General features: G+C 41.1%; 49 protein-coding genes and 1 tRNA gene (1 of these 50 only partly in view). 19 read left to right on the top strand and 31 right to left on the bottom strand.

Annotated features, from left to right (window positions below; all coding sequences use genetic code 11):
- The first annotated feature begins 438 nt into the window (after positions 1 to 438).
- Complete coding sequence (argS, locus tag QZT69_RS14840; protein ID WP_294676480.1) at positions 439 to 2,334, top strand: arginine--tRNA ligase; 1,896 nt, start codon at positions 439 to 441, stop codon at positions 2,332 to 2,334.
- Positions 2,335 to 2,506: 172 nt separating this feature from the next.
- Here argS and QZT69_RS14835 read toward each other — a convergent pair whose 3' ends face one another.
- The 4 genes from QZT69_RS14835 to holA all read right to left on the bottom strand — a co-directional run bounded on the left by QZT69_RS14835 (position 2,507) and on the right by holA (position 5,249).
- Complete coding sequence (locus QZT69_RS14835; RefSeq protein ID WP_294676474.1) at positions 2,507 to 2,758, bottom strand: GlsB/YeaQ/YmgE family stress response membrane protein; 252 nt, start codon at positions 2,756 to 2,758, stop codon at positions 2,507 to 2,509.
- 151 nt (positions 2,759 to 2,909) lie between these two features.
- On the bottom strand, positions 2,910 to 3,566 hold the full coding sequence (locus QZT69_RS14830) for a DUF4159 domain-containing protein (protein ID WP_294676467.1): 657 nt from the start codon (positions 3,564 to 3,566) through the stop codon (positions 2,910 to 2,912).
- A gap of 4 nt (positions 3,567 to 3,570) precedes the next feature.
- Positions 3,571 to 4,251, bottom strand: coding sequence for a 16S rRNA (uracil(1498)-N(3))-methyltransferase (locus tag QZT69_RS14825; RefSeq protein ID WP_294676464.1), 681 nt, complete (start codon positions 4,249 to 4,251; stop codon positions 3,571 to 3,573).
- On the bottom strand, positions 4,251 to 5,249 hold the full coding sequence (gene holA / locus QZT69_RS14820) for a DNA polymerase III subunit delta (RefSeq protein WP_294676457.1): 999 nt from the start codon (positions 5,247 to 5,249) through the stop codon (positions 4,251 to 4,253). The genes QZT69_RS14825 and holA overlap by 1 nt, the downstream gene beginning before the upstream one ends.
- Positions 5,250 to 5,388: 139 nt before the next feature.
- Between holA and QZT69_RS14815 the strand changes: the two genes are divergently transcribed.
- The gene (locus QZT69_RS14815; protein WP_294676442.1) at positions 5,389 to 5,826 is read left to right on the top strand and encodes a type I restriction enzyme HsdR N-terminal domain-containing protein; all 438 of its coding nucleotides are present in this window, start codon (positions 5,389 to 5,391) and stop codon (positions 5,824 to 5,826) included.
- A 52-nt stretch (positions 5,827 to 5,878) separates the two neighbouring features.
- On the opposite strand, the gene QZT69_RS14810 is transcribed toward QZT69_RS14815, so the two are convergent.
- The 3 genes from QZT69_RS14810 to QZT69_RS14800 all read right to left on the bottom strand — a co-directional run bounded on the left by QZT69_RS14810 (position 5,879) and on the right by QZT69_RS14800 (position 9,557).
- Positions 5,879 to 7,483 carry a peptide chain release factor 3 gene (locus QZT69_RS14810; protein ID WP_294676438.1) on the bottom strand — a complete coding sequence of 535 codons (1,605 nt, stop codon included), beginning with the start codon at positions 7,481 to 7,483 and terminating at the stop codon, positions 5,879 to 5,881.
- A 216-nt stretch (positions 7,484 to 7,699) separates the two neighbouring features.
- Positions 7,700 to 8,587: a PorP/SprF family type IX secretion system membrane protein gene (locus QZT69_RS14805; protein WP_294676432.1), complete on the bottom strand. Its 888-nt coding sequence runs from the start codon at positions 8,585 to 8,587 to the stop codon at positions 7,700 to 7,702.
- Between the two features lie 91 nt (positions 8,588 to 8,678).
- Positions 8,679 to 9,557 carry a PorP/SprF family type IX secretion system membrane protein gene (locus tag QZT69_RS14800; protein WP_294676431.1) on the bottom strand — a complete coding sequence of 293 codons (879 nt, stop codon included), beginning with the start codon at positions 9,555 to 9,557 and terminating at the stop codon, positions 8,679 to 8,681.
- A 55-nt stretch (positions 9,558 to 9,612) separates the two neighbouring features.
- On the opposite strand from QZT69_RS14800, the gene QZT69_RS14795 reads away from it, so the two are divergent.
- From QZT69_RS14795 to QZT69_RS14780, 4 genes are all read left to right on the top strand, one after another.
- Positions 9,613 to 10,287 (top strand): uracil-DNA glycosylase, encoded by a 675-nt coding sequence (locus QZT69_RS14795; protein ID WP_294676418.1) that lies wholly within the window; start codon positions 9,613 to 9,615, stop codon positions 10,285 to 10,287.
- Positions 10,288 to 10,376: 89 nt separating this feature from the next.
- On the top strand, positions 10,377 to 11,414 hold the full coding sequence (gene hemE, locus QZT69_RS14790) for a uroporphyrinogen decarboxylase (RefSeq protein WP_294676411.1): 1,038 nt from the start codon (positions 10,377 to 10,379) through the stop codon (positions 11,412 to 11,414).
- A gap of 1 nt (position 11,415) precedes the next feature.
- Positions 11,416 to 12,588 carry an OmpA family protein gene (locus QZT69_RS14785; RefSeq protein ID WP_294676406.1) on the top strand — a complete coding sequence of 391 codons (1,173 nt, stop codon included), beginning with the start codon at positions 11,416 to 11,418 and terminating at the stop codon, positions 12,586 to 12,588.
- 75 nt (positions 12,589 to 12,663) lie between these two features.
- Positions 12,664 to 12,891 carry a hypothetical protein gene (locus QZT69_RS14780; RefSeq protein WP_294676400.1) on the top strand — a complete coding sequence of 76 codons (228 nt, stop codon included), beginning with the start codon at positions 12,664 to 12,666 and terminating at the stop codon, positions 12,889 to 12,891.
- 61 nt (positions 12,892 to 12,952) lie between these two features.
- Here the strand turns inward: QZT69_RS14780 and QZT69_RS14775 are convergent, their stop codons facing one another.
- A complete protein-coding gene (locus QZT69_RS14775) occupies positions 12,953 to 14,059 on the bottom strand; it encodes a PHB depolymerase family esterase (RefSeq protein ID WP_294676393.1) in 1,107 nt (368 codons plus the stop codon).
- Positions 14,060 to 14,114: 55 nt separating this feature from the next.
- Here QZT69_RS14775 and QZT69_RS14770 point away from each other — a divergent pair, with 55 nt between their 5' ends.
- From QZT69_RS14770 to QZT69_RS14760, 3 genes are read left to right on the top strand one after another with little or no spacing between them, the layout of a single operon-like run.
- Entirely contained in the window at positions 14,115 to 14,564 is a 450-nt protein-coding gene (locus QZT69_RS14770) for a hypothetical protein (protein WP_294676384.1), read from the top strand.
- Between the two features lie 6 nt (positions 14,565 to 14,570).
- Positions 14,571 to 15,395: a hypothetical protein gene (locus QZT69_RS14765; protein WP_294676377.1), complete on the top strand. Its 825-nt coding sequence runs from the start codon at positions 14,571 to 14,573 to the stop codon at positions 15,393 to 15,395.
- Positions 15,382 to 17,454, top strand: coding sequence for a hypothetical protein (locus tag QZT69_RS14760; RefSeq protein ID WP_294676370.1), 2,073 nt, complete (start codon positions 15,382 to 15,384; stop codon positions 17,452 to 17,454). Before QZT69_RS14765 ends, QZT69_RS14760 begins: the two co-directional genes overlap by 14 nt.
- Before the next feature lie 19 nt (positions 17,455 to 17,473).
- Here the strand turns inward: QZT69_RS14760 and QZT69_RS14755 are convergent, their stop codons facing one another.
- The gene (locus QZT69_RS14755; protein ID WP_294676364.1) at positions 17,474 to 19,183 is read right to left on the bottom strand and encodes a glycosyltransferase family 39 protein; all 1,710 of its coding nucleotides are present in this window, start codon (positions 19,181 to 19,183) and stop codon (positions 17,474 to 17,476) included.
- 169 nt (positions 19,184 to 19,352) lie between these two features.
- Here QZT69_RS14755 and QZT69_RS14750 point away from each other — a divergent pair, with 169 nt between their 5' ends.
- Positions 19,353 to 19,889 (top strand): type 1 glutamine amidotransferase domain-containing protein, encoded by a 537-nt coding sequence (locus tag QZT69_RS14750; protein WP_294676358.1) that lies wholly within the window; start codon positions 19,353 to 19,355, stop codon positions 19,887 to 19,889.
- Between the two features lie 125 nt (positions 19,890 to 20,014).
- Here the strand turns inward: QZT69_RS14750 and QZT69_RS14745 are convergent.
- A tRNA-His gene (locus tag QZT69_RS14745) sits at positions 20,015 to 20,090 on the bottom strand.
- A gap of 187 nt (positions 20,091 to 20,277) precedes the next feature.
- Between QZT69_RS14745 and QZT69_RS14740 the strand changes: the two genes are divergently transcribed.
- From QZT69_RS14740 to QZT69_RS14720, 5 genes are read left to right on the top strand one after another with little or no spacing between them, the layout of a single operon-like run.
- Positions 20,278 to 21,276 carry a Gfo/Idh/MocA family oxidoreductase gene (locus QZT69_RS14740; RefSeq protein ID WP_294676352.1) on the top strand — a complete coding sequence of 333 codons (999 nt, stop codon included), beginning with the start codon at positions 20,278 to 20,280 and terminating at the stop codon, positions 21,274 to 21,276.
- 34 nt (positions 21,277 to 21,310) lie between these two features.
- Entirely contained in the window at positions 21,311 to 22,180 is an 870-nt protein-coding gene (locus QZT69_RS14735; RefSeq protein ID WP_294676347.1) for a hypothetical protein, read from the top strand.
- A gap of 19 nt (positions 22,181 to 22,199) precedes the next feature.
- A complete protein-coding gene (locus QZT69_RS14730; protein ID WP_294676343.1) occupies positions 22,200 to 23,591 on the top strand; it encodes a sugar transferase in 1,392 nt (463 codons plus the stop codon).
- Positions 23,591 to 24,562 (top strand): NAD-dependent epimerase/dehydratase family protein, encoded by a 972-nt coding sequence (locus tag QZT69_RS14725; RefSeq protein ID WP_294676336.1) that lies wholly within the window; start codon positions 23,591 to 23,593, stop codon positions 24,560 to 24,562. The genes QZT69_RS14730 and QZT69_RS14725 overlap by 1 nt, the downstream gene beginning before the upstream one ends.
- Before the next feature lie 2 nt (positions 24,563 to 24,564).
- Positions 24,565 to 25,320, top strand: a complete 756-nt coding sequence (locus QZT69_RS14720) for a DUF1295 domain-containing protein (protein ID WP_294676330.1) — start codon at positions 24,565 to 24,567, stop codon at positions 25,318 to 25,320.
- Between the two features lie 144 nt (positions 25,321 to 25,464).
- Here the strand turns inward: QZT69_RS14720 and rlmD are convergent, their stop codons facing one another.
- The 14 genes from rlmD to QZT69_RS14650 form a co-directional block, all read right to left on the bottom strand.
- Complete coding sequence (gene rlmD / locus QZT69_RS14715) at positions 25,465 to 26,892, bottom strand: 23S rRNA (uracil(1939)-C(5))-methyltransferase RlmD (protein WP_294676325.1); 1,428 nt, start codon at positions 26,890 to 26,892, stop codon at positions 25,465 to 25,467.
- A gap of 40 nt (positions 26,893 to 26,932) precedes the next feature.
- Complete coding sequence (locus QZT69_RS14710; RefSeq protein ID WP_294676318.1) at positions 26,933 to 27,352, bottom strand: Rrf2 family transcriptional regulator; 420 nt, start codon at positions 27,350 to 27,352, stop codon at positions 26,933 to 26,935.
- Between the two features lie 69 nt (positions 27,353 to 27,421).
- Positions 27,422 to 28,198 carry an acyl-ACP--UDP-N-acetylglucosamine O-acyltransferase gene (gene lpxA, locus QZT69_RS14705; RefSeq protein ID WP_294676312.1) on the bottom strand — a complete coding sequence of 259 codons (777 nt, stop codon included), beginning with the start codon at positions 28,196 to 28,198 and terminating at the stop codon, positions 27,422 to 27,424.
- Positions 28,195 to 29,601 (bottom strand): bifunctional UDP-3-O-[3-hydroxymyristoyl] N-acetylglucosamine deacetylase/3-hydroxyacyl-ACP dehydratase, encoded by a 1,407-nt coding sequence (locus QZT69_RS14700; RefSeq protein WP_294676302.1) that lies wholly within the window; start codon positions 29,599 to 29,601, stop codon positions 28,195 to 28,197. Before QZT69_RS14700 ends, lpxA begins: the two co-directional genes overlap by 4 nt.
- 1 nt (position 29,602) lies before the next feature.
- Positions 29,603 to 30,649 carry a UDP-3-O-(3-hydroxymyristoyl)glucosamine N-acyltransferase gene (gene lpxD / locus QZT69_RS14695; protein ID WP_294676294.1) on the bottom strand — a complete coding sequence of 349 codons (1,047 nt, stop codon included), beginning with the start codon at positions 30,647 to 30,649 and terminating at the stop codon, positions 29,603 to 29,605.
- A 90-nt stretch (positions 30,650 to 30,739) separates the two neighbouring features.
- Positions 30,740 to 31,291, bottom strand: coding sequence for a hypothetical protein (locus QZT69_RS14690; protein ID WP_294676290.1), 552 nt, complete (start codon positions 31,289 to 31,291; stop codon positions 30,740 to 30,742).
- A gap of 194 nt (positions 31,292 to 31,485) precedes the next feature.
- Positions 31,486 to 31,803 carry a thioredoxin gene (gene trxA, locus QZT69_RS14685; protein WP_294676283.1) on the bottom strand — a complete coding sequence of 106 codons (318 nt, stop codon included), beginning with the start codon at positions 31,801 to 31,803 and terminating at the stop codon, positions 31,486 to 31,488.
- 83 nt (positions 31,804 to 31,886) lie between these two features.
- Entirely contained in the window at positions 31,887 to 32,372 is a 486-nt protein-coding gene (locus QZT69_RS14680; RefSeq protein WP_294676278.1) for a hypothetical protein, read from the bottom strand.
- A gap of 3 nt (positions 32,373 to 32,375) precedes the next feature.
- Positions 32,376 to 32,645: a DUF493 family protein gene (locus QZT69_RS14675; RefSeq protein ID WP_294676276.1), complete on the bottom strand. Its 270-nt coding sequence runs from the start codon at positions 32,643 to 32,645 to the stop codon at positions 32,376 to 32,378.
- Positions 32,646 to 32,799: 154 nt separating this feature from the next.
- Positions 32,800 to 33,375 carry a hypothetical protein gene (locus QZT69_RS14670; protein WP_294676275.1) on the bottom strand — a complete coding sequence of 192 codons (576 nt, stop codon included), beginning with the start codon at positions 33,373 to 33,375 and terminating at the stop codon, positions 32,800 to 32,802.
- Positions 33,375 to 34,127 (bottom strand): TerC family protein, encoded by a 753-nt coding sequence (locus tag QZT69_RS14665; RefSeq protein WP_294676270.1) that lies wholly within the window; start codon positions 34,125 to 34,127, stop codon positions 33,375 to 33,377. The genes QZT69_RS14670 and QZT69_RS14665 overlap by 1 nt, the downstream gene beginning before the upstream one ends.
- Positions 34,128 to 34,428: 301 nt before the next feature.
- Positions 34,429 to 36,129, bottom strand: a complete 1,701-nt coding sequence (gene menD / locus QZT69_RS14660) for a 2-succinyl-5-enolpyruvyl-6-hydroxy-3-cyclohexene-1-carboxylic-acid synthase (RefSeq protein WP_294676264.1) — start codon at positions 36,127 to 36,129, stop codon at positions 34,429 to 34,431.
- A gap of 127 nt (positions 36,130 to 36,256) precedes the next feature.
- Positions 36,257 to 37,228 (bottom strand): chorismate-binding protein, encoded by a 972-nt coding sequence (locus tag QZT69_RS14655; protein ID WP_294676260.1) that lies wholly within the window; start codon positions 37,226 to 37,228, stop codon positions 36,257 to 36,259.
- Positions 37,225 to 37,650: a hotdog fold thioesterase gene (locus QZT69_RS14650; RefSeq protein WP_294676256.1), complete on the bottom strand. Its 426-nt coding sequence runs from the start codon at positions 37,648 to 37,650 to the stop codon at positions 37,225 to 37,227. The genes QZT69_RS14655 and QZT69_RS14650 overlap by 4 nt, the downstream gene beginning before the upstream one ends.
- 248 nt (positions 37,651 to 37,898) lie before the next feature.
- On the opposite strand from QZT69_RS14650, the gene QZT69_RS14645 reads away from it, so the two are divergent.
- The gene (locus QZT69_RS14645) at positions 37,899 to 38,645 is read left to right on the top strand and encodes a hypothetical protein (protein ID WP_294676250.1); all 747 of its coding nucleotides are present in this window, start codon (positions 37,899 to 37,901) and stop codon (positions 38,643 to 38,645) included.
- 161 nt (positions 38,646 to 38,806) lie between these two features.
- Here QZT69_RS14645 and QZT69_RS14640 read toward each other — a convergent pair whose 3' ends face one another.
- The 3 genes from QZT69_RS14640 to lon all read right to left on the bottom strand — a co-directional run bounded on the left by QZT69_RS14640 (position 38,807) and on the right by lon (position 43,874).
- Positions 38,807 to 39,955 carry a hypothetical protein gene (locus tag QZT69_RS14640; protein ID WP_294676245.1) on the bottom strand — a complete coding sequence of 383 codons (1,149 nt, stop codon included), beginning with the start codon at positions 39,953 to 39,955 and terminating at the stop codon, positions 38,807 to 38,809.
- Between the two features lies 1 nt (position 39,956).
- Positions 39,957 to 41,381, bottom strand: coding sequence for an MBOAT family protein (locus QZT69_RS14635; protein WP_294676239.1), 1,425 nt, complete (start codon positions 41,379 to 41,381; stop codon positions 39,957 to 39,959).
- Between the two features lie 75 nt (positions 41,382 to 41,456).
- The gene (lon, locus tag QZT69_RS14630) at positions 41,457 to 43,874 is read right to left on the bottom strand and encodes an endopeptidase La (protein WP_294676236.1); all 2,418 of its coding nucleotides are present in this window, start codon (positions 43,872 to 43,874) and stop codon (positions 41,457 to 41,459) included.
- Positions 43,875 to 44,206: 332 nt separating this feature from the next.
- On the opposite strand from lon, the gene QZT69_RS14625 reads away from it, so the two are divergent.
- The 3 genes from QZT69_RS14625 (at position 44,207) to QZT69_RS14615 (ending at position 48,020) form a co-directional block, all read left to right on the top strand.
- Positions 44,207 to 45,346: a hypothetical protein gene (locus QZT69_RS14625; protein ID WP_294676232.1), complete on the top strand. Its 1,140-nt coding sequence runs from the start codon at positions 44,207 to 44,209 to the stop codon at positions 45,344 to 45,346.
- Between the two features lie 13 nt (positions 45,347 to 45,359).
- Positions 45,360 to 46,763, top strand: coding sequence for an MBOAT family protein (locus QZT69_RS14620; RefSeq protein ID WP_294676230.1), 1,404 nt, complete (start codon positions 45,360 to 45,362; stop codon positions 46,761 to 46,763).
- Positions 46,764 to 46,910: 147 nt separating this feature from the next.
- Positions 46,911 to 48,020: an acyl-CoA desaturase gene (locus tag QZT69_RS14615; RefSeq protein ID WP_294676224.1), complete on the top strand. Its 1,110-nt coding sequence runs from the start codon at positions 46,911 to 46,913 to the stop codon at positions 48,018 to 48,020.
- A gap of 201 nt (positions 48,021 to 48,221) precedes the next feature.
- Here QZT69_RS14615 and QZT69_RS14610 read toward each other — a convergent pair whose 3' ends face one another.
- From QZT69_RS14610 to QZT69_RS14595, 4 genes are all read right to left on the bottom strand, one after another.
- Positions 48,222 to 51,071, bottom strand: a complete 2,850-nt coding sequence (locus QZT69_RS14610; protein ID WP_294676217.1) for a T9SS type A sorting domain-containing protein — start codon at positions 51,069 to 51,071, stop codon at positions 48,222 to 48,224.
- Between the two features lie 480 nt (positions 51,072 to 51,551).
- Positions 51,552 to 52,004, bottom strand: coding sequence for a hypothetical protein (locus QZT69_RS14605; protein WP_294676210.1), 453 nt, complete (start codon positions 52,002 to 52,004; stop codon positions 51,552 to 51,554).
- Positions 52,001 to 57,451: a hypothetical protein gene (locus QZT69_RS14600; protein WP_294676204.1), complete on the bottom strand. Its 5,451-nt coding sequence runs from the start codon at positions 57,449 to 57,451 to the stop codon at positions 52,001 to 52,003. The genes QZT69_RS14605 and QZT69_RS14600 overlap by 4 nt, the downstream gene beginning before the upstream one ends.
- Positions 57,451 to 57,560, bottom strand: partial view of a hypothetical protein gene (locus tag QZT69_RS14595; protein WP_294676200.1) — the final stretch only. The gene runs 1,624 nt beyond the window's last position; the window shows 110 of its 1,734 coding nt (coding positions 1,625-1,734); the start codon falls outside the window, past its right edge; the stop codon is at positions 57,451 to 57,453. The genes QZT69_RS14600 and QZT69_RS14595 overlap by 1 nt, the downstream gene beginning before the upstream one ends.

Genomic DNA, 57,560 nt, shown 5'->3' with positions numbered 1-57,560 from the left:
TCAAGCAGAAGACGGCATACGAGATAGGAGTCCGTCTCGTGGGCTCGGAGATGTGTATAAGAGACAGATTATATACGTTTCATTTGATGTGGATTCCATGGATCCGGAAATCACTTCTTTCGGAACAGGAACTCCTGTAGGAAACGGTATTTTCCCGGAAGAAGCGGAAGAAATATTAACTTTGCTGGCTCAGGATCCAAAAACGGTTTGCATTGAATTCGTTGAAGTAAACCCGTGCCTGGACAATAAAGAAAATACAATGGCAGAAACGGCTTTCTCCTTATTGGAATCTGTTACAACTGCGTTGAATAGTTAAAAAGTTCAAAGGGGTTCCAAAGGTTTAAACCGTTCAATTTGAACATTTGAACATTTGAACATTTGAATCTGCTGCGGCAGAAACATTTGAATATCTAATAAACAAACAATAAAATAGTCCTAATGGAAGATTTAATCAAGTCGGCAATTATTGAGAAATCCAGTCAGTTATTTGGTTTCGAATGTTCTGACTCGCTGATTCAGTTTCAAAAAACAAAAAAAGAATTCGAGGGCGATACTACTTTGGTATTGTTCCCTTTAATGAAACTTGCTGGCAAAGCCCCGCAGGAAATTGGAAAAGTACTTGGTGATTTTTTAAGGGACGACATTCGCTGTATCAGTGATTATTCCATAATCGGAGGATTCTTAAATTTAAGTTTCCCGAATAACTACTGGACACAGCAACTGAGAGAAATAGATTCAAACGCATCTTTTGGGTTGGCAGAAAAGAACTCCAAACCGGAAATCATGGTGGAGTATTCCTCACCGAACACCAACAAACCGCTGCACTTAGGACATTTGCGAAATAATTTCCTGGGTTATTCTGTTGCACAAATATTAGACGCTTACGGTCACAAAGTCATCAAAACACAGATCATCAACGATCGTGGAATACACATCTGCAAAAGCATGCTTGCCTGGCAGAAATTCTCACCCCCGAATGAAAAGGGGGAACGCGAGAATCCTCAAAACACAGGCATGAAGGGTGATAAACTGGTTGGAAAATACTACGTAGAATTCGACAAGCAATTCAATGCAGAGGCCAAAGAGATTATTGCTCAATGGAATGCCGGGAATTTCGATGGTTATTCTGAAGCTTCCATTGCTAAGTACCACGAATTCACAGAAGCAAAAGCCGGTAAAGACGAAAAAGCAGTTGCAGGTTTGGATGATAAGATCAAAGAACTGGCTAAAAACGAAACTTCCATTTTGCGCGAGGCAAAAGACCTGTTGGTTCGCTGGGAAGGAAGAGATCCGGAAGTATACCTGCTTTGGACAACTATGAATGGCTGGGTGTATGACGGGTTCAACCAGACCTATGAGAAGATGGGAGTTGATTTCGATCGTTTGTACTACGAGTCTGACACCTTTATTCTTGGAAAAGACCTGGTAAATGAGGGCCTAAGCAAAGGCGTTTTCTACCAAAAAGAAGATGGATCCGTTTGGATCGACCTGACAGGTGACGGGCTTGACCACAAATTATTACTGCGTTCAGACGGAACTTCCGTGTATATGACACAGGATTTGGGTACTGCCGTTGACCGATTCAACGACTACCCGGAACTGACCGGAATTATTTATACCGTAGGTAATGAACAAGACTACCATTTCAAGGTGTTGTTCCTGATCCTGGATAAATTGGGTTATTCCTGGGCGAAATCGTGTTTCCATTTATCCTATGGAATGGTAGATCTTCCTTCAGGGAAAATGAAGTCTCGTGAAGGGACTGTTGTCGATGCGGACGATCTGATGGATGAAGTCATAGAAAGTGCTAAAGAAATGACAGCAGAACGTGGACATTTGGACGGAATGAGTGATGAAGACCGTGAAAGTTTGTATAAAACAATCGGGATGGGCGGCTTAAAATATTATTTATTGAAAGTCGATCCGAAAAAACGCATGATGTTCAATCCGGCGGAATCTATTGAATTGAATGGCCACACCGGTCCGTTCATTCAGTATGCACATGCACGTATTCAGTCACTTCTTGGAAAAGCAAACAGTTTCAAACTGGATATCAATACTGAAATTGGTGCTTCCGAAAAGGAAATCATCAAGCAATTGGTTTTGTATCCGGCGATTATCGAAGAAGCTGCAAAAACGTATGCTCCTTCTGTTGTAGCAAATTACACGTATGAATTGGTGAAGTTATTTAACCAGTTCTACCAAAACGTGATGATTCTCAGCGAAACGGATGAAAATCAAAAAGCCCTGCGTTTGACGGTTAGTCAGAACGTTGCAAAGGTCATTAAGAGTTCGATGAATTTACTTGGAATCACAGTTCCAAATAGAATGTAATTCATAAAAATCTCGGTGGGTATGTGATTAATCGCTTGCCCCACCAACAAATAAAACCAGAAACGGGTCTCGGCTAAGCCGAGACCCGTTCTTTTTACACCCAAATCGTACCGCTTTGAGCGGACAATTTGTACTTGGCAGACGCGGAATATCACGCCCCCACAGTTTTTTATTACACTTTACCTCCTGTAATCAGGCGGGCTATTACAATGATGACAACTGCCCCCACCGTTGCAGTCAATAATACTCCCCAAATGTTATCGGGCGCAAAAATGTGCAGCAACCCGAACAGCCAGGTACCAACGATACCTCCGAGAATTCCTAAAATAATATTGAAGAAAATCCCGCCTCTGTCGCTATCCATAATCGCTCCTGCCAACCAACCGGCAACACCCCCTATTATTAATGCCCATAACCAACTCATAACTTCTTATTTTTTAGATGTGAACTGATATCAATGTAGCTAAAAGCGGTGAAAGAAAAAAGGGTTTTAGCATCTGTTAACAAGGACAGAATGAGAAAGAGGGTACAAAACATTATATGTAGTAGGGGCGAAAAATTTTTCGCCCCTACTACTATTTCTTTCCCCCCAGGAACGCGTACATGAGGATGTTTGCGCCCATTTGCAGGGCTTGTTTACGTTTTTCTTCGGAATCATTGTGGACCGCCTGATCTTCCCAGCCGTCGCTTAAATCGGTTTCAAAAGTATACAGACAAACCAATCTTCCTTCAATAATAATTCCGAAAGCCTGCGGTCGTTTACCATCGTGCTCATGAATCTTTGGCAAGCCGTTGAAATCATATTTCTGGTGAAAAACCGGGTGTGAGAAAGGAAGTTCCACCAGGGAATTATTCGGGAATACTTTTTTCAATTCTTCGCGGATAAATTTATCCATTCCGTAGTTATCATCGATATGAAGAAATCCGCCTCCAAGCAGGTAGTTTCGCAGGTTTTCAGCTTCCGTCAGTGAAAAAACAACATTTCCATGACCTGTCATGTGAATGAAAGGGTACAAACTCAATTCCGGGCTTCCGACATCCACATAAGGGGCTTCTTTCGAAATGGTTGTTCCAAGATTTACATTGCAAAACTGGGCCAGATTCGGCAAAGCTGTAGGATTGGCATAATAATCTCCCCCTCCACTATATTTCAGAAATGCAATTTGATAACTTCCCTGCGCGAATCCGATCGCACTCAAACAAAGCGTGGTGATTATTAATCCTATTTTCATTCTCTTAACTATTAACTGCCAATACACAAGCTACCATTCCGGCGGTTTCTGTCCGCAAGCGCGATTCTCCCAAATGTACGGCTTCGTATCCATGTTTCAAAGCCAGTTTTAATTCCGACTCGCTGAAATCTCCTTCCGGGCCGATTAAAATTCGTGACGGATAGTTCAATTCACGAACGGATTTCTTCTCTCCGTCCATGCAATGTGCAATTCCCCCATTCGGGTTGTTTGCAATAAAATCGGAAAAGCTTTGCAATCCTTCGATCTCGAGCAAAAAATCATGTTGTGCCTGTTTCATGGCAGAAATGGCAACGCGCTGCAAACGGTCCAGCTTCAACTGGACGCGTTCAGAACGATCGCAGTTTAAGAAAGTCAGCTTGCTTGCTCCGATCTCCACGATCTTTTCCACCATCCACTCCATGCGATCAAGGTTCTTCGTTGGCGCAATTGCCAAATGAAACCCATTTCCCGCACGGACCTTCGTTTCTTTGGACACCACTTTTACCTGGCATTTTTTGGGATGTGCGTCTGTAATCTCTGCTGTTACAATCAACCCTTTCCCATTCAACAACAGGAACTGGTCCCCCACTTCGGAACGCAAGACCCGGACGATGTGCTTGGATTCTTCTTCCGGAAGGTGAAATGTTTCCGAATCGGGAATTTGTAAAAGGAAAAAACGTCTCATTAATTGAGTATTTGGACCAACATTTCTTTCAGTAACTGACCGTCTGAAGTGGAGCTGTTCCCCACTCCTTTTGCTTTTAAATCGTAATTATGCAAAATCTCCACATTACGCGCTAAAACCTTCGGGGGATAATTCGGACAGTTGCGGATCAGTTCTTTCGCTACAAAGGGATGCAGCCCAACCGAAGAGGCAATTGCTTCCGGGGATTTGTTCGGAGCGAAATGCACACGCATCATGTTGGTGAACAACTTAAAAACGGATGGGATCACCACAATAATGGAGTGATCTTTCGGATTTTTCTCAAAGTAATCAGCTATTTGGAATGCTTTTAAAGTATCCCGGATGGCAATGGCATTTACCAATTCGAATACGTTGTAATCTTTCGAAATACCGATATTCTCCTCGATGTGAATATCTGAGATTTTGGTCCCTTTTTCAAGAACGATAGCCAGTTTATCCAGTTCGTTGACAATGCGCGACAAATCGTTCCCCAGGAATTCTCCAAGCAAAGAAGCTGCTTTCGAAGTAATCTCATATCCTTCGGAGCGGACGTATGAAGCGATCCATTCCGTGAGGTTGTAATCTTTGACTTTCTCTGATTTGAAATTCACTCCAACATTCGCAATTTCTTTGGTGAACTTGCGCTTTCCGTCGAGTGCTTTGTATTTATGGCAAATAACCAGGATGTTGCTTTCCACCAAATTCGGAAGCAGTTTTTCCAGTTCATAAATGTCTTTCATATCCTGTGCTTCGCGGACAACGACTACTTTGCGTGTTCCCATGAACGGAAAGCTGCGGGCTTCGCTCATGAGTGTCAAAGCATCAATATCACGTCCGTAATAAACCGCCAGGTTGAAATCTTTTTCGGATTCGTCTACCGCATTTTCACTGATTGCATCTGAGACCAGGTCGATGAAATACGGCTCTTCGCCATGCAACACGTATAAAGGCTTGAAATCACCGTTTTTGATGTCTTTGAGAAGTGCTTTGTAATCCATACTCAAAATTACGAATTACGAATTACGAATTACGAATTATGGGATTATTTATTGGTCGAAATATCAATTGAGACGGAAAGTTTTCCGTCATTACAAATTTCCGATTGGTAATTAGGAATTCGTAATTTTGTAATTAATTATGTCGTATCCTTCGTTGAATCTGCCTTCTGCACAACTCAAACTTTCGAAAGAGAAGGAAGATTTTTTTGTGTGGTGCATTATCCGCCGGAAGAAGTTACTGCTGACTCCGGAAGAATGGGTTAGACAGCACGTCATACATTACCTCATCGATCATAAAAAAACGCCTGTTGAACGTATTAACAGTGAGCATTTATTAAAGATCAACGGCCAGAACAGGCGCTGTGACATTGTAGTGGTTGATTCTTTCGGCAATCCGAAACTGATCGTGGAATGCAAGGCTTCGGAAATTAATCTGGATGAAAAGGTTTTCCTGCAGACAAGCAATTACATTCAAAAAAGCAAGGCCGCTTATTTCTGGATGACGAACGGATTGAACCACGTGATTGTGGAATGCAAGAATCCGGAGGTTTACCTGAACGAGTTACCGGAATTATAAAAAAACAAAAACTGTAGGGACGCGAGGCCTCGCGTTCCTACAGTGAATATAATCAATTCGCGTGTTTCGCCTCGAGTTTGAATTCGCTGGTTGTGTGGAATGTCAAATCCGGGTAATCTTTTTCTGCCATTTGCAATAAGAAAGATGTTTCTGCCAGGAAAACCAGGTTATCGTCTTTGTCTTTTGCCAGGTATTGCGATTTCGCACGCTTGAAGTCGTTTAACTGCGCTTCGTTATCGGTTGTGATCCAGCAGGCTTTGTGGTAATTTCTAGGCACAAAACGGCATTTCGCTCCGTATTCGTGTTCCAGACGGTATGCAATTACTTCGAATTGAAGCTGTCCTACCGTACCGATAATTTTTCGGTTACCAGGCTGCTGAATAAACATTTGGGCCACTCCTTCGTCCATCAACTGGGTAATCCCTTTCTCCAGCTGCTTGGATTTCATCGGGTCGAGGTTTTCCAATTCCTGGAATAATTCCGGGGAGAAACTTGGAATTCCTTTAAACATGAAAGGTGTTCCTTCGTTCAATGTATCACCGATCTTAAAGTTCCCTGTATCATACAAACCGATTACATCTCCGGGGAAAGCTTCATCAATGACACTTTTATCCTGGGCCATGAAGGAAGTTGGGTTAGGGAATTTGAATTTCTTATCCAAACGAACATGGTTGTAGAACGTATTTCGCTCGAATTTCCCGGAAACAATGCGCAGGAAAGCAATACGGTCACGGTGTTTCGGATCTAAGTTCGCGTGGATCTTAAATACAAATCCGGAGAATTTTTTATCAGCCGGCTCCATGCGTCCTGCATCAGTATCTCTTCCTCTTGGGGATGGGGAAATACGTACGAACGTATCTAATAATTCTTTGACACCGAAGTTATTTACTGCCGACCCGAAAAATACCGGTGCAACATCACCTGCCAGGTATGAATCACGGTCAAAAGCATCGTAAACACCTTCCACCATTTCCAATTCTTCGCGCAATTCTGCCGCTGGCTTTTCTCCCACCAGTTCATCTAATTCCGAGGAATTGATATCAGAAAGTGAAACAACATCCGTTGAGATCTTGGTTTTATTTGCAGCAAATAAGTTGATATTCTTATCGTAAATATTGTAAACTCCTTTAAATCGGTCTCCCATTCCGATTGGCCAGGCCAAAGGACGTACTTTAATGTCCAGGGAAGACTCCAATTCATCGAGCAGTTCGAACGGGTCTTTTCCTTCGCGGTCCATTTTATTAATGAAGATAATTACCGGCGTTTTACGCATGCGGCAAACTTCCATCAAGCGCTTGGTTTGTTCCTCCACACCGTTGGCACAGTCGATTACCAGGATCACACTATCAACAGCCGTTAGTGTTCTGTAAGTATCTTCTGCAAAGTCCTTGTGACCCGGAGTATCCAAAATATTGATCTGTTTTCCGGAATACTGGAAAGCCATTACGGAAGTTGCAACCGAGATTCCACGTTGCTTTTCGATCTCCATGAAATCCGAAGTAGCTGTCTTCTTGATCTTGTTGTTTTTCACGGCACCGGCAGATTGAATGGCACCTCCAAAAAGCAATAGCTTTTCAGTCAGGGTTGTTTTACCTGCATCGGGATGCGAGATAATTCCAAAGGTTCTGCGCTTTTCAATTTCTACGTCGTTGCTCATGATTGTTTTTTTGAGGATGCAAAAGTAGTTCAATTAAATGAAAAAATGCTGAACTACCAGGGAAATTACTCTTTTTTAATTATCAGTCAAAAAAATTAAACATTTGAAAATCAATTATTTAATTTAAAAAGTGTTCGCAAATTAGCGAACAAGCGAATTCTCGAATTCCGGGAGTTAAAAATCAATTGTGCCAATTTTTGGTTTATTCAAAAACTGCTACTTCAACTGATAGGAAAGGATGATTTCATGGGTACTACCGAATGTGCTGTTGATAGGGTATTCATAAATATAACCGATGCGGAATTTACCAACAATATCATATCCAACCATTGGACTCACAGAAATATTTCCGGAAGCTAAATGTCCGGAAAAACCAAACCAGATATCTTTATCTACTGTTGCAACAAGTGCAATCGTGGAGGCTGCTTTTTTCATATCTGTGTAAACTTGTGCTCGTGGAGTCAGCTTCCAGTTTTCTCCCAGTTGAAAAGTATAATCCCCGAACAACCAATAATGTGGCACTATCTTATATGTATATGAACTATACTTATCACGAAATACAGCCCCATTTAATTGGGTAATGCTAAAACCTGTATTCCAGTTCTCACCATGCATGGCAATACCAAAATCACATTGAAAAACCGGATTCAGCGACCTGTCTTTAAAAAACAGTGGGTCTTCCGGAACTTGTGATGAAAAAATAAAATCAGATCCTTTAATTTTCATAGTTTTTAGGCCTGCAGAAGCTCCAAAAGACAAAAACATATTTTTTATCGGAAGATGATAGGCGTAAGACACCAAAGCCGTGTGTGATCTGGACATACCACCGGCGTCGTACTCATAACTGACTCCTATTCCACTATTGATAGAATCTAGTTTCATGGCATAGTTCAACCATAAAGTAGTTGGAGCACCATTCACTTTTGTCCATTGGTCCCGCCATTGTGCATTTGCATGATGCCTATAAATTGCTCCCGTCATCGCAGGATTGGTATGCATATAGTTATTCCAGAAAAACGAACTCCTTGGTTCTTGTTGTCCGTTAGAAAAAATGGAAGTAATCAGGAAAGTAACTATTGGGATGATTCGGCTTGGTAAGTTCATTTATTTTCAATTTAGATCGCGAACATAGTAAAAACAGATTAATTCATTTAGTCAAATGAAAGTTTCGATACATCCATTATTGAAAAGGAAATCATTTCAATTGATAGGATAAAATAATTTCATGGGATCCTGAAGAAAGAATAACTTCAGATTTCTCACCAGGATAGTATGCTTGAGAACGACTTAGGTTTAACTCATAGGTATACCCCAACCGAAACTTTCCGGCGATATCGTATCCAATCATCGGCCCAACTGCATATATCCCTCCGCTACCGGGAATGGAAGAAGTAGCACCCAACCATAAATTATCCTTGAAGCTTGCAATAAGAGCTATGGAGGAAGTAATCTGATTCAAATCACTATATGACTGAATTCTTGGAGTTAATTTCCATTTCTCACCTACTTGAAAAGCGTAATCTGCAAACAACCAAATATGCGGTTCTTCTTTCAAGGTCAAAAATAAATACCTAAAAGATGCACCGTTTAACTGAGTCACACTTAAACCTACATTCCATTTTTCAGCATGCAATGCCACACCGAAATCACTTTGAAACACAGGTTTTATACTTTCATCCATCCCCCACGGATTAAAACTTTTAATGCCTGCGGACGCCCCCAGTGATAAGAACAGGTTCTTGATCGGAATGTGATAAGCATAGGAAACTAATGCCGTTTGCCAATTACTTAATCCAGTCGCATTGTATTCATAACTCACTCCGACTCCACTGTGGATTTTGTCCAATTTCGCAGCATAATTTGCCCACAAGGTATTCGGTGCACCACTGGTACTTGTCCATTGGGTACGCCACTGCACATTCGCATGATGCTTATAAATTGCTCCCGTCATCGCGGGATTGGTGTGCATATAGTTATTCCAGAAAAACGAACTCCTTGGTTCTTGTTGTCCGTTAGAAAAATTGGATGCAAGCAGGAAAATAATTATAGGGATGATTCGGCTTGGTAAGTTCATTTATTTTCAATTTAGATCGCGAACATAGTAAAAACAGATTAATTAATTTAGCCAAATGAAAGTTTCGATACATCCATCCTGGGAAAAGGTGCTTCAGGCTTCATTTGAGGCCCCCTATTTTGAAAACCTGGTTCAATTTGTCAAGCAGGAATATGGTCGTTTTCCAAACCAGATCTTCCCGGAAGGAAAGTATATTTTCAGGGCTTTCGACAGCTGTCCGTTTGATCAGATCAAAGTAGTTATTTTGGGACAGGATCCCTACCCGACAAGAGGACATGCTCACGGATTGTGTTTCAGCTGTGATTCACACGTGCGGCCATTGCCCAAAAGTTTGCAGAACATTTTCAAGGAGCTGGAAGATGATTTGGGAATTCCGGCACCACCAAACGGGGATTTAAACCATTGGGCAAAGCAAGGTGTTTTATTGCTGAATTCAATTCTCACGGTCCGTGAAGGCCAACCGCTTTCACATGCCAACCAGGGATGGGAGAAGTTTACAGATGAAGTGATCCAAACCATCAATGACCAACTCGAAGGTGTCATATTTGTGTTGTGGGGATCTCCGGCACAAGCCAAAGCTGCAAGGGTAAATCCGGACAGGCATTTCATACTCAAAGCTCCACACCCGTCTCCATTATCTGCTTACCGCGGATTTTTCGGGAGCAAGCCTTTTTCAACAATTAACAAAATTCTGAGCGAGAAAGGAAAAACCGAAATCAAATGGGCATGATTCATTAATCATGTGAAAATGATCATAAAATTTGAATTAGTAGGGGTGAAAAATTTTTCGCCCCTACTGTTTTTATTACTTTTGCACCGATGAATTTGCAAAATGATTTGATCTTACGCGCTGCAAAAGGCGAAGACATTGAACGTTACCCGGTTTGGCTGATGCGCCAGGCAGGAAGGATTTTACCGGAATACCGTGCTGTTCGCGAAAGTGTGAGCGGATTTAAAGAATTGGTGGAAAACCCTGCTTTGGCTGCGGAAGTGACCATTCAGCCGGTTGATATCCTGGATGTGGATGCTGCGATAATCTTTTCAGATATCCTGGTAATCCCGGAAGCGATGAATATTCCTTACCAGATGATCGAAAAACGCGGTCCCTGGTTCGAGCATACGATCCGTTCGGAAGAAGAAGCCAAACGTTTGGAATTTGACTTTGATATCGAAGATCGTTTAGGCTACGTTCTGGAAGCAATACGTTTGACGGTAAAACAACTGAACGGACGTGTTCCGGTAATCGGATTTGCAGGTGCACCCTGGACCATTCTTTGCTACATGGTTGAAGGCCATGGCTCAAAAACATTCAGCGAAGCTAAAAAGCTTTTGTACACCAATCCGACTTTGGCACATCAATTGTTACAACACATCACAGATGTTACAATCGCTTATTTAAAAGCACAGGTTAAAGCCGGAGCAAGTATGATACAAGTTTTCGATTCATGGGCTGGAATTTTAGGAACAGAGCAGTACGCGACTTTCTCACTTCCCTATTTGTCTCAAATAGCTACAGCTATTGAAGATGTTCCGGTTACTTTATTTTCGAAAGGAGCTATCACATCCATTCCTGCTTTAGCCAAATTAGATTGTAACACGATTGGGCTCGACTGGAACATGGATATTCCTGTGATGCGCTCTTTAGTTGGTGATTCCAGAACGCTGCAGGGTAATTTAGACCCCTGTGCATTATACGGTTCTCACCAAAGTATTGAGGCTGAAACAATAAAAATGTTAAATTCGTTCGGTAATAATAAAAGACATATTGTTAACTTAGGCCACGGTGTTTATCCGGATGTCGACCCAGAAAAGGTTAAAACATTCATTAAAACTGTAAAATCTTATGAAACCAAATAGTATGAAACTAAAACAACTTGCATTAGGTGCTTTGATTGGATTACCACTTATTGCATCCGCTCAAAAAGGAGATAACCTTATTGATAACGGAGGATTTGAATCCAATGCAGGGAAACCGAAAAAGTTAGGTCAAATTGATTTGGCAACAGGATGGAAATCTCCTACAGGAGCAAGAGCCGATTACTTTTTAAGCGATTCTAAAGTTCCCGCTGTGGCCGCTCCGGATAATGCTTACGGAAAAGAAACTCCGAAAGAAGGTGAAAACTATGCAGGTATATTTGCTTTTTCTTACGGAAATAAGCTGCCAAGAACATATATTACTGCCAAATTAAAAACACCTTTGAAAAAAGATGTTACATATTGTATCTCTTTTTATGTTTCCTTGTCTGAGGCTTCGAAATATTCCTGCAACCAAATCGGAGCAAATATTTCCAAGAAAGAATTCGGTACGGACCAGAAAGTGCATTTGATCGATCAGACTCAAATCCAGCATCCTGATAACAAAGTTTTCAATGCCACTTATAACTGGGAAAAAGTGTGTGGTTCTTACAAAGCGGAAGGTGGTGAGAAATTCCTGACAATCGGAAACTTTACTTCTGATCAGGACACCAAATATGAGGTAAACAAAAAGCCGAAAGACTCAAAAGTCACACAGGTAATCGGAGCTTATTATTACATTGACGATGTAGTGGTTACAATGCTTGATAAAGACGAGGATTGTAAATGTTATGATGCTGACAAAGACAAAAATGAATTGTCTACAACCGTTTACATGAAACAAGTTGCGGATAATGATAAAATGTCAACGAAAGACCGCATTGAGAAACAAGAAATTTACTTCGGATTCGGGAAAACGTTCTTAACACAACAGGCAAAAGCCGCATTGGATATCGTAGCAAAAGTGATGACTGAAAACCCGAACATGACTATTACGGTAATGGGACACAACAACGAAGAAGAAGATAAATTGGCTGAGAAAAAAGATTTCTACGCCGATATGGATACCAAGCGCAACCAGGTTGTCAAAGAATACTTACAGTCCAAAGGAATTGCTGCAGGCAGGTTGAAATCCGAAAGCAAAGGAAGTGAAGTTCCTAGCCCGGAAATCAAGGAAGGTGACGACGATGACTTAAAATTAGCAAAAGGAAGACGCGTTGTCTTCAGAGTTACTTAATACAAATTATTCATAATAACGTAGGGGCGTCCCGCATGTGCGGGACGCCCCTACGTTTTTACAGTGCTTTCAATCATGGAAACAATCTTCCCCGTTTACCGCAAACTCGACGGATTCAACCGCTTTTATAAAATTGAAAGTGAGGATGTATTCATCGAAGTGACTTTCTCACAGGATCAGCCCAAATACCAAACGATTCAGGCCATACAATTCCCGGAGAAACTCCGCATCCGGGATATGATCTCTTGCTCTTTCAACTATGTTCCGATGAGCGAAGAAGAAATCGAGAAATACTTCCAATAAAAAATCCATCCGCCAGGTTTTATCTGAAGCGAATGGACTTTTTACTTATGATTTGTTTGACTTAGTTCAAAACAAGCTTGTGAGTTTCCTCACCAACACGCATCAGGTAAATTCCTTTATTCAATGCATCCAGGTTCAAAACAGCATCTCCGGCCTGTATCTGCTGTTCAAAAACCACTCCTCCCTTTAAATCCATCAATTGGATTTTCCCGGTATACTCAGTTGTAATATGAACCAATCCTGTAGAAGGATTCGGGCTGATTTTTACCGGTGAAAGCTCCTTGTCCTCCAAACCAAGAGTCGTAGGATTTGAATGGGTCCATTTTCTAAGGAATAACCATACTTCGATCATTTCTGTAATGTCATTCACAGGCTGGTACAAATAAACGTGATCCGCACCATTGAATCTCCACAGTTCCAATGAAGCTGACGGATTACAATTATCATACACAAAACGGTCAATCGTTATGGTATCTGTTCCGGTATCCGGAAGACGTGTAGAATCCGCCGAAGCATCACAACCGTGAACTCCTCTCCAAAAATCGATCGTTTGGGGAACCAGGCTCAAAGAAGGTAGTGCCGACCCATCATAGGGAACAGTTCCGTCTGCCGTTCCATGCAAGTGAATAACCGGAGTTTTATATGCCGGAACACAAGAACTGATATCTGAAGTTGGCATTGTACCCGCCATTGCACCGATAGCCGCAATTCGATTATTCATAGCACAAGCCATGTGGTGGGACATAATTGACCCCATGGAAAAACCGGTTGCATAAACACGAGCCGGATTCACGTTGTAATCACTCAGCCCTTTATTGATCAGTTCGTTCATAAAGCTCAGATCATCCGCTGTACTTCCCAGCATAGTCCCATTATTCCAGGCTGCCATTCCCCAGCTGTTATTTAAAGCCTGCGGATAAACTACAATAACACGAGCTGTGTCTGCAATGAAATTAAACCCTGCGCCCACCATATCAGAGTTCGTACCTCCCAAACCATGCATGATGATGATCATATCCGGGTTTTCGGTCTGTACATTGAATCCTGAAGGGATATATAATTTATAGGATCGGGTCACGCCATTTATCGAAATGGTCTCATTGGTAAGCTGTGCAAATGCTGCAAACAGGCTAAATACAAATACAGGCAGTGTAAAGATTTTTTTCATAGTAGATTTTTGTCAAAAATAATTTAATTTTAGTCACAAACAAAAGGGATTATCCGTGCTAAAACTTTTAAATTTCATCCTTCTTCTTTTACTTGTGTTTTCATGTACCTTGTCGGCAGAACAAGAGAACAGGCTCAACAAACAGTTGTCTAAATACATTCGGGCATACAATGAGAATAATACGCTGGAATATGCCGGTTTAAGTCACCCTGCAGTTGTGCGTCATTACTCATCACTGGGAGATTCGAATTTTATCGCACATTTCAGCAACAAGATTGGAGAAAATTCGGTTAATTTATACAACCCATTATTCAAAGATATGAAGTCCCAGGGCGACTGGATCGAACGCAAATACACGATAAGCAAGGATTCCCGTGAAGAGTTCGATAAGAACTATGAATTGTATGCCATTTCATCAGATGCCGGAAACAACTGGTTTTTTATCACCGAAGAAGATTATTTTAAGCGAAATATCCCACTCAAACATCGTTTGTTCTCAAAATAAAACAGGATGAGACTTTTACTACTACTACTGCTATTATTCACCCATTCTTTTTTCTCACTCGGACAAGGGTGGAACCCGGTTGGTTCAAGAGCCGTTTCATTATCAAATGCAAGCGTGTGCCTCGATGATGTCTGGGCCTACCACCACAATCCGGGAGCTACAGCTTCCATTAAAACCATTTCAATCGGAGCTTATTACGAAACGCGCTTCCTAACGAAAGAACTCCAAACTCAAGCCTTAGCCGTTGCAATTCCCCTAAAAGTCGGGGTGATTTCTGCCGGTGGACAATTCTTCGGATACCAGCAATACCGAAATACACGCGCAGGATTGGGATACAGTATGAAATTTACTGATTTCCTGCAGGTCGGAGTCCAGGGGAATATTCAAACTCTGCGACTTGGAGGCAATTATGGTTCAACGATCAGCGGAACAGTAGAAGCTGGTATTTTGGCTAAAATTTCAGAAAAATGGAGCGTTGGCGTCTCAGTGATGAATATTGGCAGACAGCGCATTCATCCGATTACTGACCGTTTTACAACTGTTATGCGCGGAGGATGCCACTATCGCCCATCCAAAAAGGTATCGATTTTTGCCGAAGTAGAGAAACAGGTCATCACCAAAATTTCCTTTAAAGGTGCCATCGAATACCAACCGGTTCAGTCACTTTACATTCGTTTCGGAGCTCAAAGCGCACCCATGGAATTTGCTCTCGGACTGGGCTACAAAGTTTCCGGTTTTTCGATCGATCTCGGTTCAAAGTATCACCAAACACTGGGGTGGTCACCAAACTTCGGTTTAAATTATCAATTCAAAGAGCATGAGAAAAAGTAGCCTGTTACTTCTTTTTTTCATCAGTACCTGTTCTTTCCTTTACGGACAGGAACGAAATGAGATTATCCAGCAGCGGGTTGAATTTATTGCCGAGCAATCCGAATCGGAAGAATTGGACCTGACCAATATCTTTGATCAGCTGAATTATTTCTACGACAACCCCATCAACCTGAACAATACCACCCCCGACGAACTGCGCTCGTTAGGATTATTGACAGAAGTCCAGATTACGGATGCGCTGCTGCATGTGGAACGGTTCGGGAAATTTATCAGTATTTATGAACTCCAATCCTTGAAATATTGGGACCTGAACACCATTTTCCTCGTACTTCCATTCGTAAAAGTCGATGATAGGCTTGAGAGTATGCACATCACTTTTAAAGACGCTGTTAAAAACGGAAAAATTGAATGGTACACACGCTATCAGCGGACCCTGGAACGAAAAAAAGGATATACTGCCGTTTCTGATTCAATTCTGAATAACTCAAACAGTTATTACCGCGGCAATGCTGACAGGTACTACACCCGATTCCGCTACACTTACCGGACCAATATCAGTCTGGGATTTACTGCTGAAAAAGATCCCGGTGAGGAATTCTTCAAAGGTTCTCAAAAAAACGGTTTCGACTATTACTCTTTTCATGCATTTTACAAGGGGGGAAAATACGTTCGGGCTGTCGCCGCGGGTGATTATCAGATCCAGATAGGACAGGGATTGAATACATGGAGCGGGTATGCTTTCGGAAAAAGCGCCGATATTTTTTCCTCCAAAAAAGCGGCTAACCTGCTAAGACCTTACACTTCTGTTGACGAAAACCGCTTTTTTCGCGGCGGGGCAGCTATAATCGGTTATAAAAAATGGAACCTGCTAACCTTCTACAGCAATAAAAAAATAGACGGTTCGGGAATCAATGATTCTTTAACGGACGACCTGGAATTTGTCACTACCATCGATTTATCTGGCCTGCACAGAACCAATAGTGAAATTGCCAAAAAGAACAAATTGAGCGAACAGGTTATCGGGAATTATTTGAGTTACAATTCCACCCGCTTCAATGCAGGAATTGCGGTTGTAAACCAACAATACAATCAACCGCTTCAAAGAGACACCGTTCCGTATAACCTCTATGCATTCAGAGGTACAAAAACGACTGCCATAAGCGGCGATTACAACTTTGTGGTGAGGAATTTCAACTTCTTCGGAGAAGTTTCCTACAGCACACATTCCAAATCGTTTGCCCAACTGCACGGTTTAATGGCTATTTTAGACCCGAGTGTTTCCGTTTCTGTTATTTACCGAAACTATTCCAAAGGATATTATTCATTCTACAACAATGGATTTTCGGAAGGAAGTAATACGCAGAATGAAAGCGGACTGTTCTCCGGGATAAAGGTAAAACTGGCCCCTTCCTGGTCTGTGAGTTCTTATGTTGACTTTTTTAAATTCCCCTGGATCAAATACCAGGTGGACGCACCATCCAAAGGATACGAGTTTTTAGTACAGCCGACCTACAAACCTAATAAAGTCTTTGAATTATACGCGCGTTTCCGACAGCAGGTCCGGCAAAAGAATTCGAGGGATTCAGACGGAACCATTACATCTATTGAAGATGTCGTTCAAAACAATTACCGCCTGAACCTTTCATACAAAGTACTGGAAAGCTTTACTTTAAAAAGCCGTGTGGAATATGTGACCATTAATCGAAAAAGCAATGCTGCCGAAGACGGATGGATCTTTACCCAGGATTTATTGTTCAAACCCAAAAAACTACCTTTCGATTTAACGCTCCGCTATGCTTTGTTCGACACAGACAGCTACGACACACGCATTTACACCTTTGAAAACAATGCACTATATGTATTTTCCATTCCTGCCTACTATTACCAGGGATCGAGAGCTTACGCCCTTATCCGGTTTTCTTTCCTGAGACATTGCGACTTATGGATCCGATACGGAACATTTTTATACGCCAATAGGAACGTCATCAGCTCCGGGCCAGAGGAGATTAAGGGATCGAAGAAATCTGACATTACAGTTCAGCTGCGGGTTTCGTTCTGAAATAGAACGAGGGTCGTAATTATTCAACTATTATCCGTATCAATCGGCTGTTAATTCCAGGAGGAAGCCACCCATGCCTAATCGAAATGCGCAGATAATAAACTCCTTTTTGATATGGAGCTGAAAATGAAGTGCTGGTTTCCAATGAGTCAAAGAGAGTCATACCATTTAGTAACAATATCTTCTCTTCACCTATTTGCTCCTCTTCATGAAACACGCAGAATTCCAACCAATCCATATAATCCGGATTTTCTCCAAAGTGAATTGGTTTGCCATAATTATTTTTCAATTTTAAAGGAATCTGAATGATATCACCTGCTTTGAAAATATATCTTGGTTGAGGAGTAGTAATATTGATCTTAGCATAAGAACGAAAATTGTCAATCGTAACATATTGAATTTCTTCCTTGTTGGTCTGAAAAGTATGGACATTGTCTCCTTCAATCTTCCAATTCGGAATATAAACAACTCTTTTTCCCTGGAGCCTATCTTCAATATTCCAAATATCAAACTGATTGCGGCGGTACTGAATATTATTGAGAGACAGGGAAACATTCCCCGTATAGAAGCTATACCTGGAAGCTTTCTGATAAGAGTTTGCAAAAACAACCGGTGTATCACCCACTTTCTCTTCGATCTGTTCTGCCCACGTTTTCCAACCATAAAATTCAGGTATCAATTTACTTCCTACTGCCGGTACAATATCAAAAGCGAGATTTATTCTGATAAACAAGAATAAGATACAAGATATCATTGAAAGCCCGATCAACCATTTTTTCAATCGGATTGTTGAAGCTATGTAATTGTAACTCAAAACAAGTATCGGAACAAATGCCGCAACAGTCCAATTCGCCTCAACCGGTGCATTTAAAGTTGAAAGCAGGAAAAACACCATGAAACCTATGAAAGTATATCTCAATGCTTTTTCTGTCGAACTCTGAACACGATACCTGAAGGCACTAAAAAAAAGAAGAATCCCGGTAAATGGACCAGCAATCATCAACTGCCCCAATACAAATATCAATGAATCAAACGGTTTATAAGGATCCTGAGATTTTGTCAGCACATGATATTGATAAGATGGATAATCATTATTTATTTGCCAGATTATATGCGGAAGATAGGCTACTACAGATATTGTAACAATTAAGTAGAACTGTTTCTTTTTCAATAAGCTGAGATTAGAGATCAGTGTAAAGAAAATAATTAACAAACCGTGATATTTACAATAGAGCAATGCCGCAATATTAAGTCCCAGTAAAAGAGCATCTACAAGCCTATTGTTTTCTGACCATCGCTTATACAATAGAAAAAATGTTGAAGTGAAAAACAATAATGGTGCATCCGGAACTGCTATAAATCCATATACTTCCAGGCAGCTTATAGAGCTGGCCAGAATGAAAAACAACAAAAAGTTACGGCAATTAGTCAACAAAAAGGTAAACCAAAGAAATAGTGTCCCCATTAACACAATCAGCAGTCTGGTACCGAGTTCATTGTGAAATATTGCATATCCCGTCTTAATTAAAAGCGCTATCGCAGGCGGGTGGTCGAAATATCCATAATCCGGATTTTTGGAATACATCCAATAATAAGCTTCATCATGTGCCAATCCAGTAAAAGCAGCCTGAATAAGATTGATAATCAGCCAGCCAACCAATAGGAAAAGATTACACAAAGTGGTGTGATTTCGGTAGTAATCCCGAATTGCAATAAGGATCGTTTTCATTTGGTGTTGAAGATAACTTTATCTGCTGAAATAAGTGTAATGAATCAAATAGTGTTACTTAATTTGGGGAAAAGACATTTAACATCCTTTACCACTCTTTAACAGCAAACGGTTTTTAATGTTCACCTTCCTCCCGTAACTTACATGTTCAACATTAAAAAGCAGTGATATGAACAAGCGAATTGCCATTTTGGCTACGGACGGATTTGAGGAGAGTGAGTTACAGTCACCGAAAGAAGCCATTGAAAAACAGGGTTGGCAGGCAGAAATTGTGAGTTTAAAAAGCGGTACTATTAAAGCCTGGGCAAAAAGTGATTGGGGCAAGGAATACCCGGTCGACAATATCATCGACGATGTGAAAGCTTCCGAATACGATGGACTATTAATCCCTGGCGGGGTGATCAACCCGGATAAACTGAGAAGAGAAAATAAGGTACTGGATTTTGTCAAAGATTTTTTTGATGCCAAAAAACCGGTTGCAGCCATTTGTCACGGCCCACAAGTACTGATTAGCGCCGGAGTAGTTTCAGGCCGGGAGCTGACTTCTTTCGAATCGGTAAAAATTGATCTGCAAAATGCCGGGGCCGCCTGGGTAGACGAGGAAGTGGTTGTTGACAATGGATTGGTTACAAGCCGTTCACCACAGGATTTACCTGCTTTTAACCGAAAAATGATCGAAGAATTTAAGGAAGGGCCCCACGAGTAACGCGCTCTCACTTCTCACTCTCTTCCCTGCAAAAAGAAAAGCAAATCAAAAATCGAGTATGAGAGCGAGTTTTGAGAAAAAAAGAAAAAGCGTGAGGCTTAACACCATCACGCTTTTCTTTTTGTGGGAGGGAGACGGGTCTCGAACCCGCGACCTCCGGAACCACAATCCGGCGCTCTAACCAACTGAGCTACAACCTCCGTTAAGTGGGCGCAAAAATAAGCATTTCTATTAAAACTCCTATACCGAAACGGATTTTTTTTTCGCAATCAAGCGATTCTTCCGATAACAAACAGATTTTGAGCCTATTTCGGCAACTAAACATGCGTTGTTAATAACACAATTGCATGTACCTGCATTCGCTTTGGTGAATCCTTACATTTGTATCATGGCGGATAAAAAATTAAAGATCGGTGTTTTTGGAGCAGGACATTTGGGCAGGATCCATATCCGGTTGCTTTTGGAACTCCCTGATCTGTTCGAATTAATCGGGTTTTACGATCCTTCCGATGAATCCGCCGAGAAAACAATCTCAGAATACCATGTGACCAGGTGGAATGATATGCAGGCACTGATCGATGCTTCGGATTGTGTGGATGTGGTAGCTCCTACCCTTTACCATTACGACATTGCATACAAAGCCCTTCGTTCCAGCAAGCATGTATTCATTGAAAAACCGGTTGCAGAAACAACCGAGCAGGCAAAAATCTTACTCGACCTTTCACGCGAAGCAGGTGTAATTGTACAGGTTGGACATGTTGAGCGCTTTAATCCCGCTTTCCAGGCAGCTGCCCCGTTAATTGTCAAACCGATGTTCTTTGAGATCCACCGTTTGGCACAATACAATCCGCGCGGAACAGATGTTTCTGTTATCCTGGACCTGATGATCCACGACCTGGACATTGTTCTAAGCTGCGTCAATTCATCCATCCGAAGGATTTCTGCCAGTGGTGTGAGCGTAGTAAGCAGAACACCGGATATTACTTCGGTGCGCATCGAATTCGACAACGGGTGTGTGGCCAATCTGACAGCTTCCCGCATGTCACTGAACAATATGCGGAAAACGCGGATTTTCCAAAAAACAGGCTACCTGGTGATCGATTTTCTGAATCAATCCGTGGATCAGATTATGATCACGCCAAAAGACCAGGAAGCTCCCGGATTTTTTAGCTTTCAACTCAATGATGATGTGAATTTTTCTGCCCTGAAACCAGAAATCAAAAAGACGAACGCAATCCAGGAGGAACTCCGTTCATTTTACAACTCCATCGTTCATAATCAGCCGGTTGTCGTTTCAATCGATGATGCTTATCGCGCCCTGGATGTAGCTTACCAGATTATTGACAAACTGAAATCCGCACATCTCTCGGTTTTCGACAATAATTAACGTAAATTTGCGTTAGCTACACATAGGCTTATCTATGAAATATTTATACTTTTTTGTTGTACTTTCCTTTGGGTTATCAAGCTGCGTTAAGAATAACCCCTTACCTGTTTGGCTTGAAATAAACAAATGGACGCTTAATTCAAACCCGAATTCAGTGAATGACCCCGGAGCATTAACCCATAATTTCAGTGATGTTTGGGTATATGTGGACGGAAAAGTAATCGGCGTTTTTGAAGTTCCCTGTAAAATTCCGGTATTGGCTTCCGGAAACTGTAAAGTACTTCTTTACCCGGCCATCAAAAACAATGGACTGGCTTCAGCTAAAAAGATTTATCCTTTTGCAGAACCTTTTGAAACAACCCTGCAGCTGACAGAGGGAGAAACGTATGTTTTCAACCCGGTTACCCGATACAATACCAATACGAAATTTTGGATTGAAGATTTTGAAAGCAACTCCATAAAAATTGAAAAAGAAACCGTTTATTCAAGTCCAAATTTAAACCTGCAAATCCAAAACAATCCTTCCGAAGGAAACTGGGGCTATTACGGGCATCTTTCTTTAAACACTAACGATTCGCTATGGATTGGAGTAATGCCGGCGCTTGTTTTACCCAAAAGCGGCGCTGAAGTATACCTCGAATTCGATTACAAAAACACCAGTTCTATCCTAACCGGGATGATCGAACTTCAGTTCGGAGGAGGCACTCAAGACCATGGAGGCTATACGGCTATAAGGCAAAAATTGGAAGAGCTTCAATGGAAGAGAATATACATTGACCTGAAAGATGTGGTTTCAAATACCCCAAATGGAATTACCTACCGCCAATACCTCAAAATGCGTTTGGATTCCGGGCTAAGCTCAAGCGACGTCTATATTGACAACATCAAAGTAATACACTTCTAGAATCATTAGTCAGAATAGAATGCAAAAATTGTTCAGAGGTTTATTTATTGCAAGTGATTTTATAACAGCCGCTTTATCGTGGGCACTTTTTTATTATTACCGGAAAACAAACATCGAACACGAAGAATTTTCATTCAATCAGACATTTTATTACGGAATCCTGATTATTCCGTTGCTTTGGCTCTTGTTCTACACCTTGCAGGGAACTTACCAGGATGTGCGCAGGTTGTACCGTTTAAAGATCCTTTCTTACACCGCTTTCGCAACAATTTTCGGTTCTATTGTACTGTTCTTTGCGTTATTGATCGATGATGAAGTAAACACTTATTTCAATTACTACCGTTCTCTTTTAACATTGGCCCTGCTCCATTTCGGATTTACATTTTTTTCACGCCTGGTCATCACAAGTATCCTGGTAAGAAGAATCCATTCACGAAAAGACGGATTTAAGACCTTATTGATCGGAGGCTCCGAAAAAGCGGTTGCCATTTACCAGGAAATCGAGGGAATCGAAAAAGGAGGCGGAAATCAATTCGTGGGGTTTGTAAACCTGAATGGTATCGACAAACTATTGGAGCATAAAATGCCCTACTTGGGTCATGTTGACCAACTGGAAAAAATCATTGCAGACAATCATGTTGAAGAGATTATCATCGCATTGGAAAGCACCGAACACGAACGCTTGAAAAATATCATTTCCAGGATTAACGGCGAAAATATTGTGATCAAAGTACTTCCGGATATGTACGACATTCTTTCGGGATCTGTTAAACTGAATAACATTTTCGGGGCCCTCCTAATGGAAGTGAATGCCGAAGTAATGCCTTACTGGCAACGTGTGGCTAAGCGTTTGTTCGATATTTTCTTTTCAATTATCGCCATTATCTTATTGATACCGGTTTATATTTTTCTGACAATAGCCGTAAAACTGTCTTCTCCCGGTCCTGTTTTATTCTTCCAGGAACGAATCGGTCTGAACGGAAAACCATTCAAGATCATTAAATTCCGGACAATGTATACGGATGCAGAAAAATTGGGACCGCAGCTTTCCAGTACGGATGATCCGCGAATCACACCAATCGGGAAATTCATGCGTAAGGCACGATTGGACGAATTTCCTCAATTCTTTAATGTTCTGAAGGGCGACATGTCCTTAGTTGGTCCGAGACCGGAAAGACAATTCTTTATTGACCAGATCAAAGTGCGGGAACCTCAGTTCCTGGAACTGACCAAAGTAAGGCCGGGAATTACTTCCTGGGGACAGGTGAAATACGGATACGCTGAAAATGTGGACCAAATGATCCAGCGCATGAAGTTCGATCTGCTCTACCTCAGAAACAGGTCCATAGCACTTGATCTGAAAATTTTGATGCACACGGTGCTGATCATTGTTAAAGCAAAAGGAAAGTAATGAAAGTTGCTATAACCGGTGGAAATGGTCATATCGGTAATGCACTCATCGAAGAATTGATCCGTCGCAATTACAGCATCAAAGCATTGGTTCATTCCAAAAGCAATTTCCTGCAAAACCGGGATATCGAGATTGTAAAAGGTTCGCTTGAGGATATTGATTCCCTGAGGGAATTAATGAAGGAGTGTGATTACCTGATCCACTGCGCAGCGATTATTTCAATTACGGGAGATCCTCACGGACATGTCCGGAACATCAATGTCAAAGGGCTGGAAAATGTATTGAAGGTTGCCAAAGAAAGCAATCTGAAGCGCGTTATTCACATTTCGTCCGTTCATGCGTACAATCACCTGCCAATGAATGAACCGATGAACGAAACCCGCAGTTTTGTTCCCGATACAGCTTATTCTTACGACAAAAGTAAACGTGACGGACAGTTGATTGCCCGAAAATTCTTTGAAGAAGGCCTTCCCATCATCATTATCAATCCGACTTCCGTTTTCGGACCGCCGAATTATGCGAAATGCAAACAGAATAACGCTTTTATTTCCATGTCGAAAAGACGCATCCCATTTGTTTTCAAAGGCGGCTACAACTGGGTCGATGTCCGTGATATTGCACACTCGATCTGCAATGCGCTGACTCAGGGAAAATTGGGCGAATCCTATATTCTGGGTGGAAGTTATTACACCCTGAAGGACCTTTCACGTTCCGTGGCACGTGTTAGCAACAAACGGATTCCCTGTTTCGAAGTTCCGATAGGTTTGGTAAAGTTCTTCCTTCCGTTGATCGGGATTTATTACAAAATCCTAAGGCAGGATCCGTCTTTGACCCGTGAAAGCATTGAAATCCTTGAATTCGGGAATAAATTCATTGAATCGGAAAAAGCGAAGCAAGATTTGGGACATAATCCGCGTCCGGTTGATGAAACGATGAAAGATTTATTATCTTGGCATCGCGAGAATCATTGATAATGACACAAGAAACATTTAATTATTTCTGTTATGCCTGGATCGGCATAGGAATTATTGCCTTTTTAGGACTTCAGTTCAAAGATGCTCCTTACGGAAAATTCACCAATTCCAAATGGGGACCGTTGATGTCGAACCGCTGGGGCTGGGTGATCATGGAAGGATTTGTACTGCTTGTACTGTATTCATTTGTTCTCTCCGGTCCGAAAACACTTTCTGCTGTTGACTGGACGATTGCAGGTCTATTTACTGCTCACTATATCAATAGAAGCTTCATCTACCCGTTTAGGACGCGTACTCAGGGCAAAAAGATCCCGGTAAGCATTGTAGGAATGGCTATGTTCCATAATTTGGCAAACGGATTCCTGATCGGTTACTACCTGTCGCATTTTTCATCTTATACCATTGATTGGTTTACTTCCTGGCAGTTCATTGTCGGCGGATTCCTATTCGTATTCGGAATGTTTACCAATATTTACTCGGACACCGTTTTGATTCGATTAAGAAATAACCCTGATGACGGATACAAAATCCCTTACGGAGGACCATTTAAGTATATTTCCGCGCCGAATTTAGGCGGAGAACTGATCGAATGGATCGGATTTGCAATCCTTTGCTGGAACCTTCCGGCTTTTTGTTTCGCATTCTTCACCTTCTGCAACTTATTCCCAAGAGCATTGGCAAATCACAAATGGTATAAACAGACTTTCCGGGACTATCCGAAAGATAGAAAGGCAGTAATTCCGTTTGTTTATTAAAACAAATATAAACCGCATAGGAACATAGACCACATAGTTATATTGACGTATTTAACTTATTGTAAAAACAGAAAGATAAAAAACTGTATTTCAAAGTTTTTCGGAGTTTTGCTCTATGTTTTCTATATGCACTAGTGTGGTTTTTTATATTTTCTCGTAGACCGCAATGGCCTCAATGTGGCTTGTATGCGGGAATTGGTCCACCAAAGACAATTTCGTCAATTTGTAACCACCTTGTTCCAGTGTTTCCGTATCGCGTGCCTGCGTGGATGGATTACAGGAAATGTAAACAACATGCGAAGCTCCCAGCGCCATTACTTTTTGCAAGGTTTTCGGGGCAATCCCGGCTCTCGGCGGATCCAGTACGATCGTATCGATGCGGTTCATGTATTCCGGGTGTAAGGAAAGAAATTTGCCAACGTCTGCTGCAAAGAAATGCAAATGCTCCAGCTTGTTACGCTTGGCGTTGCGTTTTGCATCTTCAATTGCTTCTTCCACGATATCGACACCAATGATCTCTCCGGCGTTTACACGCTGGGCAACCAACTGACCGATTGTTCCCGTTCCACAGAACAAATCCATGATCACACCGCCGTCTTTGGCATGGTCGCAGACATAGTCGATCGCTTTGGTATATAAACGTTCTGCACTTTTCGGATTGGTTTGGAAGAAGCTTTCCATACTGATCTCAAAAGACAGTCCAAGCATTTTCTCTACTACCACCGAGTCGCCGAAAAGCAATTCACTGGTCCCGTTTTCGATCTTAGCACGGTCCGCAACATTGTCATTGATTGTATGCCATACGCCTGCTAAGCGGTTTCCTAATTTCTCTTTCAAAAAGGAAACGATCTGCGTTTTATCGAATTTCTTTATTCCTGCGGAACTTGTTACGATATGCAGCAATAATTGATCCTGGTCAAAGGATTTGCGTACAACAATGTGTCTGAAGAACCCTTCTTTTCTCGGCGGATGCCAGGCAGGAAGCCCGAATGATTTTAATAAATCCCTGAACTCCGGAAGAATGGTTTCCCACTGTTCGTCAAACAAGCCGCTGGGTTTATTGAGGTTTTCCACTTTCCACCAGGTTCCTCTTCGCTTAAAGCCCAAAGCAAAAGCATCGTCGATTTCCTCGCCCGTTTCAGGAACGTGTTCAATACAGGAAAAACTGTATTCCATTTTATTGCGGTAGAAAAATGCTTCCGGGGAAGAAATAAATTCATCAAACAAGCTTGCCGGATCGGGAATACGTCCGATTTTGCGGTATACGTCGAGGGTAGATTTCTTTTTGTATTCCTGCTGCACTTCAATCGGAACAAACAAATAGGGTGCACCGGAAATTTCCTGGAAAGGCAGTTCTTTTTCCAATGGAGACCGTTCCAATACTTCCAGCAATTTACATTCTGCATGGCGCTTGCGTTTCTTATCTACACGGGCTCTTACGAATTGTCCGGGGAAAGTATTTTCAACAAATAAGATAAAATCTCCCTCTTCCGACTTCATACGGGCAATTCCCTGACCTCCGAATGCAAAATCGTCGATCTTAACTTCAATAACCTGATTTCTATGTACCACTTTGATTGTTTGTTCTTATTCAGCCGCGGCTGATTTACTTTTACAATTCCTGATTGACTATATCCTGAATTGATTTGTTTTCTAAAATTCGCAGTGTTTCGTTCCGAACATCGATAAACACTTTATTAAGTCCGCAGGTTTTTTCGTCGGTGCATTCATCACAGCGCTGGTAGTAATTCAAACTAACGCAAGGAAGCAATGCAATTGGCCCGTTGAAAAGACGAATAATCGTTGAGATCTGAATTTGTGAAGGTGTCTGCCTTAAAAAATAACCTCCGCCCTTCCCCATTTTGGAATTCAGGATTCCCTGTTTTTTCAAGTCCAGTAAAATGGATTCCAGGAATTTTCTCGGAATACGGCTGTTTTCTGCAATTTCAAGTATCAAAGTCGGTTCATTAGCTTCCTTCTTTGCCAAGTAGGTCAAAGCATGTAGAGCATATTTTGTTTTCTTTGATAGCATCGAAATAAGTCAGTTGATCTAATTTACAATTAAATTCGTAAAAATAGCAAACACCGTTCGTAAAGGTTGTTATATCAATCCTTTAATCACACCTTTATCGGAAGCTTCAATAAACGAAAGAATTTCTCTTCTGATAGGTGAATCAGGAATGGTTTCCTTCACAATATCTAATGATTTCGTCACGTGGTTGTTCTGAACGAAGATGATTCTGTAAATATCTTCGATCTCGCGCACTTGTTCATCTGTATAACCGCGTCTTCTTAATCCAACAGAGTTAATTCCTGCAAAAGTAAGCGGTTCACGAGCACACTTTACGTACGGAGGAACATTTTTGCGGATCAATGAGCCACCTGCAATGAATGAATGAGCCCCTACATGAATGAACTGCTGGGATCCGCACCTTCCTTCCAGGATTGCATAATCACCCACCACACAATGTCCGGATAAACCGGAATAACTTGCCATGATAACGTGGTTACCGATCTGGCAGTCGTGAGCAATATGAACATAAGTCATCAACAAACAATCGTTCCCAACTGTTGTCTTCCACATATCTTTTGTTCCGCGGTGAATAGTCACACATTCCCTGATTACGGTTCTGTCACCGATCTCAACCGTGGTATATTCTCCGTCGAATTTCAAATCCTGTGGAATAACTGCGATTACTGCTCCCGGATAGATTTCACAATTCTCTCCGATTCTAGCTCCCGGATAAATCGTAACATTCGGATGGATTTTCGTTCCCGCTCCAATGACTACATCATCGTAAATCGTACTGAATGCTTCTATTGTTACCCCTTCTCCCAAAGTTGCACTTGGAGAAACTTGTGCTAGTGGACTAATCATGCTTCTACTTTATCTTTAATGACCTGCGCAAGCATTTCTGCTTCCATTACGTGTTTACCGTTTACATATGCATTTCCCTGCATGTGTACCAATCCACGTCTGATAGGTGAAATTAATGTTAATTCAAATACCAAAGTATCTCCGGGAATAACTTTTTGCTTGAATTTCACGTTATCGATTTTCATGAAATAGGTCGAATACAAATGCGGATCTTCTACTTTGCTTAGAGCGAAAATACCTCCGCATTGCGCCGTAGCTTCAATTTGAAGAACTCCGGGAAAAACCGGATTACCCGGAAAATGTCCCTGGAACATCGGTTCGTTCATGGTTACGTTCTTCACCCCCACGATCTTATCTTCCGTGATTTCCATGATCTTATCAACCAATAAAAACGGGTAACGGTGAGGAAGCATGCGTTCAATATCGTTGATATTGTAAAGTGGTTCGCGTTCCAAATCAAATGAACGAGGAGCTTTCTCCTGCTTTTTAATTTCTTCTTTCAACACTTTCGCAAAACGCGTATTCCCCGAATGACCCGGGCGAGCTGCTAAAATATGTCCTTTGATGAAACGGCCTACCAAAGCCAAATCACCTACGATATCTAATAATTTATGACGTGCCGGTTCGTTTTCAAACTGCAGTTTCAAGCTGTTCAATACCCCGATTCCATCGTAATTCACTTTTAATTTGTCTTTTCCAAGCATTTTCGCCAAACGGTCCAGTTCCTCTTCCGTTACATCGTTTCTTTCAACCAAAACGATAGCGTTATCCAAACTTCCTCCTTTAATCAGGTTGTTTTTAGCCAAGAATTCTAATTCCCCCAGGAAACAGAATGTTCTGCAGGCTGCAATATCTGTTTCGAATTCGCCCATGTGATACATGTGTGCATGCTGGGTTCCCAAAGCCGGAGAATTGTAATCCACCATTACCGTCAAACGGTAGTTCTTATCCGGAACAGCCAAAAACTCAATTCCTTTATCAGCGTCTTCCCACTTGATATTCTCAGTCAATTCGAAATACAAACGCTCTGCCTGCTGCTCTTCTCTTCCAACTCGCTGGATTTCTTTCACAAATGGCAAAGAAGAACCATCCATGATCGGAATTTCAGGCCCTGTAAGCGTAATCAATGCATTATCCACTTCCATTCCGTACAAAGCTGCCAATACGTGCTCGGTGGTGTAAACTTTCGCACCGTTTGACTCCAGTGTCGTTCCGCGATCCGTGGAAACCACTAAATCTGCATCTGCTTTAATTATCGGCTGACCATCTACATCTAATCTCTGGAATTTATATCCGTGGTTCTCAGCAGCCGGATGGATTTCCATAACTACTGCTTCTCCGGTATGTAAACCAACACCATTGAACGTGATTTTTTCTTTAAGGGTAAATTGTTTGTCCGACATATTATTCTGCAGATTTTGAAAGGGTTTTAATTTTATCTTCTAATTCTGATAATTTCTTAAGAATGATTGGAAGTCTTCTGAATCCAACAAATGATTTTTTGTAATCATCAATAGGAATTGCAGGTGATCCCATAAGCACTTCGGCTTTTTTGACGGTATTCGGAATTCCCGATTGAGCAACGATTTTCGTTCCGTCAACGATGTGTAAATGTCCGCTGATTCCAGCCTGTCCACCGATCATGACATGCTTTCCGATTTTTGCAGAACCGGCAACACCTACTTGTGCGGCGATTGCTGAATGGTGTCCGACTTCAACGTTGTGGGCCAAATGAACCAAATTATCGATTTTCACCCCCTGGCGGATCACGGTTGATCCCATGGTAGCACAATCAATAGTTGTATTGGAACCGATTTCAACATCGTCCTCCAAAATAACATTCCCGATCTGGGGAACTTTGGAGAAAACACCTTTTTCATCCGGGGCAAAACCGAAACCATCACTTCCGATTACCACACCTGCATGAAGTACGCAGCGATTTCCTATTTTGGTATCTGCATAAATCTTAACTCCGGCATGGATCGTACAATCGTCACCTATCACCACTCCGTCTCCGATGTACGCCTGCGGGTAAATCTTCGCATTTTTCCCGATCACTGTATTTTCACCGATGTAAGCAAATGCACCCAGGTACAATCCTTCACCCACTTTGGCCGTTTCGGAGACAAAAGACGGGGTTTCGATCTTCGGCTGTTTTTGACGCATCTGGTTGTAAACTTCCAATAGTTTTGCAAAGCAGGCGTATGCATCGTCTACTTTTACCAGTGTCAATGTTTTCGGGAGTTCTTTCGCAGGAATAAACGTTTTATTTACAATGCAAATGCTTGATTGCGTTGTATAAATATATTCTTCATACTTGGGGTTCGACAGGAACGAAAGTGTACCTGTTTGACCCTCCTCGATTTTAGCTAAGCCGGCAACCGTAACATCCGAGTTGCCAACGACTTCACCGTTTAGGATAGTAGCTATTTGAAGCGCTGAAAATTCCATTCGACAAAATTAGTAAAAACCTTTAGGTTACGTGAGTGTTAACCTATATTTATTAACAGTTCATTGTTTTGAAATGACTTGTATCCAAAGCTAGTTGCGCTCCAGTTCATAAAACTCGATATGATCCTTAAACCAGGTTGTTCTGGATGTTATCGTATCGCCATTTTCTCTTGGAAGAACCACCATTTGTTCCGGTGAAGGCTCTGCATTCAACCTGGACTTTGAAAAATCGATCCATCCGTTTTTCATTAACAGGAATTGAAGGTGTTCTTCGTCCTTGATCCCGAATTGGGCCATTTGTGCTTTCAAATCATCATTTTCCTTCAGGTAAACAAAACTTTTCACGTTCGGGAAGTGGATCATCCGCCCCAATCCTTCCATGGTACTTTTAAATTCCTGGATAGATCCTTTCGGCCAGACAGCTTCAGCCACGAATGCACCTTCCGGCATGGAGAACCACAACTCGATGTCCTTTCCGTTTATTTCCTTTGTAATCTTATAAACTTTCAGGTTTCCTTGTTTTTTACTGGAACCGAATGCAATCGAACCGTCATTCAGGAAAGATATGATCAGGGAATCACTCAAGTTATGTTTGTCAAAAATACGTTGGTTTGCCTCAGAGATAACAAGTACTTTTCCCATAAATGTATTTTTAACCCTGTTTTCAGGAAGCCAGGTACAGCCCCGATTGCGGAAAAAGAAAAAAACCATGATCAGCCCTAAGCCAAAGCCGAATCCATACAATCTAAGGCGTCTCCAAAAATTCTTCATGTGCTATACGTATAAGTTCAAAAAAAAAGTCCGACTAGCGGACCTTTTTATACTTGAATTCTAAATTAAATCAATGCATCCAACTTAGCAGTCAACTGTCCTTTAGGAACAGCACCAACTGATTTGTCAGCAATTTCTCCACCCTTCACGAAAATGATCGTAGGGATATTGCGAATTCCAAACTGAGCAGAAACTCCCGGGTTCAGGTCAACATTTACTTTACCAATAACTGCTTTACCATCGTATTCATTTGCCATTTCTTCAACGATTGGACCTATCAATCTACATGGACCACACCATTCTGCCCAAAAGTCTACCATTACCGGTTTGTCTGATTTCAATACAAGCTCTTCAAAGTTTGCATCTGTGATTTCTAATGCCATAATTGTTTCAATTTTGTGTGACTTCTTTCGTCGGTCTAAAGTTACTATTTGTTTTTGTTTGTCAAAAGCTTTGCCAATACAATTTACACTGTCAGATTGTCATGCTGAACAAACATTTTCTTCATGGTTTTTTGATTATCTGTCTCCAGGCAATAGAAATAAGCACCATCACTCAATTCTTTTACGTCAAAGCGGACAATATGCCCTCCGGATGGAAATTCTTTATCCTGAACAACCTTTACTGTTTCCATTTTTTCATTCAAAATTGAAAACACAACTTTTTTAGTTTGTTCGATCGTAAAATAGAATTCTACCTCGTTATTCTGAACTTTACTTTCAAGGTCAAAAAGCAAGGCATAATCTTCTTTTTTCAAAGTACCCTTTGAAAAACGCTTAATAACAGCCTTATACGCAACATAAAGCATCATAATTGCCGCAAGCGCAATCAATGTTCCGAGTACTTTGCTCTCCCAGGAACGGATTCCTTTCACGAAATTCACGCGAAACAGGATCAGTGAGGTAATTACAAGACTCAAAACCACCAGGGTCAGTAAGGATTTTTTTTTCATAGTTTACAAAGAAATTATTCCCGGGATTACCTGAGCTTTTTCATAAATGGCAATGATGGAATCCACATCCAACATCATTTCTTTCACACTTACACTGACAAATTTACCATTGCTCGACTCATGGAACTGGATCTGTGCCGTTTCGTCAAAAAGAGCCGTAGTTTGAGCCAAAGAATGGGGAGTATTCGGCACAATAAACTTAAAGAAGTAGACATTCGGCCACTCTTCCAGGTTTAATTGTTCTCTTAATTTATCAAAGGTTCCTTCACTCATTATTCAAGACTTTAAGACTTGATGAAAAAAGACATCAAATCATAATGAAAAGTTGAATTCATCGAAAGCTATGCTTTCTCTTGTTTCGTCTCTTCATCTTTCATTATTCATTTTGTAAATTTCACTACAATTACTTCGATCAGCCCCTGCTGACTCACTGTAAATATTTCGGCAACAAAGATAATCGCTTTAAAGCAAGAAGCAGGTCTTTTTCAAGCCCGTTTTTATTCTTTTCCAAATCGGAAAAAGTAATCCAGCCTTTTTCAGCCGCTTTCTTCAAGCCATTCTGAAGCAGCATTGGATCCGGTTCCGTCCCGAATACGGGCTCTTCTTCTGTCCAATCCGACACCGGAAATTTCGATGCAAACTCCAATTCCATTTTTACTCCTTCTTCCAAAACAGCTGTCAAACCAATTGGGGTCTGAGTTTGCGTAAACACCATTTTCCATTGGCTTCTCGCTTGCATATAACTTTCCCACAGCGATAAAGCCGACTCTATTTTTGACCCATCGTATACAAACTGAAAAACGGGCGGTTCACGGAATAATTGCTGGTTTTCAGCGATTTTAGCCAATACATTCAAACGAGCAAGTTTGGATTTCAGGGTCAATCGCAATAAGGGCTTTGCCAGAATGGATTTCCGGATCTCAAAAAGTTCCGATTCGAGCGCATCTTCTACCTCATCGAGGTTGTCAATACGCAGAACCGCTAAAATTTCCTCGGGATTCACTATTCCTGCTCCTTGTTGTTTCTGCGCATGCGGATATTGAGAAACTCAACCAGCAATGCATACAACATCGCAAAATAAATATATCCTTTCGGAATGTGCTGACCAAATGATTCCGCAATCAACAATACTCCGATAGTTACAAGGAAACCTAATGCGATCATTTTAATCGTAGGCCTTGCATTGATAAAGTCTGCAATCGGTTTCGCAAAGATCAACATGACAATCATGGAAATAACTACTGCCAACACAATAATGATGAAAGGATTTCCGTGCGTTTCATGACGGATATCGTTAGTCATACCAATTGCCGAAATAACCGAGTCGAAGCTGAAAATGAAGTCAATTGCAACAATTTGCATAACTACAGCTCCCAAACGCACTTTTCTTTTTTTCTTTGTTTCATGATGAGCCCCTTTTACACTGGAATGCATCTCTCCCACAGATTTGTAAATCAGGAAAAGTCCACCTATCAGTAACACCAATGAATGCGCCGTGAATTTGATATCGTAAACCGTAAACAAAGGCGTTTTATCCAAAGTCATAATGTAAGAAACCACACTCAGCAATAACAAACGAATAATCAATGCAAGACTCAAACCTAAGATCCGCGCCTTGCGTTGATCCTGCTTTACCAAGGAATCTGTAATGATAGAGATAAAAATGATGTTATCGATCCCCAGAACAATTTCCAAAAGGGTTAAAACAACTAGGTAAAAAATGCCAACGCCGGTAGTTAATATATCAAATTCCACTTTTCTATTTTTTCGACAAATTTAATCTCAAATGAACTACAAAAAATGGATTTGTGATTTTTTTCGTTTTTAACAGAAATTTTAGATTTTAAATTTTGTTTTAAATAACTGATTTACTTACATTAGCATTATTGAACCTTGCCCTATTATGAGGCATTCAAACCAATTAGGGAGCCCAGTTGTCTTTTTCGTAGTAGTTTTTAGCATTCTGGGCTCTCTTTGTTTTCTCTAAAGTTCAAAGAGTTCCATAAGTTAAAAACATTCAGTTGAGTCAATTTTGAACTTTTGAACTTTTGAACTTTTATATTCTTTTCCTAAAAGCTTTGAAATAATTTTCCAGAATGGTGCTGTTCGGTTCAGACATCGTGTTGATTTCCAAAAGTTTTGGCAAACCGTTCTTACTTTCACCAAAGAATGCTTCCAGCTGCTCGTCCAGTTCTTTTTGGGAGGCTGCGTTGAAATATTCCAGGCTGTATGTTTTTGCAATGTCCCGGGCTGATAATTCCTGTTCGGCTACGAAGATCTTTTTCCACTGATTGGTGGACTTAGGTCCCGGAATAATATTAAAAATATCCCCCCCGCCGTTATTCACGAGGATAATTCTCAAATTCGACGGAAGGTATTTGCTCCACCAGGCATTTGAATCGTAAAAGAACGAAAGATCACCTGTAACCAATACGTGGGATTCATTGGGAGAAACGATTGCCGAACCGACTGCCGTTGAGCTACTTCCGTCAATACCGCTTGTTCCGCGGTTACACCAATAATGGATCGTTTTGATCGGATCAAACAACAGTGCGTAACGGATCAAAGAACTGTTTGAAATATGCAGGTTGCAATAATCCGGAATAACATCCATTACAAATTCCATGGCCTTCAGATCACTCCAGGGCTGCGCCGCACAAATGGTTTTCTGGTCATCCGAACCAAACTGGTCAACCTTCTTCCAGGCAAAACCAAAACGCGATTTATGCGGATTCTTCTGCACCAGTTCCAATAGATATTCCAAACCATTTAAAGCTGAGACAGGAGCTGTAAAACGCAGGTTTTGATACGTATCCATAAACGGAAAGTCTTCCCCGAAACGAATAACGGGTGCTTTGGATTGACGCAGGAAAACTTTGATTTTCTTGGAAATAATTGCTCCGCCGATGGTCACAATGCAATCCGGGTGAAAGGCTTTCACTTCAGATTCAGGGATCACATTCAACGTTCGGTCGATATTGGAAACAAAATAAGGACTGAATACATTGGAAGTGTGTTCTACCAATACCGCCGTTGACCCGTCTAAGGCCAATTTTTCAAGTACTTCCTGCAAATCAGGATTTTTTTGCTCTTGACCAACGATTATGAGCCTTTTTTCTGAACCGTTCCAAAGTGTTTCGAGCTTATTCTTACTGTTTTTCGTTAAAGTAGTTTCCGTTTCGGCAAGTTCCACCCAATTTTTCAGGATATGAATATCCTCCGTTGTTTCATAAAGTGGTTCCGAAAAGGGAACATTCAAATGCACCGGACCTTTTCTCGATCCGTTTGCGGCTTGCAAAACCTCTGAAAGTTTACGTTCAAAATGCCAGCGTTGATTTTCCGAATGAATTTCATTCATCTGTGCACTTTTCAAAACCATTTGGTCAAATACGCGTTCCTGGCGGATTGTTTGACCATCTCCCTGATCCACCCACTCCACCGGTCTGTCGGCTGAAATAACGATCAACGGAGTTCCCTGGTAAAAAGCCTCGGCAATGGCAGGGTAATAATTCAACGGTGCAGATCCGGAAGTACAGGTAATGACAACCGGCTTATTCAGTTTTTGGGCCATTCCATGTGCATAAAATGCAGCCACACGTTCATCCGGAACCACAAAAACCCGGAAGTGAGGATCTTCATCAAAAGCAATGCTTAACGGAGCATTCCGGGATCCCGGAGAAATAACAACGTGGGTTACACCTACTTTCTTACAACCGTCAACAATGAGCTGTACTTCCAATTTTGCACTTGAAATCATGGTGTAAAATTAACTCCTTTGAAGCTTCAAAGAGTTGAAATGGTTCAAAAAAGTTCAAATCCTTTAATGGGCTCAATTTGAACTTTTGAATCTACTCCGCCGCGGCGGACAGAAACATTTGAACATTTTAATAGATTTGCTTCATAGCCCGAATAAGGGTTTCAGCTTTGTGTTCGGTTTCTTCCCATTCCATATCCGGAATTGAATCAATGGTAAAACCTCCACCAACGTATAAAAAGGCTTTATCCCGGAACAGCTGAGCACAACGCAGGTTCACGAACAGATTTGTATTTCCTTCTTCAAACAAACCGATAAATCCGGTATATAATTCCCGATCGTGCATTTCCCTGCTTGCAATAGCTTCAATGGCGTTTCTCCGGGGAGTCCCGCAGACAGCAGGAGTGGGATGAAGATCTAAAGCAATGGACCAGGCGTTGGGCTTGGTTAAAAGTGCCCGGAAATCTGTTTTTAAGTGCTGAACAGGTCCTGCCTGAACAACATATGGTCCGTCAGATTCAATTTCGACACATTCATTGCGTTCCAATGTTTCTTTGATCGCATCAACAACAAAAGCATGTTCTTCCAGTTCTTTTGGAGTCCACTCATGCTCTTCATTTTCACCATGCGTTCCAGCCAGCGCAACTGTTTTACAAACCATTCCCTGTTGGTTCATCAGCAGTTCGGGAGTTGCCCCTATCCACGTTCCGAATTCCGAAGAAGAAATCAGGTAGCAGAATGCATTAGGGTAGGTGTTTTCCAATACACCGAACAGATCAAAGGCCCGTTCACCCTGGAAAGGAGTTTGCTTAACGCGCGAAAAAACACCCTTCTCGACTCCCAATAAAGGAAAGGAATTTAAAAAGGCCTGTGCCTCTATTTGGTAATCTCTTCTTGAAATGACCGTGGGAATCTGGTTGCTGTAATGAAAATCGAATTCCGGATCAAACGCTTCAGCTTCTTCGAAATGAAAGGTGCGTTCGTGCAGAAAATCGGAAACCACGAATCCCACCGGCTTCTCTCCTTCTTTTAAAGCAGAAAAAACACCCCTTTTGATAACAGGAGCAGCTTTAGGTAATCTGTAAATCAATAAATCTTTCACGCCTTTGGAACTATCATAACTGTTAATCGACCCGTGCAGATCAAACGATCATTGGATTCATCAAAAATATCCACCTGCCAGATGTGCGTACGTGATCCGGCATGAACAATTTTCCCGATCGCTCTTACCGATCCGCTTTTTACTGCTCCAATATGGTTGGCATTGATCTCAATTCCCACCGGTGCTTCTTTTGAAAGGTCAATCAGCAGAGCCGATCCCATAGAACCGATGGACTCGATCAAAGCTGCACTGGCACCGCCATGCAATAATCCCATTGGCTGATGGGTTCGATTATCGACCGGCATCGTTGCAACCAGGTAGTCCTCACCCAATTCAACACATCTCATATCCAGGTGCTCCATCATGGTGTTTTTTCCCATGTGGTTGATTTGTTCCAGTGGTACCTGTTTTAACTTTTTCATCTGCTTGCATTCTGTTTTTAATCCGTAGCAGGATCGATAGCAATCGACCTCTACCACGATAAAATTACTACATAATACCTTGAAACAGGTCTCTGAAAATCCTTTTTATTTCAGGATAAAACAAAACTCCTGCGAACAATTCTTTTAAGATTAAAAAATCACCTCAAAATAAAACAAACATACACTTTACATTTTTTGAAAATGGACGAATCAATTAATTCCTATTTTCATTTCATCAAACTACAGTTATGAACAAACCGATCATGTCATTGCCTTGTAATCAATCGCATACGCAGATGGAAAAACGTGATGACAGTTACTATTGTTCAGGCTGTGAAAAAACTTTGACGGATTTCCGTCAGAAAACAAACACAGAAATCAAACAAATCATTGCCTCAAGCCCCAAAAAAGTTTGCGGTATTTTTTATAATCATCAGGTTAGTTCTAAAATTTCACATGTTGCATTGTCCAATGCTTCCTATCGGGTTGGGTTATCTTTACTGGGTATACTTGGTTTTTTGGGTCCGATAACTTCTTCCTGCGAGTCGGCACCGGATGATGCAGCAATTGTGAAACAAAAAGCTTTCAATAAGCTGAAATTCCCGATGAAGATCAGCGGGCAGCTAAAAGATGAAAAAACCGGGAAACCACTCGCAGAATCGCCTGTGGAAATCCAACAGGACGGAAAAACAATCCTGAAAGGATTCACCGATGAAGCCGGCAATTTTGAGCTTACAGTGCACAAAGACCATTTGAAGAATGAAACATTTGATTTGATCTATCGGTCAAAAAAACATGTTGCTGATACTTTGCACAACCAAAAACCGGAATCATTTATCCGGGGAAAGAAGCTGATCCTTACCCTAAAGGCGGAGTCTGCCAAGTGCCAAATGAAAACGGGAGAAGTACCCATTCTTATAACGGGAGACGTTATTGAGGGAGAAGTGATCGATTATCCGGAACCGGAAATCTTAGGAAAACCTTCTTCCGATTGAAACGAAAAAACTGAACCACATAAGAGAGCGCAATAGCGCTTGAAGACGAAGGTAACTTCTGTAAAAGTTAAACCTGAGGAAACACAATTACTACCTACACCTAAATCAAATAAGGGGATTCGCGAAAGCTGTCTCCTTATTTTTTTCAAAACAGGCGTCAATTACTCTATTCCGTATTCTTTAGCAGCCATTTGAAGAAATCCGAAGCTGAAACTAGACAGATTCGCATCTGTAATCAATAGAAACACGACTTTATTCTCTTTCAGTTTTTTGTCCAGGTCCTGATCTTTGACCAATACTTCTTTTGTATAGGAAGCCGGGTAGATCTGTTCGTTGTAATACCAAAACTCTCCGTCATTAAAGAGGCTTGCAGAAACAGTTGAATTGAACAAGCCCCAGTAAAAACTATCGCCTATTACCAGTACTTTCGGATCTCCTTTTTGGGGTTTTCGGTTTGGATGAAACTCCGGGTAAGCTAATGTTAAGTCCGGAATTCCAAACAATAAATTCATTCCGTTACCAATATCGTCGTCATCCCGCTTTGGACTTTTCGATTCAACCATTTTATCTAAGACAAAATAGGGAATTGATGTTTTACAGCTGTGAGAAACATATTTTCGGATAGAATCCACTGCTAAATACTGCCCGTACGCACTCCAGTGTATCCCTGTTTTAGGAAAGAGCGGGTATTTCGATTTTTTCTTCATGGATTCAAACCAGCTGTGCATATCGATGTATGAAACATCCTGCCTGATAAACTGTTCTTTAAATTCCTTATAATTTGTGTTCCCCCTTATTTCTCTTTTGTACTGATCGGGAATGTATTCCGGATAGAAACTCGCTTTCCCGGGGGCAAAAATTACTGTCAGTTTGATGCCTTTTCCTGCGAGTGTATCCTGGATAGCTTTCCACATCCGGGTGATGTCCTGAATTCTATTTTCACCCAGAAAATCCATTCCATAATAAGCTTTGATATAACTTTCCTCGTATAAGTAATCTTCTTTTCCTCTTATGACATCTTTAGCATGAGCTATATTAAAAAAAGTATAATTCCACTGATTGTATAAACGCACCCACCCCGGATAGAACCCTGTGTGCTCACGCATGTATTTATCCTGTGCTTCCTGATACTCACCTGAAAACCAACTTTCCTTAGTTAATTCCGGCTTTAGTGACAGCTCATAAGCTCCTTTAAGCGGTACTTCTTCATAAAACCGGAACTTATGCTGAATCATCGGTAGGAATAACAGCCCGATTATCAGGGCAAAGACCACTTGCTTCAAACGCTTGTATGTTGGCTGCTTACTCATCTTAAAAGCGGAAATAAATGAATGGATTGAACCCGGATGAAGTGACTGCACTTGCACTTAACAAAAACAATGAAACGGTAACCAACAGGAACATTCCATTGGTTGTCAACGAATAAGAATTCCTGTTGTAAACGAAATCCTGCATTTTTTTTCCAATGGACAAAGCCGGAAGAAACGAAAAGAACGCAGCAACCACAAAAAGAGGCCAGAAGTTCTGAAGAGTCCTGAAATGAGTATCAAAGCTAAAATCGAACAAACGGTCAAAATAGAGCCAAACCTGTCCCATATCATCTTCGATATGGAAAATGACCCATCCCAGCATCACAATAAAGAAGGTAATTGCGATGGAAATAACGCTTCCCAAACGGTTTAATAACTTCACCAGGAAGATTCTGTCCAGGATCAGGAAGGTTCCGTGAAAAGCTCCCCAAACCACAAAATTCCAGGATGCCCCATGCCAAAAACCGGAAAGGATAAAAACCAAAGCCAGGTTAAAATACAAGCGTGATTTGGATGAAACCCGGTTACCTCCAAGCGGAATGTACAAGTAATCGCGCATGAAATTTCCTAAAGTCATGTGCCACCGGCGCCAAAATTCGGTAATGCTTTTGGAGCTATACGGACTGTTGAAGTTTTCCGGAAAATGGAACCCCATAATCTTTCCGAGACCAATCGCCATATCGGAGTAACCGGAGAAGTCGAAATAGATCTGCATGGTGTAAGCCAGAATCCCGATCCATGCTGTGGATGCACTTAGTTGGTGGAAATCACTTTCAAAAATGATCTTTGCCTGTTCAGCCATTACATTTGCGATCAGGACTTTCTTGGCCAAACCAATTGAAAAGCGATAGAAACCGATCAGTTTTTCATCAATATTCTCTTTCCGCTCAATCACCTCATCGGCAATTTCCTGGAAGCGAACAATGGGTCCTGCAATCAGCTTGGGAAAAGCCAATAAGTACAGCAGGTAATCCTTCATATTGCTCAAAGGAGCGTGTTTCCCACGGTAAACATCAACGGTGTAAGTAATCGATTCAAAAGTGAAGAACGAAATCCCGATAGGCATGATCACTTTTGTCCAGGTAATTTCTCTCAGTCCAAAACTTTCCAGCAATGCATTCGCATTCCCGATAAAAAAATTGGAATACTTAAAATAGGCCAGGAGACCTAGATTCACAGTCAGCGAGAGTATCAGCAGGACTTTCCGCTTCCGGGCTTCCGTTGAACGATGAATTTCCCGAACAAACAAAAAATCCATAAAGGAAGTTCCGAGCAGGATGAAAACAAATACGGGAGCTCCCCAGGTGTAGAATAAGATGCTGAAAAAGAAAATGACCCAGTTTTTCAGCAATTTCGGAACTACATGATAAACAAGCAGAAATAAAGGCAGGAAGTAAAAAAGAAAGAGTGTACTGCTAAAAACCACTTGTTTAAATTTCGGATTTCGAAGATAATAAAAAAAGTAGGGACGCGATGCCACACGTCCCTACCAGATTTTTTATTATTTATTCTTTTTCTCCAGTGCCAGATCGATGACTTCTTTCATCTTTTTGACATAATGGAATTTCAATCCTTTCACATAATCCGCGGTGATTTCTTCCACGTCTTTGCGGTTGCGTTCGGATAAAATAATCTCTTTGATATTTGCGCGTTTGGCAGCCAGGATCTTTTCCTTGATCCCGCCAACCGGAAGCACTTCTCCGCGAAGAGTAATCTCCCCGGTCATTGCCAGGTTTTTCTTCACTTTTCTACCGGAGAAAGAACTAGCCAGAGATGTCAGCATGGTGATACCGGCACTCGGACCGTCTTTTGGAGTAGCTCCTTCCGGAACGTGGATATGAACGTTTTTCTCGTCGAACAATTCCTGCTCCAGGTCTAACCAATCACTATGAGCTTTTAAGAATTCCAAAGCAATAACTGCGGATTCTTTCATGACATCGCCCAGGTTACCTGTCAGGGTCAATTTCCCCTTTCCTTTCGTTAATGAAGATTCTATGAACAGGATATCGCCACCGACACTTGTCCAGGCCAGACCAGTTACAACTCCCGGCACATCGTTGTTATCGTATTTTGTTCTTTCGCGGCCAGCTCCAAGAATATCAGGCAGTTCATCAAGATCGATCTTTTCTTTAAATACTTCTTCCAGTGCTACCTGTTTAGCTCTGTGACGCGCCAATTTTGCCAGTTTTTTATCCAAACCTCGCACCCCCGATTCATTGGTGTAGTTTTCAATGATACGTTCGAGGGTTTTGCGGTCAACTGTCAGATCTTTCTTCGAAATTCCATGGGCTTCCAGTTGCTTCGGGAGTAAGTGTTTTTTAGCGATCTCAATTTTTTCTTCAATCGTATAGCCGTTCACTTCGATAATCTCCATTCTGTCTAATAATGGTCCCTGGATCGTAGACAAACTATTTGCCGTAGCAATGAACATGACTTTTGAAAGATCAAATTCTGTTTCAACATAATTGTCGTAAAACGCTGCATTTTGCTCCGGGTCCAATACTTCCAGCAATGCAGAAGACGGATCTCCATGGTTGCCTCTTCCTAATTTATCGATCTCATCCAATACAAATACCGGATTGGCAGAAGCTGCTTTTTTTAAGTGCTGCATCACCCTGCCAGGCATCGCCCCGATATAGGTTTTGCGGTGACCACGGATTTCAGCTTCGTCATGCACACCACCCAGCGACATGCGCACGTATTTACGCCCCAATGCTTCTGCAACGGATTTCCCCAAAGATGTTTTTCCAACTCCCGGAGGGCCGTAGAAACATAAGATCGGAGATTTCATGTCGCCTTTCAGTTTTAAAACAGCTAAGTATTCCAGTATACGCTCTTTCACCTTTTCCAGCCCGAAATGATCACGCTCCAGGATTTTTGCTGCATGCTTCAAATCCAGGTTATCCGTAGAATATTCGTTCCATGGCAGATCCAATAAAGTATCCAGGTAATTCAACTGAACAGTATATTCAGCTCCCTGCGGGTTCATGCGCTGCAATTTCGCCAGTTCTTTGTAAAACAATTTCGAAACTTCTTTCGACCACAGTTTTTTGGATGCCCTTTCTTCCAGGTCTTTCACATCCTGTTCCTGCGGATTGTCCCCCAATTCATCCTGGATAGTACGAATTTGCTGGTGCAGGAAATATTCACGCTGCTGGCGGTCCATATCCAAACGCACTTTGGACTGGATTTCGTTACGCATTTCCAACAACTGTGATTCCAGTGTCAGATGTTCCACTACCATGCGTGCTCGTTTGCGGAAATCCAATTCTTCCAGTAATTCCTGCTTTTTCTTCACATCGGCATTCATATTCGATGAAATGAAATTCACCATGAAGGTCGGCGATTCTATATTTCCGATTGCAAATGCTGCTTCGGAAGGAATGTTGGGACTGTCTTTAATAATTTGAAGGGCCAGTTCTTTGACGTTCCGGAACAACAGTTCCATCTCCTGGTCGTCTTTTTCGGGAAGGATCTCTTTCAGGAAACTCACCTTCGCACGCATATACGGTTCTGTTTGGTAAGGTTCTGTGATTTCGAAGCGTCTTTTCCCTTGAATAATAACTGTCGATGATCCATCAGGCATTTTCAGCAGGCGAACAATCTGTGCAACTGTTCCTATGCGGTGAAGATCATTGAATTCAGGACTTTCTTCCTCCTGGTCAATTTGGGCAACGACACCGATAATGCGCTTTCCGTTATTGGCATCCTGAAGCAATTTCAGGGATTTATCGCGACCGATTGTAATTGGGATCATAACTCCCGGAAAAAGTACATTGTTGCGTAAAGGCAAAATAGGCAGATCTTCCGGGAAAACTTCTTTATTCATATTGTCTTCGTCGTCCTGCGACATCAAAGGCAAAAATTCTGCATCTTCTTCCGATGAAACTATAATTGTATGGTCGAATGTATCTTTCATGTATGTGTATATTAACGTCAAAATGTCATTATTCTTATGAATGATTAAGTTCAATTCATTAAAAACAGTTGACGTTAGGGATTGTCAAGCGCTGTGCCAATCCAAATTCCCTGACGAATTGACATATTATCAATTGTTAGATTAAGGTACGACATTTAAATAGAAAAAATGAAACAGGTCAAAAACTTGTAACTATTTTCGATGTTTTGTAAAAGCTCTCTGGACAATTTGGTTCCTTCTTCCATTTATCTCGTCTTTTATTCCAACTTTCTTCTTTTATTTACATTCTAATTTTGAACCATAAGTAATATATCAATCAGTAATCGCCCATTATGAACAAGCTGCCCAATATTCTGCTAATCATACTTTTCGGGTTCATATTATGCGCACCTTTACTCAACGACAGCTTTCATTTTTTCCAGTTTGAACGGAAGGATGAGAACCGAAAATTTCATGATTCGTTAGCTATTTCATGGAATTATCCGGATAGTTTCCCTAAAGATTTTGAAAATTATATCAGTGACAATTTTTCATTCCGGTCACCCCTCATTACTTTTTCCAAAGATTTAAAACTGAACACTTTTCATATATCACCGGACAAACATGAAATCCTAATTGGAAATAAGAACAGGTTCTTCATAGCTAATTACCATCAAAAGATCTATGAAGGAGACATTCCGTTCAGCCAAAGCTGGCTTGATACTTTAGAGGGCGAATGGATACGGAGAAAAAAATACTTTGACAGTTTAGGAATCTCCGCAAGGGTTGTACTGGCACCTATCGCACATGAAATTTACCCGGAAGAATTGCCATTCAACGTTATCAAAAGAAAAGGAAAAGATCCGATCACCCTCTCAGCAGATCGTTTGAACAAGCGTTTCCCAAACCTGGTATTCAATCCCATACCCTTGATAACCGCTAATAAATCCAGGCAAAAAATGTACTATGAACTGGATAATCACTGGACGGAAAACTGCGGCTTTTTAGTTGCGAAATCACTATTAGAAGAAATCAAACGCGATCTATATCCGAATTTAGACCTGAGTCCTTTGGGTCAATTCACCTGGAAAAAAGTAGAACGCGATTTCGGGCACTTTACCAATGTTTTAGCTACGGATAAACTCTCTGAAAACATCCTGTTGATTGACAAAAGTCCCCCGAATATGGAAGTTCTTGAGAATTTACCCCTGGAATTTGAAAAATATGGAGTCGGGGAACAAGACCAGCAGGCCCATTACAGAGTCAAAGGCGGTAAAAACAAGTTGCGTGTACTGGTTATCCGGGATTCTTTTGGAGGTGCACTTATACTCCCGATTGCTGCTTGCTTCAGTGAAACCGTCTTTATTTTCGATTCCTGGAAGTATCGTTTAAACAAATCCGTTATTGAAAGCTATAAACCGGATCTGGTAATCTATATTACCTACGAAGAGAAATTAAAAGCTTATACCGATCCGGTAAATTGGAACAACTAAATCCACCACCAACATGTTATTCAGCAGTCTTGTTTTTCTTTTTTACTTTTTGCCACTGGTACTGCTTGTATATTACCTTTCGCCCCGTTATGGAAAAAATGCTGTACTGCTGTTTTTCAGCTTGTTATTCTATGCATGGGGCGGAATAAATTTAACAGGATTGCTGATAGCATCCGTTACCATCAATTTTTTCATTGCAAAACAAATTAACCGGAGGATTTACGCAAAAAAATGGCTGATCACCGGCGTCATCGGAAATGTATTGCTTTTGGTGATTTTTAAATACACCGGTTTTTTCGTTGACAACATCGGGTCACTTTTTCACAAAGACACACACGACTGGGTTCATATCGCCCTTCCGATAGGTATTTCCTTTTATACTTTCCACCAGATCTCCATGCTGCGCGACATTTACCAAAATCCGGACCTTCCTAAAGTTCACTATTCCCGGACCATGTTATATGTCGTTTTCTTTCCGCAGCTGGTCGCAGGGCCAATTGTAAGATATAAAGACATCATTTATCAGCTTAAAGCACGTTCCGAAAGTCTTGATCAATTAGCCCTGGGAATCAAACGTTTCATCGTTGGATTATTTAAAAAAGTGATTATAGCCAACACTTTGGCCGGTATCGCAGATGCGATCATTGATGCCGATCATTCAACATTGAGTACCGGAGCAGTATGGCTGGGAATTTTAGCCTATACGCTTCAAATTTATTTCGATTTCTCCGGTTATTCCGATATGGCAATCGGTTTAGCGCGTATGTTCGGGATATCCCTTTTGGAAAACTTCGAATTCCCTTATATCTCGACCTCTATCAAAGAATTTTGGCGCAGGTGGCATATTTCGCTTTCTACCTGGTTCCGGGATTATGTCTATATCCCATTAGGTGGAAACCGTGTTTCTCCTGTGAGGAACTATATCAATCTATTCCTGGTCTTTGCACTAACCGGATTTTGGCACGGAGCCTCCTGGAGCTTTCTTTTCTGGGGGATCTTTCATGGTGTTTTCCTAATCATTGAGCGATTGGGATTTGATAAAATCCTTTCGAAAACGCCAATCATTATTCGCTGGTCATACACCATGCTTATTGTAATGATCGGGTGGGTTTTCTTTCGAATAGAAGATTTTGATGAAGCTTTCAAGTTTGTCGGTCGACTATTTACTACCAATCATGAGGCTACACGTGTCTTTTATTATTTCCTGGATTACGAACGTATAACCGTTCTTTTACTGGGAATTTTGCTAAGCCTTCTCCCCTTCAATTCCTGGCTCAAAGAAATCAGGCCTGTATCCGGTATACCAACAATTTTACTAGAAACCGGAAGAAATCTGCTTTTATTAGCTGCTCTTCTGTATTGTGTCATGGAATTAACAAGCAGTTCGTACAACCCGTTCATTTATTTTAATTTTTAAGTTTTTGGGGAATTCCAATTTTTCGGTACATCGAAATGTTTTCACCATTCCATTTCAATCGTGAAAAACAAACAGTTAGTCTAAAGATTTCCAATAATGGAAGCAAGACGGTTTTTTATGTCTATCTTGCCCGACTAACATAATTGAATGAGCGAAATCGGTTCAGTGAAATGGAAGAAGAAAGACCTTGAACACTTCTTTCCAACACTCAAAAAACGCATAGACGGATACTTTAGCGGAAACAAGATCAAAAAACAAGGAAACTCGAAGTTATACATCAAGGCGTTCATTCTCTTAGCAATGTATACAGCTCCTTTTTGTATTCTTCTGACGGTTACACTACCTGTTTATGCACAATTACTGCTTTGGAGCCTCATGGGATTTGCCCTGGCGGGAATTGGAATGAGTGTGATGCACGATGCCAATCACGGAGCTTTCTCCAAAAACAAGACTTTGAACTATTTCATGGGACATACCCTCAATTTGCTGGGTGGATCGGTATGCAATTGGAAAATGCAGCACAACGTCCTGCACCATACCTATACCAATGTTGTAAATATGGACGAAGATATTGATGACAAATTACTGATGCGGTTCTGCCCCCATTCCGAGCGTAAAGCATACCATCGCTTCCAGTTCATTTATGTCGTTTTCTTTTATTCGATATTGACTTTGTACTGGGTAACATTGAAAGATTTTGTTCAATTTTTTCAATACCGTAAGCACAAAACTTTTTGTGAGGAGAAGAAAAGCAACTGGCGAAAGATCTTACAAATCGTTTCCATGAAGGGAATTTATTTTTTCACGGCCTTGTACCTTCCGATCGCTATTGTCGGATTACCCACCGGTACCACGATCCTTGGTTTTTTGGTGATGCATGCCATTGCAGGTTTTATTCTTGCATTGATCTTTCAACTAGCCCATACCGTTGAGGGAACGAGTCATCCTCTGCCGAACGAACAGGGAATCATTGAGAACGACTGGGCAATCCATCAATTGCAGACAACTTCCAATTTTTCACGAAAAAGCAAACTTGTTTCCTGGTATGTCGGCGGATTAAATTTCCAGGTGGAACATCATTTATTCCCCTATATTTCTCACATCCATTATCCTCAAATCGCTGAGATCGTGAAACAAACCGCTACCGAATTTGGGGTTCCTTATTTGGAAAACCGTACTTTGGCAGGCGCGGTCAACTCACACTTTTCCTTTTTGTATCAGCTGGGAAAACCGGATCTGTTAATTCCCAATTCCTAATTACGAGTTACGAATTATTCTTAGAATAAGGGGCGAATCTCTGTGGTCAACAGCCCGGAACAGTATGTATTTCCTGCAGAAATGTAACGGCTTAACTTATCCAGAAACTCAAGTTCCATTTGATCTTAATATGTGGACCCAAAAACTAAAAAACCCATCCACCTTTTGGCGAATGGGTTTCATTGATCAAGAATCTTTTACTTAATACTTCACGACCCTTTTCTGCGAATACTTGGATCCGTCTATAATGCGAACCACAAACATATTTCCATCCAATCCGCTAAGATCAAGGACTTCCATATTTTTGTAATCCGGAATTGTTTGAAGGATTTTCCCGTTCAGGTCGAAAACCTGAACCGTTGCTCCCGCCCCGGAAATTCCGTTGATTCGGATAGATCCTGTCGTAGGATTCGGATAAAGTGTGTACAAATCACCATCAATCATATTTTCCCCTACACCTAAATCTTCCGGGATCGGATCAAAATTAATTCCACAAGGTCCATCATTACTCAGGAATGCATTTCTAACCGCTTCTGCTTTCACAAACAGATCTGTTACCGGTTCAAAAATGGTTGTCCCCGGTGCATCCAAACGTTTAACCAGGTATGCATAATCCAATTCGACCATGTCACCATTACTCAAAGCAGTTTTTCCAAAAGAGTAGATCCCACGGCGGTCGCCTGCCGGATTTGAAGTTGATCCGCTTCCGCATGGTTCATATTCTGACCACACAAACCCGGGATCAACACCTCCTGTTCCGAAATGCAGCGGATCCGAATCTCCGGTATACATGAAATTGGATTCGATTGTTCCTACACAAGGTGCACCCGGAAATCCAGTTCCTCCATAGTAAATCTGATCACCAAACTGCCAAAGCCCGTTTAAGTAATTAACCAATTGAGTCGAATTCGTAGGATCTGATTGTCCGGCAGCAGAGTTTGTTCCGGTAAATATTGTCGAAGCAAATAAACCGGAGTATTCGTTATCAATCACTCCATCGTTAAAACCGTAACCATTTACAGATTCTCCGGGCATGATACCAATTTCATTGTCCAGACCATCATTTTCCTGTTTGAATCCTTTCAACACCATAACCCCCTGCGCAGGAAGTGTATCGTTGAAACCAAGTCTGCCGGAATTTGCTTCGTCATTTAAATCTGCATTGTAATTGTAAATCATTCCCAACCCGACATTCGTACCTATGTAATCATCGTTGTAATTCCCCATGTCTCCATCGAAATTTCCTCCGAAGTAAAGCGAATCCATTTCAACTCCGCGCGAAATCAATTTAACCTTACGCATCAATACATTATCAAAAGTTTCACTGGTATCGCATAACTGTGTATAAACGTAGCTGTGAATTTCAAATGCTTTTCCGGCATCTCCGTTATCCCTGTAGTGTGTAATGCTGAATACACAATCATTCCCATAAATCTTCGGATAATCCCCCTGTAAAGGTTCATAAATACCGTTGGAATTAACGTCTACAAATTCAGCAAGATCTGCAGCCTGACCGACAGCTGTGTTTCCGTGAGCGGGCCAATTTCTGATCCCGAAAACAGGAATGTATGCCGACGACCCCATCTGAACGGAATCAATGTGGTCTTCAATCATTTGAAGACTTACATGGTACGGACGATTGTATTTTGCTTCCTGTACTTCATTGTAAGAGGCATTTGTAGTATATGGACCGGGAAGTTCGTCAAACTGATCCAAATAAGTAGAACGATCATTCGCAAGAACCTCCGAATTTACAAATCCTACAAATCTTTCGGATAGGTTATACACCGCCGAGCGTTTATCATAAGTTAATCCAGCAAGATTATCAAGTGTTGTTGCGATCACTTTTGTTCCCAATCCGATATTGGCCATTGTTTTCGACCCGGATTTCATTTTCACGTTGTATTCCGAAAAGTCCAGGATTGGTTTTTGCGTATATTTCTCACAAAAAATGCTTGTTCCGGCACTTGCCGTTCCCGACAGATCTTCCGAAATTCCTTTTACAAGTCCGTTTCCTAAAATATAGTTCATCCCGTTAGCAGAAAAGAACTGGTAAACTGCCGGTACAATACCCGTTAATGAATCTGTTACCATAAAGGATGCATCTGCCTTGTAGAAAGTGGAAGGAGCATTTGTTCCCATGGCCTTACTAAAAATATGATAACTGTTATTGAAAAAAGCAACCTGGTTAATCGGCTTGATAGAATTTACGGAAAAAGTTCCCGAAGTTCCCAGTACGCCGGCAGCGTTGTAATGCTCCACAGTCATTCCATTTGTTATTCCAATGGTTGTTGGATTAACTAAAAACGAACTTACGGATCTGTTCGCAGCTACACCGGTAGTTATGGCAGTATAATTATTTGCGGCATTTCTTGTGAAAATCTTCGCATTCGTTAAGCCTCCGTAGCAAATCACTTTTTCCACTCCATTCATTAGCAATAAGTTCCCGTTTTTCCAACCGTTGATTGTATTGCTATAGGTAACTGACATGGTAATTGAAGCATCGACCATTTCTTCAGAAGGAGCTCCAAAAGAAGTTGTATTGACAGCCAGACGAACCAAGCCGCCCGTACTTTTCACCTGATAGGAAACCAATTCGTCTCCGATCAGTTTTGCTTCAAAGTAACCAATCCTGTATGTACTGGATGTTACCTGGGAACTGATCAATGCTCCCGTACTTTTATTGACTTTCAGCCAAACAATATTCAAAGCCGAATTGCTTCCGGCTTCCAGTACATAAAACCGCTCCGTTTGGTTTTCAAACACTCCCAGCAGGTATTCATTTTGAATTCCGGAAGGAAGCGTAAGTGTGTAGTTTTGACGAACTACATCCAGTACTTCTCCCAGGTCATCTAATTTCTGGGTTGTTAATTCGATCTGGCTGGCGGAACCAGCGCCCAAACTTACCAGGTGCTGCTGATTTTGATCATCAAAATAGGTGTAACCTGAAAAGGTAGTCCTGGATGGTGTTGCATGTAAGTAGGTCCTATTAAATTGAGAAAAAGCAGTTCCTCCGATTAATAGCACGAGACAGGTAGAAATTATCTTCATGGTGATTTTTTTTAGGTGTTAAACATCTATTCACTTTTAGAGGTGAACGAGAGTTTAAAGGAAAGGGTTGGTAGGTCGGATTCATTTTTATCCGATCGGACGAAACTCAAAAAGTGCTGTTCCGGGAAATGGAACAGCACCGTAAGTTCCATAACTTTTAAAGCTTCACCACTCTTTGCTACATGCTTCTTCCGTTCTCAAGGATTTTGATCAGGAAAACTTTTCCGCTAAGTGCCTCTAGTGAAAGCGGGCCTTCCGGGCTGATATTTTTCTCAGTCAAGAGCAATTTCTCGTTCAAATCGTATACTTCAACCGATGCATTACCTGTAATTCATTCAGAACAATCATATCATAAGCAAAATTCTTGATGGTGGTATTGTAAAATCTGAGTTTAACAGCTTTAATCCGTTGGAACAAATACTTGTAAAAATCAGATGCAAATTGAGGTTTAACCAATCCTTAATTATTCTTTATAAAGGATTATGGCTTGTGAAACAAGACAACATTATTCTCTTTTTTTATTTTCGATATCCACTGGGCAAGATGAGAAGCAAAGTTAGTTGTCTCATAATCTTCATCCGAAAAAAAAGGATCGGACAAAACAAAAGGCTTATGTGGATTTAAATAATTTATATTGAAAATTAAATCCTCCGACTTAAATAATTTAAACCAGCTCCTGGTATGCATATCCTGAGCAATAAAATATTCAATTGATATTTCCGGAGTTAATAGAAATAACTGACCATTCAAATACAAGTAATTTTTCTTCTTATCCGAAAAGATTGCTATCAACTGCTTATTAAGCACCTCATAAAGACCATCTTTCTCAGTAGCTGAAGCTGAATATGGTTCTTCCTCAAAAAACTGAATTATCTCATTTTCAATCAGAATTTTTCTTGCTATTTTATAATTTCCAAAGTTCAATAAAATCACATCATTCTATATTTCAATAATACTCGCTCTAAAGATAAAAATTCTGTTGGAGTAACCTTTCCATCAAAATAAGTCAAAAATCTTTGCCCCAGAGCTATTTTGTCTTCCGCTCCTTCAAATATTTCCGATGCGCTTCCTGCAATTTTACTATAAATTTCATTCATTTGGCTAGGAGTCGCTTGAGAAAGATCTTCCACAATATCTTTAGAATATTTTTTTAATGCGCCTTGCCAGGTAAGTCCCCATTTGTCACCGGTTCCTTTTACAACATACTCAAAATGATTCCGCTTATAGATCCATTCCATTAAATCATCCGGAGTTATCTTTTTGTAATGTATGGTTAAGTCTCTTCTATTTCCAAAAAGTGTCTGTGCAATTTCAAGTGGGGTCTTACCCTGACTTTCTAATTCGATTTTCTTCTGAGCCAATGCTTTTACTTTTTGGGCATATTCTGATCTCAGATTTGGTATTTTTGCTACTTCTCTTAACTCCTCTATATTACTACTTCGAACACCGGTTTTCCAAATTTCAAATAAACCTTCATTCTGAAGTTTTTTCAAATCCTCTAAGTGACTTTTTGAAAAATCATCCAAAAATTGAGTATAAAGAGCTTCGCTAAGGCCGTTCACATTATTCTTCAAAGATTTAAGCGATGGTCCATTAAGCATTTCTAATAATGTTTCCGTTCTCTGAAACTTCTTTAAAAGAGCTAATGCAAAATCACGCAATTTCCTGATCTTGTCCTGAAACTGAATTGAAACCTGGCTAGGGATATTTTTCAATTTGTCAAGATCTATATTTTTGACAAAGTTTGCGGCATTATCAAGATTTGAGATCATCATTGCACCGCCAGAAAATAGCATGGCAGCCGTGCAAAAATCATTCAATTTCGAAATGATATAATAGGATTCCGAATTTGGATCCAATGTATTTAAAACATCCGTTACAATAATTGGTGCCTGAACAGAATATGCAATAACCTCAGTTACAGCACACAATTCTGCAATACCACCCGCAGCAACCTGAGCCTCAGCTAAAGGCAGCATAATTATTCCACCAGCAACAGTTGTTACTACATTTAATTCGTATTCAAATTTTCTATCTTGCCCGGATTTATTCACTGCCGCCAAATAAAAGGCTGGTACTAATTTCATTTCTCCAGCGGCTAATTTGAAATATTGGGAAGAATAATTATACTCACTGGCACCATATATCAATATAACATCCAAAGGATTGTATTGGTGTTTAAGCTCACTTGGAGGAATATAACCATTGCCATATTGAAAATGCATGTTAATCCAAACCTTACCTGCCGGATCAGACTCAACTAACGAACTACCCAAATATCTTTGCTTTTGCTCATACATTGAAATGTAATTATCCATTGCAATGCTCTCATAATAGATCACAGCATTATTATCCAACAGACCTTCGTAATCGTCAAAGGCATTAGTAACAATAGCGGTAAGCAGTTTTGTGAACTCCTCAAAATTATAAGCACCCCATGTATGATTATCAATCCCCTTGTAGAGTCTCCTGAAATATAAATTATCGTTTTCCTTTAAAAAAGTTACTATTTCTTTATACTGTGTGGCAGGCGCATTTCTTAAAACGGCCAAAATTTGTCCTTCAGAACAGGTAGTTGAAGAACTAAAGATTCCCATATCACACTCATCAATATCATTTGATTGTGCAAGGGTTTTTATAATTTGCTTTCGTGCTTTAACTGACAATTCAGAATAATGACCTTCACATAGACCGGCCAATTTTGTATTTAATCCATCCGGATTATTGATAGGCCAATTTTCAATCTCGCTATTAAACGATGTTGCATTATCAGTCCTAGCCCTTAAAGTCCCCTTAAACTGATCTATATAATGTTCTTTTTGTGCTTCCGAATACTGATTAATTGGCCTCCAGTAGGAAAAATTACCATCCGTTGGAATAGGTGATAATTCATCTTCATACAGGTAAGTATTTAATTGTTTATGATTTCTTATAGGAAAATCCACTGAATTACAAGCCTGAATACTAATATATACTCCAGGATTAGAATTAATATAATTCGCACATTGAATAGCTTGATTGTAGTTATACCCAAAAAATTCCGTACTATTTAATACCAAAAAACCTTTTGCATAATCATTCCAACTGATATTAAAATTCTTAATATCAACCAATGGACCATCATAATAGTCGAATTTCTCCATGAAACTCGCGAACTTATCAAAGTTCTTTGAGGGTTTATTAAGATAAGTTATTGTTTCGGAGGGCCATGAAAAAGAACTTGTTGGCTTAACCAATCGGAAAGCATAGGTTGGAAGATCCGAAAACTGAATGTTATCTAAGGAATAGGTTACAACTCCATTAACTTCAGGAATTCGATTTACAATTTCCTGAGCATCAGGATAATATGGAAAACCTAGTATTACCTGTCGATCACTTTCGGGAATTTCCTTAGAATAGGGGTCTTCATAGTAAACCCTGGTATCCCCCTCTTTGTATGCATATCCGGCAAAATCAGTTTCAGTACCAAAACTAAAATATCGCTTACCATTATAGCTAAACTCAACTAAAGTCCCAGCAGGAACATTTAATCTGGTGTTTTCGGAAAAACTTTTATAAGAGTTATTATCTGAAATACAAATATTAGTTAATCCATCCACAGGGATTGATATAATTCCACCAGAGGGATCAAAAAATGTAAACGTATTATTAGCATTCTTCAAAGGCAAAAGTCGCTTGAGATAATTGCCGCTTACGTCAGATTCATTATCTTCCTCTTCATCCCATAAACCAGTGCCGTTTGGATTTCTTAACTCCTCCCATTGGCTGAATAATAAATTATCATCACTGACATAATCCATTAAATTATTAGAACTACCTCTTTCAGGCCCATTATTTTTCCAGCTATGTTCCAAAAAACCTGCCCCATGTCCCAACTCATGGGCATATGTTCGGAAGGTGCTTCCTGACTGGATGAATCCGATATTTTTACCTCGAACCATATAACCATCTACGGGAAGATTATGAACCGTATCCATCAAAGAAGAAACTATGAAAAAATAGAAAGAATTATCTTCTTCTTCATGTGTATCAAAATAGCTGTTCCTGATCTGGCGCATCTTACCAGAATACTTACTCATTAAAGTTGCATCTGGAATATTCAGACTACTGAGTGATGAATATTTACCAACCCCTGTAGTATCACTAATAGTTATAGTGAAATCAATACCAGACTCTCCCAGAGTAGTATTCAAATAGGTTCTTAATTGACTACCATCAATAGTTCCACCAATAGGAATAACAACTATATTTTTTTGAATTAATTCATAAACCACCACATTCAACTTACCGATCTTCAGATTATCGGAGATCGCGTAAATGGCAAATTCGTCATCATCATTGAATGCCGGTAAATCGAATACGAATACTCTTTTGCCGCTTGAAACTGTGCTTGAAGCCGGCGCCAAAGGTGTTGCAAGTCCGGCCCAGGAAAGCTGCACATTGGTAGCCGTGTACTTGTTTTCCGGAACACTCAGGGAAACTTTGTCGGGTTGTCCTTTTATCAACGATTTATTGGCCACAAAATAATTGACAGCATTCGAGGTCCGGATAATCTCGTAATTCGCGTTCCATTCGATGTGCTCGAAAGGATCAAATCCACCGGTTTCCTGTGCATGCTGCTCAAACACACCAATCTCCGTATCCGGAACATCCAGCTGTTCATCCGACACATCGAGGTAACTGCTCCAGATCACCGTTCCGTTCGGATAGATCGTAACCTGGTTTCCTGCTACGTCATTAATGATAACCGGACAAGTGGCACAAGGGAAAGTAAATGTGGTATCTATTCCATCAATTACCACATGTGCAATAGAATCGGACACATAAGCCGAATCAACCGTTCCGTTCACAAAGATCGGGTCCTGGAACTGCTGGTACTGATCTTCCAGCCAGGCATCCAGTCCATCTGTGATCACATGCGCCGTTCCTTCCCATACATCGTATTCCTTGTCGATCTTCAGGTTGTCAAACTTCACCCGTGCTTCCGCTCCGAAGAGGAAATCTACCGGGATGAGTCCCGTACCACTGAAATGCCCGGGCTGACCGGTATTCTGAACGGAAACAAACTCCAGCTGGAACATCCCGATCTTGACTTTCATTCCAGGATCTGCGTATTCCAAAGGCTGGAATGCGGTTGCTCTTCCCGGGAAATTGGCTACTCCACAACTATAAGTTCTTGGCGGAGCTGTAGTGAAAGTGCGTATTTCGGTTGGCTCGGAAACAAAACTCCCCAAACGTCCTGCCACGCTCGCTTCGTAAGTCGTTGCAGGCTCCAGCTGGTAAATGGCCTTACTCAAATCGTTGACCGTATCGGAGAACCATTCGAAGGGCTGCTGACCGGCAGGAACTTTTCTGCGGTATTTTAGAATAAACTGGTTGAACGTAGCCGATGAGTTCGGATCTTCCTTCACCACTTTCCAGGTTCCCGTTCCTTTGGATTCGGAATTGGAAACCAGGTCTACCCACTCCACGGAAAGTCCGTTAGCCAGGGCTTCCTCAATAGACTGCGCTGCACCATACTTAAATTTGCACGGAGCTGACCAGCCGCCATTCTGGAACTGATTCGTGGAACCGTTCAGGCTGGTCTTCACATACCAAACATATTCCTGCCCCACAATGAGCTGATTATTGATCGGTAAAAGCGTGTGAGCCGTAATTGGACCCAATTCCACCGGATCCATAGCCAAAGCCAGGCCATTCGGTGTAAGAGGAGGATTGGTATTCACTGTGCCCAGCCAATTGTAGATATACAAGGTGTTTTCTACTTCCTGCTGCAAACCGATCGGTGCAAGTGCCGGAATAAAATTGAACTGCAAAGGAAGGGTCCGTAGATCGGTGGAAGCCGGGTATCCCGCAGGGATCTGAACAGTAGCATTACAAGCCGGCTGCAGCAAAGATGCCGGCTGACCGTATCCCATGTAAAAGTAACCGCAGCCATTTTGGGAAAGCACTTCACCGCTTTGGTTTTTAATCACATCAATGCAGATAGAGGTATTTCCTTCCGGTAGTTTCCCCGGATTGAAATTCAGGGTCTGCCCGGTAGAACTGAAGAACACCGCCAGGTCTTCCATGGGAACCTGCACCGGTTGTCCCGGATTCAGGACATAAATCAGGTTATTCGGAAGGGAGCGGAATTGGTATCCCGGACCATTCAGTTCCATTTTCAGTTTCACAGAAATGGGTCCCGAATTGAAATCAGTCAGTGTCAGGAACACATTCAATGCCCCCTGCTCCGAAAATGAATTCAAATAGTTGCGGTGAGGCGGTGTCGGTACAACGGTTACCTGAACCGGATAAACCTGTGCATGGATTCCTGATCCGGCAAAAAGCAGGAGCAAAAAGAGTAAACGAAATTTTATTCGGAAAAAGTAATTACGCATTAGAATCCGTAGTTAAGATTGAAAATAAGGGCAATATCTCCCTGGTTTTTGGAGGTTTTGGCAACTGCAAACCGGTTCACCAAACTTCCGTTCAGTGAAAAGTTCAACG

The organism is uncultured Fluviicola sp. (assembly GCF_902168135.1).
Classification (GTDB): Bacteria; Bacteroidota; Bacteroidia; order Flavobacteriales_D; family Crocinitomicaceae; genus Fluviicola.
Note: the sequence above shows the minus strand (reverse complement) of the source record. Positions and strands in the feature narration are given on the sequence as shown.

Coding starts and splice junctions, on each gene's coding strand:
- QZT69_RS14775 (WP_294676393.1), bottom strand. CDS start 14,059: ATGAAAAAAATCTTTACACTGCCTGTATTTGTATTTAGCCTGTTTGCA.
- QZT69_RS14675 (WP_294676276.1), bottom strand. CDS start 32,645: ATGAGTGAAGGAACCTTTGATAAATTAAGAGAACAATTAAACCTGGAA.
- menD (WP_294676264.1), bottom strand. CDS start 36,129: ATGATTTCAAGTGCAAAATTGGAAGTACAGCTCATTGTTGACGGTTGT.
- QZT69_RS14710 (WP_294676318.1), bottom strand. CDS start 27,352: ATGCTATCAAAGAAAACAAAATATGCTCTACATGCTTTGACCTACTTG.
- QZT69_RS14805 (WP_294676432.1), bottom strand. CDS start 8,587: ATGAACTTACCAAGCCGAATCATCCCAATAGTTACTTTCCTGATTACT.
- QZT69_RS14600 (WP_294676204.1), bottom strand. CDS start 57,451: ATGCGTAATTACTTTTTCCGAATAAAATTTCGTTTACTCTTTTTGCTC.
- QZT69_RS14645 (WP_294676250.1), top strand. CDS start 37,899: ATGAACAAACCGATCATGTCATTGCCTTGTAATCAATCGCATACGCAG.
- QZT69_RS14810 (WP_294676438.1), bottom strand. CDS start 7,483: ATGAGCAACGACGTAGAAATTGAAAAGCGCAGAACCTTTGGAATTATC.
- trxA (WP_294676283.1), bottom strand. CDS start 31,803: ATGGCATTAGAAATCACAGATGCAAACTTTGAAGAGCTTGTATTGAAA.
- QZT69_RS14700 (WP_294676302.1), bottom strand. CDS start 29,601: ATGTCGGACAAACAATTTACCCTTAAAGAAAAAATCACGTTCAATGGT.
- QZT69_RS14750 (WP_294676358.1), top strand. CDS start 19,353: ATGAACAAGCGAATTGCCATTTTGGCTACGGACGGATTTGAGGAGAGT.
- lon (WP_294676236.1), bottom strand. CDS start 43,874: ATGAAAGATACATTCGACCATACAATTATAGTTTCATCGGAAGAAGAT.
- lpxD (WP_294676294.1), bottom strand. CDS start 30,649: ATGGAATTTTCAGCGCTTCAAATAGCTACTATCCTAAACGGTGAAGTC.
- lpxA (WP_294676312.1), bottom strand. CDS start 28,198: ATGATTAGTCCACTAGCACAAGTTTCTCCAAGTGCAACTTTGGGAGAA.
- QZT69_RS14755 (WP_294676364.1), bottom strand. CDS start 19,183: ATGAAAACGATCCTTATTGCAATTCGGGATTACTACCGAAATCACACC.
- QZT69_RS14795 (WP_294676418.1), top strand. CDS start 9,613: ATGAAAGTTTCGATACATCCATCCTGGGAAAAGGTGCTTCAGGCTTCA.
- QZT69_RS14760 (WP_294676370.1), top strand. CDS start 15,382: ATGAGAAAAAGTAGCCTGTTACTTCTTTTTTTCATCAGTACCTGTTCT.
- QZT69_RS14720 (WP_294676330.1), top strand. CDS start 24,565: ATGACACAAGAAACATTTAATTATTTCTGTTATGCCTGGATCGGCATA.
- QZT69_RS14620 (WP_294676230.1), top strand. CDS start 45,360: ATGTTATTCAGCAGTCTTGTTTTTCTTTTTTACTTTTTGCCACTGGTA.
- QZT69_RS14615 (WP_294676224.1), top strand. CDS start 46,911: ATGAGCGAAATCGGTTCAGTGAAATGGAAGAAGAAAGACCTTGAACAC.
- QZT69_RS14610 (WP_294676217.1), bottom strand. CDS start 51,071: ATGAAGATAATTTCTACCTGTCTCGTGCTATTAATCGGAGGAACTGCT.
- QZT69_RS14640 (WP_294676245.1), bottom strand. CDS start 39,955: ATGAGTAAGCAGCCAACATACAAGCGTTTGAAGCAAGTGGTCTTTGCC.
- QZT69_RS14780 (WP_294676400.1), top strand. CDS start 12,664: ATGGAAACAATCTTCCCCGTTTACCGCAAACTCGACGGATTCAACCGC.
- QZT69_RS14730 (WP_294676343.1), top strand. CDS start 22,200: ATGCAAAAATTGTTCAGAGGTTTATTTATTGCAAGTGATTTTATAACA.
- QZT69_RS14815 (WP_294676442.1), top strand. CDS start 5,389: ATGTCGTATCCTTCGTTGAATCTGCCTTCTGCACAACTCAAACTTTCG.
- QZT69_RS14740 (WP_294676352.1), top strand. CDS start 20,278: ATGGCGGATAAAAAATTAAAGATCGGTGTTTTTGGAGCAGGACATTTG.
- QZT69_RS14725 (WP_294676336.1), top strand. CDS start 23,591: ATGAAAGTTGCTATAACCGGTGGAAATGGTCATATCGGTAATGCACTC.
- QZT69_RS14625 (WP_294676232.1), top strand. CDS start 44,207: ATGAACAAGCTGCCCAATATTCTGCTAATCATACTTTTCGGGTTCATA.
- hemE (WP_294676411.1), top strand. CDS start 10,377: ATGAATTTGCAAAATGATTTGATCTTACGCGCTGCAAAAGGCGAAGAC.
- QZT69_RS14680 (WP_294676278.1), bottom strand. CDS start 32,372: ATGAAAAAAAAATCCTTACTGACCCTGGTGGTTTTGAGTCTTGTAATT.
- QZT69_RS14735 (WP_294676347.1), top strand. CDS start 21,311: ATGAAATATTTATACTTTTTTGTTGTACTTTCCTTTGGGTTATCAAGC.
- QZT69_RS14800 (WP_294676431.1), bottom strand. CDS start 9,557: ATGAACTTACCAAGCCGAATCATCCCTATAATTATTTTCCTGCTTGCA.
- QZT69_RS14690 (WP_294676290.1), bottom strand. CDS start 31,291: ATGGGAAAAGTACTTGTTATCTCTGAGGCAAACCAACGTATTTTTGAC.
- holA (WP_294676457.1), bottom strand. CDS start 5,249: ATGGATTACAAAGCACTTCTCAAAGACATCAAAAACGGTGATTTCAAG.
- QZT69_RS14835 (WP_294676474.1), bottom strand. CDS start 2,758: ATGAGTTGGTTATGGGCATTAATAATAGGGGGTGTTGCCGGTTGGTTG.
- argS (WP_294676480.1), top strand. CDS start 439: ATGGAAGATTTAATCAAGTCGGCAATTATTGAGAAATCCAGTCAGTTA.
- QZT69_RS14650 (WP_294676256.1), bottom strand. CDS start 37,650: ATGAAAAAGTTAAAACAGGTACCACTGGAACAAATCAACCACATGGGA.
- QZT69_RS14785 (WP_294676406.1), top strand. CDS start 11,416: ATGAAACTAAAACAACTTGCATTAGGTGCTTTGATTGGATTACCACTT.
- QZT69_RS14765 (WP_294676377.1), top strand. CDS start 14,571: ATGAGACTTTTACTACTACTACTGCTATTATTCACCCATTCTTTTTTC.
- QZT69_RS14830 (WP_294676467.1), bottom strand. CDS start 3,566: ATGAAAATAGGATTAATAATCACCACGCTTTGTTTGAGTGCGATCGGA.
- QZT69_RS14825 (WP_294676464.1), bottom strand. CDS start 4,251: ATGAGACGTTTTTTCCTTTTACAAATTCCCGATTCGGAAACATTTCAC.